The sequence below is a fragment of the Streptomyces sp. NPDC055749 genome (assembly GCF_053617235.1).
The window spans coordinates 1-57,671 of sequence record NZ_JBSHFH010000042.1; the positions used below are offsets into that span (position 1 = coordinate 1).

The 57,671-nt window shown below is 70.0% G+C and carries 51 protein-coding genes (1 of these 51 running past the window's edge); 9 read left to right on the forward strand and 42 right to left on the reverse strand.

The window, feature by feature from the left end; translation table 11 throughout:
• Positions 1–142 precede the first annotated feature (142 nt).
• Entirely contained in the window at positions 143–1,600 is a 1,458-nt protein-coding gene (locus tag ACWGO0_RS26785; RefSeq protein WP_453540143.1) for an aldehyde dehydrogenase family protein, read from the reverse strand.
• A 159-nt stretch (positions 1,601–1,759) separates the two neighbouring features.
• Entirely contained in the window at positions 1,760–3,226 is a 1,467-nt protein-coding gene (locus ACWGO0_RS26790; protein WP_453540146.1) for a GuaB1 family IMP dehydrogenase-related protein, read from the reverse strand.
• Between the two features lie 297 nt (positions 3,227–3,523).
• On the opposite strand from ACWGO0_RS26790, the gene ACWGO0_RS26795 reads away from it, so the two are divergent.
• Positions 3,524–4,582 carry a terpene synthase family protein gene (locus tag ACWGO0_RS26795; RefSeq protein WP_453540149.1) on the forward strand — a complete coding sequence of 353 codons (1,059 nt, stop codon included), beginning with the start codon at positions 3,524–3,526 and terminating at the stop codon, positions 4,580–4,582.
• 80 nt (positions 4,583–4,662) lie between these two features.
• Here the strand turns inward: ACWGO0_RS26795 and ACWGO0_RS26800 are convergent, their stop codons facing one another.
• The 4 genes from ACWGO0_RS26800 to fmt all read right to left on the reverse strand — a co-directional run bounded on the left by ACWGO0_RS26800 (position 4,663) and on the right by fmt (position 9,029).
• Entirely contained in the window at positions 4,663–5,658 is a 996-nt protein-coding gene (locus ACWGO0_RS26800; protein WP_453540152.1) for a sugar-binding transcriptional regulator, read from the reverse strand.
• 133 nt (positions 5,659–5,791) lie between these two features.
• A complete protein-coding gene (rpe, locus tag ACWGO0_RS26805) occupies positions 5,792–6,475 on the reverse strand; it encodes a ribulose-phosphate 3-epimerase (protein WP_453540155.1) in 684 nt (227 codons plus the stop codon).
• A 113-nt stretch (positions 6,476–6,588) separates the two neighbouring features.
• Positions 6,589–8,022, reverse strand: coding sequence for an RsmB/NOP family class I SAM-dependent RNA methyltransferase (locus ACWGO0_RS26810; RefSeq protein ID WP_453540158.1), 1,434 nt, complete (start codon positions 8,020–8,022; stop codon positions 6,589–6,591).
• Between the two features lie 74 nt (positions 8,023–8,096).
• A complete protein-coding gene (fmt, locus tag ACWGO0_RS26815; protein ID WP_453540161.1) occupies positions 8,097–9,029 on the reverse strand; it encodes a methionyl-tRNA formyltransferase in 933 nt (310 codons plus the stop codon).
• Between the two features lie 239 nt (positions 9,030–9,268).
• Between fmt and ACWGO0_RS26820 the strand changes: the two genes are divergently transcribed.
• Positions 9,269–9,814 (forward strand): hypothetical protein, encoded by a 546-nt coding sequence (locus tag ACWGO0_RS26820; protein WP_453540164.1) that lies wholly within the window; start codon positions 9,269–9,271, stop codon positions 9,812–9,814.
• An 80-nt stretch (positions 9,815–9,894) separates the two neighbouring features.
• Here ACWGO0_RS26820 and ACWGO0_RS26825 read toward each other — a convergent pair whose 3' ends face one another.
• The 14 genes from ACWGO0_RS26825 to pyrR form a co-directional block, all read right to left on the reverse strand.
• The gene (locus tag ACWGO0_RS26825) at positions 9,895–12,039 is read right to left on the reverse strand and encodes a primosomal protein N' (protein ID WP_453540167.1); all 2,145 of its coding nucleotides are present in this window, start codon (positions 12,037–12,039) and stop codon (positions 9,895–9,897) included.
• A gap of 106 nt (positions 12,040–12,145) precedes the next feature.
• On the reverse strand, positions 12,146–13,354 hold the full coding sequence (gene metK, locus ACWGO0_RS26830) for a methionine adenosyltransferase (RefSeq protein WP_453540170.1): 1,209 nt from the start codon (positions 13,352–13,354) through the stop codon (positions 12,146–12,148).
• A gap of 241 nt (positions 13,355–13,595) precedes the next feature.
• On the reverse strand, positions 13,596–14,798 hold the full coding sequence (gene coaBC / locus ACWGO0_RS26835) for a bifunctional phosphopantothenoylcysteine decarboxylase/phosphopantothenate--cysteine ligase CoaBC (RefSeq protein ID WP_453540173.1): 1,203 nt from the start codon (positions 14,796–14,798) through the stop codon (positions 13,596–13,598).
• A gap of 118 nt (positions 14,799–14,916) precedes the next feature.
• Entirely contained in the window at positions 14,917–15,189 is a 273-nt protein-coding gene (gene rpoZ, locus ACWGO0_RS26840) for a DNA-directed RNA polymerase subunit omega (protein WP_023542989.1), read from the reverse strand.
• An 82-nt stretch (positions 15,190–15,271) separates the two neighbouring features.
• On the reverse strand, positions 15,272–15,889 hold the full coding sequence (gene gmk / locus ACWGO0_RS26845) for a guanylate kinase (RefSeq protein ID WP_453540178.1): 618 nt from the start codon (positions 15,887–15,889) through the stop codon (positions 15,272–15,274).
• A 38-nt stretch (positions 15,890–15,927) separates the two neighbouring features.
• Positions 15,928–16,251 carry an integration host factor gene (locus tag ACWGO0_RS26850; RefSeq protein WP_453540181.1) on the reverse strand — a complete coding sequence of 108 codons (324 nt, stop codon included), beginning with the start codon at positions 16,249–16,251 and terminating at the stop codon, positions 15,928–15,930.
• A 243-nt stretch (positions 16,252–16,494) separates the two neighbouring features.
• Positions 16,495–17,334 (reverse strand): orotidine-5'-phosphate decarboxylase, encoded by an 840-nt coding sequence (pyrF, locus tag ACWGO0_RS26855; RefSeq protein WP_453540184.1) that lies wholly within the window; start codon positions 17,332–17,334, stop codon positions 16,495–16,497.
• A complete protein-coding gene (locus ACWGO0_RS26860) occupies positions 17,331–18,440 on the reverse strand; it encodes a quinone-dependent dihydroorotate dehydrogenase (RefSeq protein WP_453540187.1) in 1,110 nt (369 codons plus the stop codon). Before ACWGO0_RS26860 ends, pyrF begins: the two co-directional genes overlap by 4 nt.
• Before the next feature lie 56 nt (positions 18,441–18,496).
• Positions 18,497–21,805, reverse strand: a complete 3,309-nt coding sequence (carB, locus tag ACWGO0_RS26865; protein ID WP_453540190.1) for a carbamoyl-phosphate synthase large subunit — start codon at positions 21,803–21,805, stop codon at positions 18,497–18,499.
• Positions 21,798–22,934: a glutamine-hydrolyzing carbamoyl-phosphate synthase small subunit gene (gene carA, locus ACWGO0_RS26870; RefSeq protein WP_453540193.1), complete on the reverse strand. Its 1,137-nt coding sequence runs from the start codon at positions 22,932–22,934 to the stop codon at positions 21,798–21,800. The genes carB and carA overlap by 8 nt, the downstream gene beginning before the upstream one ends.
• A complete protein-coding gene (locus ACWGO0_RS26875) occupies positions 22,931–23,509 on the reverse strand; it encodes a PH-like domain-containing protein (RefSeq protein WP_453540196.1) in 579 nt (192 codons plus the stop codon). Before ACWGO0_RS26875 ends, carA begins: the two co-directional genes overlap by 4 nt.
• Positions 23,506–24,792 (reverse strand): dihydroorotase, encoded by a 1,287-nt coding sequence (locus tag ACWGO0_RS26880; protein ID WP_453540199.1) that lies wholly within the window; start codon positions 24,790–24,792, stop codon positions 23,506–23,508. The genes ACWGO0_RS26875 and ACWGO0_RS26880 overlap by 4 nt, the downstream gene beginning before the upstream one ends.
• A gap of 2 nt (positions 24,793–24,794) precedes the next feature.
• Positions 24,795–25,787, reverse strand: a complete 993-nt coding sequence (locus tag ACWGO0_RS26885) for an aspartate carbamoyltransferase catalytic subunit (RefSeq protein WP_453540202.1) — start codon at positions 25,785–25,787, stop codon at positions 24,795–24,797.
• A 94-nt stretch (positions 25,788–25,881) separates the two neighbouring features.
• Positions 25,882–26,466, reverse strand: a complete 585-nt coding sequence (pyrR, locus tag ACWGO0_RS26890; RefSeq protein ID WP_453540204.1) for a bifunctional pyr operon transcriptional regulator/uracil phosphoribosyltransferase PyrR — start codon at positions 26,464–26,466, stop codon at positions 25,882–25,884.
• A 221-nt stretch (positions 26,467–26,687) separates the two neighbouring features.
• Between pyrR and bldD the strand changes: the two genes are divergently transcribed.
• Positions 26,688–27,185, forward strand: coding sequence for a transcriptional regulator BldD (gene bldD, locus ACWGO0_RS26895; RefSeq protein WP_328909047.1), 498 nt, complete (start codon positions 26,688–26,690; stop codon positions 27,183–27,185).
• Between the two features lie 156 nt (positions 27,186–27,341).
• Here bldD and nusB read toward each other — a convergent pair whose 3' ends face one another.
• The 13 genes from nusB to ACWGO0_RS26960 all read right to left on the reverse strand — a co-directional run bounded on the left by nusB (position 27,342) and on the right by ACWGO0_RS26960 (position 40,442).
• On the reverse strand, positions 27,342–27,773 hold the full coding sequence (nusB, locus tag ACWGO0_RS26900) for a transcription antitermination factor NusB (RefSeq protein WP_453540208.1): 432 nt from the start codon (positions 27,771–27,773) through the stop codon (positions 27,342–27,344).
• 2 nt (positions 27,774–27,775) lie between these two features.
• Positions 27,776–28,342 carry an elongation factor P gene (gene efp / locus ACWGO0_RS26905; RefSeq protein WP_205021949.1) on the reverse strand — a complete coding sequence of 189 codons (567 nt, stop codon included), beginning with the start codon at positions 28,340–28,342 and terminating at the stop codon, positions 27,776–27,778.
• 49 nt (positions 28,343–28,391) lie between these two features.
• Positions 28,392–29,498: an aminopeptidase P family protein gene (locus ACWGO0_RS26910; protein ID WP_453540212.1), complete on the reverse strand. Its 1,107-nt coding sequence runs from the start codon at positions 29,496–29,498 to the stop codon at positions 28,392–28,394.
• A 70-nt stretch (positions 29,499–29,568) separates the two neighbouring features.
• Positions 29,569–30,393, reverse strand: coding sequence for a Pro-rich N-terminal domain-containing protein (locus ACWGO0_RS26915; protein WP_453540215.1), 825 nt, complete (start codon positions 30,391–30,393; stop codon positions 29,569–29,571).
• Between the two features lie 127 nt (positions 30,394–30,520).
• Positions 30,521–30,961, reverse strand: coding sequence for a type II 3-dehydroquinate dehydratase (gene aroQ, locus ACWGO0_RS26920; protein ID WP_453540218.1), 441 nt, complete (start codon positions 30,959–30,961; stop codon positions 30,521–30,523).
• Positions 30,958–32,571 (reverse strand): 3-dehydroquinate synthase, encoded by a 1,614-nt coding sequence (gene aroB, locus ACWGO0_RS26925; protein WP_453540221.1) that lies wholly within the window; start codon positions 32,569–32,571, stop codon positions 30,958–30,960. The genes aroQ and aroB overlap by 4 nt, the downstream gene beginning before the upstream one ends.
• On the reverse strand, positions 32,568–33,752 hold the full coding sequence (aroC, locus tag ACWGO0_RS26930; protein ID WP_453540224.1) for a chorismate synthase: 1,185 nt from the start codon (positions 33,750–33,752) through the stop codon (positions 32,568–32,570). The genes aroB and aroC overlap by 4 nt, the downstream gene beginning before the upstream one ends.
• A gap of 147 nt (positions 33,753–33,899) precedes the next feature.
• Positions 33,900–34,727 (reverse strand): shikimate dehydrogenase, encoded by an 828-nt coding sequence (locus tag ACWGO0_RS26935; RefSeq protein WP_453540227.1) that lies wholly within the window; start codon positions 34,725–34,727, stop codon positions 33,900–33,902.
• Positions 34,724–36,400: an endolytic transglycosylase MltG gene (gene mltG, locus ACWGO0_RS26940; protein WP_453540230.1), complete on the reverse strand. Its 1,677-nt coding sequence runs from the start codon at positions 36,398–36,400 to the stop codon at positions 34,724–34,726. Before mltG ends, ACWGO0_RS26935 begins: the two co-directional genes overlap by 4 nt.
• A gap of 95 nt (positions 36,401–36,495) precedes the next feature.
• Positions 36,496–36,969 (reverse strand): Holliday junction resolvase RuvX, encoded by a 474-nt coding sequence (gene ruvX / locus ACWGO0_RS26945; protein ID WP_453540233.1) that lies wholly within the window; start codon positions 36,967–36,969, stop codon positions 36,496–36,498.
• Between the two features lie 8 nt (positions 36,970–36,977).
• Positions 36,978–39,647, reverse strand: coding sequence for an alanine--tRNA ligase (gene alaS, locus ACWGO0_RS26950; RefSeq protein ID WP_453540236.1), 2,670 nt, complete (start codon positions 39,645–39,647; stop codon positions 36,978–36,980).
• Positions 39,647–39,985 carry a DUF6167 family protein gene (locus ACWGO0_RS26955; protein WP_453540239.1) on the reverse strand — a complete coding sequence of 113 codons (339 nt, stop codon included), beginning with the start codon at positions 39,983–39,985 and terminating at the stop codon, positions 39,647–39,649. The genes alaS and ACWGO0_RS26955 overlap by 1 nt, the downstream gene beginning before the upstream one ends.
• Before the next feature lie 7 nt (positions 39,986–39,992).
• The gene (locus ACWGO0_RS26960) at positions 39,993–40,442 is read right to left on the reverse strand and encodes a DUF948 domain-containing protein (RefSeq protein ID WP_453540317.1); all 450 of its coding nucleotides are present in this window, start codon (positions 40,440–40,442) and stop codon (positions 39,993–39,995) included.
• A gap of 162 nt (positions 40,443–40,604) precedes the next feature.
• On the opposite strand from ACWGO0_RS26960, the gene ACWGO0_RS26965 reads away from it, so the two are divergent.
• A complete protein-coding gene (locus ACWGO0_RS26965; protein ID WP_453540242.1) occupies positions 40,605–42,806 on the forward strand; it encodes an ATP-binding protein in 2,202 nt (733 codons plus the stop codon).
• A 14-nt stretch (positions 42,807–42,820) separates the two neighbouring features.
• Here the strand turns inward: ACWGO0_RS26965 and rpsD are convergent, their stop codons facing one another.
• Positions 42,821–43,435, reverse strand: a complete 615-nt coding sequence (rpsD, locus tag ACWGO0_RS26970) for a 30S ribosomal protein S4 (protein WP_018960518.1) — start codon at positions 43,433–43,435, stop codon at positions 42,821–42,823.
• A 194-nt stretch (positions 43,436–43,629) separates the two neighbouring features.
• Between rpsD and ACWGO0_RS26975 the strand changes: the two genes are divergently transcribed.
• Positions 43,630–44,331, forward strand: a complete 702-nt coding sequence (locus ACWGO0_RS26975) for a DUF2470 domain-containing protein (RefSeq protein WP_453540245.1) — start codon at positions 43,630–43,632, stop codon at positions 44,329–44,331.
• A gap of 4 nt (positions 44,332–44,335) precedes the next feature.
• On the opposite strand, the gene ACWGO0_RS26980 is transcribed toward ACWGO0_RS26975, so the two are convergent.
• Positions 44,336–45,709 (reverse strand): replication-associated recombination protein A, encoded by a 1,374-nt coding sequence (locus tag ACWGO0_RS26980; RefSeq protein ID WP_453540247.1) that lies wholly within the window; start codon positions 45,707–45,709, stop codon positions 44,336–44,338.
• A 44-nt stretch (positions 45,710–45,753) separates the two neighbouring features.
• Entirely contained in the window at positions 45,754–46,389 is a 636-nt protein-coding gene (locus tag ACWGO0_RS26985) for a vitamin K epoxide reductase family protein (protein ID WP_453540250.1), read from the reverse strand.
• A 135-nt stretch (positions 46,390–46,524) separates the two neighbouring features.
• Between ACWGO0_RS26985 and ACWGO0_RS26990 the strand changes: the two genes are divergently transcribed.
• Both ACWGO0_RS26990 and ACWGO0_RS26995 read left to right on the forward strand, forming a co-directional pair.
• A complete protein-coding gene (locus ACWGO0_RS26990) occupies positions 46,525–47,379 on the forward strand; it encodes an ABC transporter ATP-binding protein (protein ID WP_453540253.1) in 855 nt (284 codons plus the stop codon).
• The gene (locus ACWGO0_RS26995; protein ID WP_453540256.1) at positions 47,376–48,179 is read left to right on the forward strand and encodes an ABC transporter permease; all 804 of its coding nucleotides are present in this window, start codon (positions 47,376–47,378) and stop codon (positions 48,177–48,179) included. The genes ACWGO0_RS26990 and ACWGO0_RS26995 overlap by 4 nt, the downstream gene beginning before the upstream one ends.
• 72 nt (positions 48,180–48,251) lie before the next feature.
• Here ACWGO0_RS26995 and hisS read toward each other — a convergent pair whose 3' ends face one another.
• Positions 48,252–49,514: a histidine--tRNA ligase gene (hisS, locus tag ACWGO0_RS27000; protein WP_453540258.1), complete on the reverse strand. Its 1,263-nt coding sequence runs from the start codon at positions 49,512–49,514 to the stop codon at positions 48,252–48,254.
• Between the two features lie 15 nt (positions 49,515–49,529).
• Positions 49,530–50,216, reverse strand: coding sequence for an MBL fold metallo-hydrolase (locus ACWGO0_RS27005; protein ID WP_453540261.1), 687 nt, complete (start codon positions 50,214–50,216; stop codon positions 49,530–49,532).
• 148 nt (positions 50,217–50,364) lie between these two features.
• Between ACWGO0_RS27005 and ACWGO0_RS27010 the strand changes: the two genes are divergently transcribed.
• Both ACWGO0_RS27010 and ACWGO0_RS27015 read left to right on the forward strand, forming a co-directional pair.
• On the forward strand, positions 50,365–51,153 hold the full coding sequence (locus ACWGO0_RS27010; RefSeq protein ID WP_453540264.1) for a peptidylprolyl isomerase: 789 nt from the start codon (positions 50,365–50,367) through the stop codon (positions 51,151–51,153).
• Positions 51,154–51,343: 190 nt separating this feature from the next.
• Positions 51,344–52,573, forward strand: a complete 1,230-nt coding sequence (locus tag ACWGO0_RS27015; protein ID WP_453540267.1) for a DUF349 domain-containing protein — start codon at positions 51,344–51,346, stop codon at positions 52,571–52,573.
• A gap of 74 nt (positions 52,574–52,647) precedes the next feature.
• Here ACWGO0_RS27015 and ACWGO0_RS27020 read toward each other — a convergent pair whose 3' ends face one another.
• The 4 genes from ACWGO0_RS27020 to secD form a co-directional block, all read right to left on the reverse strand.
• Positions 52,648–54,996 carry a RelA/SpoT family protein gene (locus tag ACWGO0_RS27020; protein ID WP_453540320.1) on the reverse strand — a complete coding sequence of 783 codons (2,349 nt, stop codon included), beginning with the start codon at positions 54,994–54,996 and terminating at the stop codon, positions 52,648–52,650.
• Between the two features lie 520 nt (positions 54,997–55,516).
• Positions 55,517–56,068, reverse strand: coding sequence for an adenine phosphoribosyltransferase (locus ACWGO0_RS27025; RefSeq protein WP_453540270.1), 552 nt, complete (start codon positions 56,066–56,068; stop codon positions 55,517–55,519).
• A complete protein-coding gene (gene secF / locus ACWGO0_RS27030; RefSeq protein ID WP_453540272.1) occupies positions 56,065–57,177 on the reverse strand; it encodes a protein translocase subunit SecF in 1,113 nt (370 codons plus the stop codon). The genes ACWGO0_RS27025 and secF overlap by 4 nt, the downstream gene beginning before the upstream one ends.
• Position 57,178: 1 nt before the next feature.
• A protein-coding gene (gene secD / locus ACWGO0_RS27035; RefSeq protein ID WP_453540273.1) for a protein translocase subunit SecD crosses the window boundary here: on the reverse strand, positions 57,179–57,671 show its end. 1,268 nt of this gene lie beyond the right edge of the window; only the last 493 of its 1,761 coding nucleotides appear in the window; the start codon falls outside the window, past its right edge — the gene reads right to left on this strand; its stop codon occupies positions 57,179–57,181.

The window sequence follows — 57,671 nt, forward strand, 5'->3', positions numbered from 1 at the left end:
ACTCTGGGTGCGTCGTGGTCGTTCAGGCGCACTTCGGGCGGTTCACTTCTCTGCGGTCCGGTTCGGGGGCGGCGGCACTGCCGCCGCCCCCGAAGTAGACCATGCGCGCCCGCCCGCGGCGCGCTCACCGCCTCCCGGCAGGTCAGAACGGGAACTGCGACCGCCCGTGCTGCACCGAGATCCACTTCTGCGTGGTGAACGCCTCGATCATCGACTCACCGTTCAGCCGCCCGAGACCCGACGCCTTCTCGCCGCCGAACGGGACGATGGGCTCGTCGTGGACCGTACCGTCGTTGATGTGGATCATCCCGGTGTGGATGCGCTGCCCGACCCGTACACCGCGCTCGATGTTCCCGGTGTGCACGGCGCCGCTCAGCCCGTACGGGGTGTCGTTGGCGATCCGTACAGCCTCGTCCTCGCCGTCGAACGGCACCAGCAGCGCGACGGGACCGAAGATCTCCTGGTGCAGGACGGGCGAGTCGGCGGCGAGGCCGGTCAGCACGGAGGGGCTCACCAGATTGCCGTCGATGCCACCGTGCAGCAGCGCCGTCGCACCGGCCTCGACGGTCTGGTCCACGAGCTTGGAGACCGCCTCGGCCTGCGAGGAGTTGATCAGCGGGCCGATCTGGGTCGCCGGGTCGGCCGGGTCGCCGACCCGCAGCGAGGCCACCTTGGCGACGAACTTCTCGGTGAACTCCTTCTCCACCGCGCGGTCGACCAGAATCCGGTTGGCCGCCATGCAGACCTGGCCCTGGTGGATGTACCGGCTGAAGACGGCCGCGTCGACTGCGTAGTCCACATCGGCGTCGTCGAGCACGATGAGCGCGCTGTTGCCGCCCAGTTCGAGCACGGCGCGCTTGAGGTTCGCCGCGCAGACGGTCGCGACGTGCCGGCCCACCTTGTCCGAGCCGGTGAAGGAGATGACCTGCGGGACGGGGTGCTCCAGCAGCGTGTCGCCGATCTCCGCGATGTCGGTGACCACGACGTTCAGCAGCCCTGCGGGCAGACCCGCGTCCTCGAACACCTTGGCCAGCAGGGTGCCGCCGCAGACCGGGGTGTTCTGGTGCGGCTTGAGGACGACGGCGTTGCCGAGGGCGAGCGCGGGCGCGACCGACTTGAGCGACAGCAGGAAGGGGAAGTTGAAGGGGCTGATGACACCCACGACGCCGACGGGCACCCGGTAGACCCGGTTCTCCTTGCCCTCGGTCGGCGAGGGGAGTATCTGCCCGGCGGGCCGGAGCGCCAGCTGTACGGCCTCGCGCAGGAACTCCTTGGCCAGGTGGATCTCGAAAGCCGCCTTGAGGCGGGTGCCACCCAGCTCGGCGACGATCGCCTCACTGATCTCGGGCTCGCGCTCCTCGACGATCCGCAGCGCCTTCTCCAGCACACCCCGCCTGGCGTACGGATTGGTGTCGGCCCACGCCTGCTGGGCGCGCTCGGCCGCGCGGTAGGCCTGGTCCACCTCGTCGGCCGTGGCGACCGTGATCGACGCGAGCTTCTCCCCGTTGAACGGGTTGAAGTCGATGATGTCCCACGACCCCTTCCCCGCCCTCCACTCGCCGTCGATGTACTGATGGGCCAGGTCAGTGAAGAAGGACATGAGATCCCTTACCGCAGAGAGGCGGGCAGCTGATTGCGCTTCATGTTACTTAATTTTCAACCGAGTTGAAGCGCGCCAGGAGTCGTCCGTGAGCGCACACGCAGAAGCCCCTCCCGGTGAATCACCGGGAGGGGCTCAGCTGTTACGGACGGGCCGGGATCAACTCCAGCTGGCGTGCAGCGGCTTGCCCTCGGCGTATCCGGCGGCGCTCTGCACACCGACGACGGCCTTCTCCGCGAACTCCTCCAGGGAGGCCGCTCCCGCGTAGGTGCAGGAGGAGCGGACACCGGCGATGATCGAGTCGATCAGGTCCTCGACGCCGGGCCGGGTCGGGTCCAGGAACATCCGCGAGGTGGAGATGCCCTCCTCGAAGAGCGCCTTGCGCGCGCGGTCGTACGCGGACTCCTCCGACGTACGGTTCTTGACCGCGCGGGCCGAGGCCATGCCGAAGGACTCCTTGTAGTAGCGGCCGTCGGCGGACTGCTGGAGGTCGCCGGGCGACTCGTACGTACCGGCGAACCAGGAGCCGATCATCACGTTGGACGCGCCCGCGGCGAGTGCCATCGCGACATCGCGCGGGTGACGGACACCGCCGTCGGCCCATACGTGCTTGCCGTACTTCTTCGCCTCGGCCGCGCACTCCAGGACGGCGGAGAACTGGGGCCTGCCCACACCGGTCATCATCCGGGTGGTGCACATGGCGCCGGGCCCGACGCCGACCTTGATGATGTCCGCGCCGGCCTCGATCAGATCGCGCACACCCTCGGCGGCGACGATGTTGCCCGCGACGATCGGCACCTGCGGGTCGAGCGCCCGGACGGCCCTGACCGCGGCGATCATGGATTCCTGGTGCCCGTGCGCGGTGTCGACGACGAGTGTGTCGGCGCCCGCGTCGAGGAGCTGCTTGGCCTTGCCCGCGACGTCGCCGTTGATGCCGACGGCGGCGGCGATGCGCAGCCTGCCCTGGGCGTCGGTGGCGGGCGTGTAGAGAGTCGCGCGCAGTGCGGCCTTACGGGTGAGGATGCCGACGAGCCTGCCGTCCGCGTCGACGGCGGGGGCCAGCTTGCGGTTGGCGCCGTCGAGCTTGTTGAAGGCGTCGCGCGGGTCGATGCCGGCGTCGAGGAGGACCAGGTCCTTCGACATGACCTCGGAGAGCTGGGTGAAACGGTCGACACCGGTCAGGTCGTGCTCCGTGACGACACCGATCGGGCGGTACGCCTCGTCGACGACGACGCCCGCGCCGTGGGCGCGCTTGTGGAGGAGGGACAGGGCGTCAGCGACGGTCTGTCCCGGTGCCAGCACGATCGGGGTGTCCAGCACGAGGTGGCGGGTCTTGACCCAGCTGATGACCTCGGTCACGACCTCCATCGGGATGTCCTGCGGGATGACGACGAGGCCACCGCGGCGGGCGATGGTTTCAGCCATCCGGCGGCCCGCGATCGCGGTCATGTTGGCGACGACGAGCGGGATGGTGGTGCCTGATCCGTCGGGCGAGGAGAGGTCCACGCCCTGCCGGGACCCGACCGCCGAGCGTCCGGGAACCATGAAGACATCGTCGTACGTGAGGTCGTACGGGACCGAGGGGGACTCTGTGTAGCGACCGGTGCCCGGCTCAAGAAAACGCATAACACTCATTTTTTCATACGAAACGGTGCAGGTCGTTTCCACGAAGACACAGCAAAAGACCCCCGCATTCGTCTATTCCTCCAAGGAGGAGGTCGGGAGGGCCGGGCAAGTGGAACCTGCCTTACCCAGGGACCTTACCCGAACGGGATTCGAACCATTCGTGATCACCATCCCTGGACCCGGTGACTGGGGGTCAGGTAGCTTCAAATCCGCAGGTCTCAGAGGTAACCGCAGCGCCGACGATCACCCATCGGAACACCTGTCACGCGTTTGACCGGAGAGGATTCAGATCCGCCCGTGGAGAGCGAACTGCCGGACATCTACTGCCCGTTCCCCCAGCGGACCAACCCGCATGTCGGGCAGACCCGTGAGCACCTCGACACCTGGACCCGCAGGACCGGCCTCGTACACAGGGAGTCCGCGAGAGCCAGATTCGAACAAGCCGATTTCGGCGCCTTCGTCGGCATGGTCTATCCCACGGCCGGCAGTACGCACCTCGATCTGACGGCGGACTGGTTCGTCTGGCTCTTCCTCGTCGACGACCAGCTCGACGACGGCCAGCTCGGCCGCGATCCGGAACGTGTACGCGGAGTCGTCGCCCGGATGCTGGCCGTGGTGGACGGCATGGACACCGCCGCCGTACCGGACGAGGAGCTTCCGGCGGCCGTCGTCGCCCTGGAGGATCTGTGGGCGCGGACGATTCCCGCGATGGCCCCGCACTGGCGCAGACGCTTCGCCTGGCACCTCACCACGTATCTGACGACGGCCACCACGTGGGAGGCCGGCAACCGGGCCGACGGCGTGGTGCCGTCCGAGGAGACGTACATCGCCAAGCGGCGGCACACCGGAGCGATCCATGTCTGCATGGACCTGATAGAGATCGTGGCCGGCATCGAGGCGCCCGAGTCGATCCACAACGATCCCCGCTTCATCACCGCGCTGGAAGCCTCGTGCAACGTGGTGTGCTGGGCCAATGACGTCTACTCCTTCGAGAAGGAGCAGGTACTCGGCGAGATCCACAACCTCGTACATCTGGTCCGCCACCACCGGGGCTACGGGGAGCAGCAGGCCATCGACCACGTCTGCGCCCGGATAGCCGCCGAGACCGAGCGTTTCCTCACGGCCGAGGACGAGCTGCTGGAGATGTATCCGCAGCTCGCCGGAATCCTCGTCCCGTATCTGGACGGCATGCGCAGCTGGATGCGCGGCAATCTGGACTGGTCACGGCTCACCCCGCGCTACAACCCGGCGGACGTCAGCCAGTACGAGGAGCCCGAGGAGTATCTGGAGGAGACGGTCCTCGGCTTCTCCACCGACCGGGCCGGCGAGACGGTGAGCGAAGCCCGGAAGCGCTGATCAACGGCCGGAAGCGCTGAGCGACACCGAAGGCCGGGCGCACATGGCGCCCGGCCTTCGGTCTGTCCGCTCGCCGCTGCTCAGACGCTGTCCGGGTCCGCCCGCTCCAGCGCCGGCCGCGATCCCGGTGCCGACTCCGTCAGCAGGAAGTCCGCGGCGGCCGTGTCCGTCACCAGGCTGGTGACGAGGCCGGACCGCAGGACCGCGCCGATCGCCGCAGCCTTGCGCTGGCCGCCCGCGATCGCCACCACCTCGGGAATCCGGCGCAACCGGTCCGCCTCCACCGTGATGCAGCGCTCGCCGAGGTCACGGCCGACCCTGCGCCCCTCGGTGTCGAAGAGGTGCGCGGACATCTCGGCCGCGACGCCGAGCGAGGCGTAGTGCGCCCGCTCCTCGTCCGAGAGCATGTCGTGGACGGTGGAGATACCGGGCTCCCAGGAACCGATGGAGACCGCGGCGACCGTCACCTTGTCGAAGTACTCGAAGGCACGCGCGATCCCCGTCTGGTGCCGCAGCGCGGCTGCCGTCGCCGGGTCGGGCAGCAGCATCGGCGCGTAGATCGGGTGCGCCTCGCCGCCGGAGACCTGCGCGGCACGGCGGACCGCCTCGACCGAGCCGCGCTCGGCGGTCCCCGCGTCGTACACCCCGGTGAGCTGCACGACCGTGCACGGCGGCAGCCGGTCGAGCGCAGCCGCCATATGAATCGTGGACCGGCCCCAGGCCAGGCCCAGCACATCGCCTTCGTTCACCAGTTCACCGAGAAGATCGGCCGCGACCTCGCCCAGGTTCTCCGGGTCGGGGGCGTCCTCCTGCTCCTCGGCCGGGGACTCGACGACGACCGCGTGGCGCAGCCCGTAGCGCGCCCTGAGCGCGTCGGAGCGCTCCGCGTCCAGTTCCGCCGGCACCCGGATCTCGATGCGTACGAGATCACGCTCGAGGGCGGTCTCCAGGACCCGGGCCACCTTGAAGCGGCTGACGCCGAACTCCTCGGCGATCTGGATCTTCGACTTTCCCTCAAGGTAGAACCGGCGGGCCATGGCCGCCGCCTGCACCAGCTCCGCGGGTCCCATCCGCATGGCTGACCGACCCGCCGAGATGCCAGACACCGCGATCTCCTCACTGCTGTTCACACGCTCGATACGCCGTTCATCCTGTCAGATCCGGCGATCCTTGATCAGGCCCGTCGGGCCGCGTTCATCTGCGCTTGGTTCAGTGGTTGCATCCCCAGGAGGAAGCGGCCGTGGCCGCGTCCGCCTTGGCCCGCAGCGCCCGCACCGCCTCGGCCGGGTCCGCGGCCCCGTACACCGCCGAGCCCGCGACGAACACATCGGCGCCTGCTTCGGCGCACCGCTCGATGGTGCTGGCGGAGACCCCGCCGTCCACCTGGAGCCACAGTTCGAGACCGTGCTTGGAGATCAGCTCACGGGTGCGGCGGATCTTCGGCAGCATGATGTCCAGGAACGCCTGGCCGCCGAAGCCCGGCTCCACCGTCATGATCAGCAGCATGTCGAGTTCGGGGAGCAGGTCCTCGTACGGCTCGATGGGCGTCGCGGGCTTGAGCGCCATGGAGGCGCGTGCCCCCTTCGCCCTGATCTCCCTCGCCAGCCGCACCGGCGCCGCCGCCGCCTCCACATGGAAGGTGACGGAACCGGCGCCCGCCTCGACGTACTGCGGCGCCCAGCGGTCCGGGTCCTCGATCATCAGGTGGCAGTCCAGCGGAGTGTCCGTGGCCTTGCTCAGCGATTCCACGATCGGGACACCGAGCGTCAGGTTGGGCACAAAGTGGTTGTCCATGACGTCGACATGGAGCCAGTCGGCGCCTTCGACGGCCTTCGCCTCTTCGGCGAGGCGCGCGAAGTCGGCGGACAGGATGCTGGGGTTGATCTGGGCCATGCCCCCAGCCTGCCACGTTCCGCGCCACTTCCCCGCCTCGGTGCGGCCCAAAGCCTCACGGGATCATCACAGTTCACGCAATCCCGGCTTTTTGCCTGCTTCCTGCCTGCTGATCAGCCGGTACGGCGCAGCAGGGCGAGGTACATCGCGTCCGTGCCGTGCAGGTGGGGCCAGAGCTGTACGTCGGGTCCGTCGCCGAGCGCGGGCACTCCCGGCATCAGGGGACGCGCGTCCACCCACTCCGCCTCGACGGGCTGTCCGCCCCGGCCCTTGAGTACGTCGTCGACGACGACCCGGGTCTCCGCGAGATGCGGCGAACAGGTCGCGTAACCGACAACTCCCCCGATCCGTACGGCCTTCAACGCCTCGCGCAGCAGGCCGCGTTGGAGCGGTGCGAAGCTTTCGAGGTCCTTGGCCCTGCGCCGCCAGCGGGCTTCCGGGCGGCGGCGCAGCGCGCCGAGTCCGGAGCACGGAACGTCCATCAGGACCCGGTCGAAGGAGCCCGGCAGCCACGGCGGACGGGTGCCGTCGGCGGTGATCACCTGGTACGGGCCGGGGTTGCCGGCCAGCGACCGCTCGACGAGCCTGGCACGGTGCGGCTGCTTCTCGGAGGCGAGGAGCGCGGCGCCCCGGCCGGCCGCGAGGGCCGCCAGGAGAGCGGCCTTGCCGCCCGGTCCCGCGCAGCCGTCGAGCCAGCGGCTGTCCCTGCCCTCGACCGGCGCGTTGGCCAGGGCGGCGGCGACGAGCTGGCTGCCCTCGTCCTGCACTCCGGCCCGGCCTTCCTCGACGGCGGTCAGGGCGCCGGGCTCGCCGCCCTCGGCCATCCGTACGGCATAGGGCGACCAGCGGCCGGGAAGACCGTTGTCCTCGCCGAGGGCGGCGAGGAGTTCGTCGGTGGTGGACCGGCCCGGCCGGGCGACGAGGGTCACCTCGGGCCGTTCGTTGTCGGCTTCGAGCAGGTCCTCGATGCCGGCACGGCCGCCGCCGAGGGCGTCCCACAGGGCGGAGACGATCCATCGAGGATGCGAGTGGACGATGGAGAGGTGGTCCTCGGCATCCTTCTCGTACGACGGGGCGACGAGCTCGACCCAGCCGTCCAGGTCGTGCGCCGTCACCTTGCGCAGCACGGCGTTGACGAACTTGGCGCGCCCCTCGCCCAGCACCACGCGGGCCAGCTCCACGCTGGCCGAGACCGCGGCGTGGGTCGGGATGCGGGTGCCCAACAGCTGGTGCACGCCCATGTTGAGGACATCGAGCACCGGCGGGTCGACCTCGCGCAGCGGCCGGTCGATGCAGGCGGCGACGATCGCGTCGTACGTTCCCTGGCGGCGCAGCGTCCCGTAGACCAGCTCGGTCGCGAGCGCCGCGTCCCTGCCGTCGAAGTCGCCCTTGGCCCGTGCCTTCTTGAGCAGCGGCGGCAGGACGAGGTTGGCGTACGCATCGCGTTCGTCCACGGCCCTGAGCGCCTCGAAGGCGAGGAACCGGACCGGGTCCTTCTGGGGACGGCGATGCGGCTTGGCGGGACGGCGACGCTGCTGGTCAGTCACGAGAAAGGTGCTCCGCTGATGGTGAGAGGACGAACGCTCCCAGGGTACGTCGCAGCCGCGTACCGCCGTCCTCCCTACATCCCCACCAGTTCGCCCGGCACGATCCGCACGCCGCGCGCCCAGTCGGCGCCCCGCATCGGCTTCTTGCCCTGCGGCTGCACCCACAGCAGCTCCACGGCGTGCGAGCCGGTGCCCGCGTACACGTTGTTCTTGGCGGCGGACAGCTCGCCCGGGGCCAGGTCGGTGCGTTCGTGGACGGGCACCGCCTGGATCAGCTTGAGGCGTTCACCGCGGAAGAGTGTCCAGGCGCCGGGGGCGGGGGTGCAGCCGCGGATCACCCGGTCGACCCGCAGCGCGGGGGCGGACCAGCGCACCTGGGCGTCCTCGACGGTGATCTTGGGGGCGAGGGTGATGCCGTCGGCGGGCTGCGGCACGGCGTGCAAGGTGCCGTCCTCGATGCCGTCCATGGTCGCGGCGAGCAGCCCGGCACCGGCGAAGGCCAGCCGGGTGAGCAGATCACCGCTGGTGTCGGTGGGCCGCACCTCCTCGGTGAGCACGCCGTACACCGGGCCGGAGTCCAGCCCCTCCTCGATCAGGAACGTCGAAGCGCCGGTCAGCTCGTCGCCCGACATGACCGAGTGCTGCACGGGTGCGGCGCCGCGCCAGGCGGGCAGCAGCGAGAAGTGGAGGTTGACCCAGCCGCGGGCGGGTACGGCGAGCGCGGCCTTGGGCAGCAGCGCCCCGTACGCGACGACGGGACAGCAGTCCGGCGCGATCTCCCGCAGCCGCGCGAGGAAGTCCTCGTCCCGGGGCTTGACGGGCTTGAGAACCTCGATCCCCGCGTCCTCGGCACGCTCGGCGACGGGACTGGCGACCAGCCGGCGCCCGCGCCCGGCAGGTGCGTCCGGCCGGGTGACGACGGCGGCCACTTCATGACGGCCGGAGGCGAGCAGGGCGTCCAGGGCGGGTACGGCTACCTCTGGGGTGCCTGCGAAGACGAGCTTCATGGGGGCTGACTGCCTCTCGGGCCGAAACGTACGGTGACGAGCAGCACACCAGTCTAGGGCCCCGGGCCCCACCCGCCGCCGGGGGGCGTACGCACGGCCGTGCGCCCCGCGCATATGCACATACGCCCCTATAGCGTGACCACATCGCCCGGTGGCGCGTTGGTCAAAGGAGATTGACCGAAGTGGGCCGCCTCGGTGCGGCCCCGATCCCTTTCATCGCCGGTTCGAGAGGCTTCTTCATGGCCGACCACGCAACCCACGACGCCCAAGCGCGGGCCAGTCTGCATCTTCTGGTGCGGGACATCGAGCGGGTCCGGCGGCAGGTGGACGCGCTGCGCACCCTCACCGCCCAGCTGGGCAACGTCTATCGTCCGCGCCGCTCCGGCCCGTCAGCGGGCTTCGTCGTCTACGGCAGGGCCCCGGCCCCCACCGTCCGGCTGGCCCAGGAACTGCGGGACAGCGTCGAGACCCTGGTCACGGCGGCGGTCGACTTCGACCGCTCGCTCGGTTTCTCCTGGGACGCGGTGGGCTCGGCCCTCGGGGTCACGAAGCAGGCGGTGCACCGCCGTTACGGTGCCCGCCGCAACACACCGCACCCCGGCGCCGCCGAGGGAACCGTGACCGACGAGAGCCCCGTGCAGCGGCCCGTCACCGTGGCTCCTGGCATGCCCGGGGCTCCCGTCGTCCCCGCGGCACGGGCGATGCCGCCCCAGCCCTCGGCGGCCGGCCCGTCGCTGCGCGAGGAGCTGCGCCCCGGCGCCTTCCCCGGCCCGCGCAACGGCTGAGCGCACCGCCACCCCTTCTGCCCCTCCGTGCCGCATGCACGGCGGGGCAGTCCCATGTGGCCCACGGTCACGCGGTGCCCTCAGCCGATGTCCGGGGGATCGATCCTGATCCGGACCGGATCGCCGCCGCCCTTAGCCATCCGTGCCGCCTGCGCCGTCTTCAGGGCCGCGGCGAGCGCCGCCCCCCGCCCCGGTTCCACTCTGATCAGCGCCCGCTCCCAGGTCTCGCCCGGCGGGGCGTCCCACGGTCTGCGGGGCCGGCCCGGCTCGGCGCCCGGCACCGGTACGGGGCCGAGGATCTGCGCCTGGGGCGGCAGCTGTGCGGCGGTCAGGAACGCGGCCAGCGCTTCGGCGGGACCCGTGACCGAGGCCATCCGGGACACCGGCGGGAAGCCCAGTTCCGCCCGCTCCGCAAGTTCGCGCCGCGCGTACCCGGTGGGGTCCCACCGCACCAGTGCCTGCACCGCCCGCAGCGTCGGCTCGGCGACGATCACCACGGTGCCGCCCTCGCCCTGCCCCCGTACCAGCGAGGCGGCGGAGGTCCAGCGGCGCAGCGCCTCCTCGCCGGCCCGCAGATCGGGTCTGCCGAGCATGGCCCAGCCGTCCAGCAGCAGCGCCGCCGCGTACCCGCCGTCGGCGACGGGTTCGGCGCCCGGTGTGCTGACGACCAGCGCGGGCGCGTCCGGCACCGAATCCAGGATGTGGTCCTTCCCCGACGTCCGTACGGGCACGGCGGGGAAGGCCCTCCCCAGCTCCTCCGCCGTCCTGCGGGCCCCGACGATCTGGGCACGCAGCCGGAAGGCCCCGCAGCTCTCGCAGTGCCAGGCCGTCTCGGCGCGCCCGCACCAGGCGCAGTTGAGGTCCTGCTGGTCCGGAGCCTCCAGCGGCCCCGCACAGTGCCTGCACCGCGCGGGCGTCCGGCAGCGCTCGCAGGCCAGCCGGGGCGCGTACCCCCGGCGGGGCACCTGCACCAGGACCGGGCCGCTGCGCAGCCCGTCCCGGACGGTCTGCCAGGCGAGGCTCGGCAGCCGCGCGCTCCGCGCCGCCCCGTCCCGCGCCAGCTCGCCGTCCCCGACCGTACGCACGAGGGGCGCCGCGCTCCTCAGCTGTTCCCGGTCCGCGATCAGGGGCAGCGCCCAGCCGCTCTCGACGAGCTGGGCGGCCTCCACGGTGCAGCTCGTACCGCCCAGCAGAAATCCGCATCTGCCGTGCGCCGCCCGGAGCTCCAGCACCTCCCGGACATGCGGGAAGGGTGCGTTGTCGTCGCTGTGGCTGGAGTCGCCGTCGTCCCAGATCACGACGAGGCCGAGGCCGGCCACGGGTGCGAACATTGCGGCGCGCGTCCCGACCACCGCCCGCACCGATCCCCTGCTCACGGCGAGCCACTGCCGGTAGCGCTTCTCGGGCCCGGAGTCCGCCGTCAGGAGTGTGTGCCGCCCCTCCCCCAGCAGTCCGGTGAGCGCGCTGTCCACCCGCGCGGCGACCCGGCCGTCCGGTACGACGACGAGCGCGCCCCGGCCCGAGGCGAGCGTGGCGGCGACCGCCCTGGCGATCTCCTCGGGCCAGTGCGGGCCCGGCAGGGCGGTCCATACGGCGCGCGGCGCTCCGCCATCGGCCAGCGCCCGGAGGAACGCGGGCCCCTGCCCGTACCTCTCCCAGCTCCCGGCCTCCGGCGGCGCGGGCGGCGGCAGGGGTTCCGGGGACGGCCTGGACTCGGCCCTGCCGTTCCTGGGTGGCACCGCGAGCTGGAGGACATCGGCGAGGCTGCCCGCGTACCGGTCGGCGACGGCGCGTGAGAGGGCGAGCAGCTCCGGGCCGAGGACCGGTTCGGGCGATACGACATAGGCGAGGGCGGCCAGCGCCCCCTGGTAGTCCGATTCGGCGCGCCGCTCGATGAGGAAGCCGTCGATCAGCCCGCCGCCCTCGCGTCGGCCACCGCGGACATTGCGCCCTCCCGCGCCGAACCGCACCCGCACCCGCACACCGGGCTGCGCCTCGGCGTCGAGCTCCTCCGGGACCGCGTAGTCGAAGTACTGGTCGAGATGGAGCACGCCCTTGTTGACCAGGACCCGGGCGACGGGGAGCTCCTTGGCCAGGGCGGCGCCGCGCCAGGTGCGCGGCTTGGCCCGCGGCACCTGTGCCTTGCGCACGGTCTCCCGGATCAGCGCAAGCTGCTCCGGCGCCCCGGCGTCGGGTTCGGCGGACCGCTCGTTGTCGCTGCTCACAGCCAAATTCCTACCAGACGGCACTGACAGCGGCGCCGGGCCCCACGACGCCGGGGCCCGGACACCGCGTTCGGTGTCCGGGCCCCGGCGTGAGCGAAGTGCCCTGCTACAGGCCCGCGGCCCTGCGCAGTGCTTCCACGCGGTCGGTGCGCTCCCAGGTGAAGTCGGGGAGCTCGCGGCCGAAGTGGCCGTACGCCGCGGTCTGGGCGTAGATCGGGCGCAGCAGGTCGAGATCGCGGATGATCGCGGCCGGGCGGAGGTCGAAGACCTCGCCGATCGCGTGCTCGATCTTCTCCGTGTCCACCGCTGCCGTGCCGAAGGTCTCGACGAACAGACCGACGGGCTCGGCCTTGCCGATCGCGTAGGCCACCTGGACCTCGCAGCGGGCCGCGAGACCGGCCGCGACGACGTTCTTCGCGACCCAGCGCATGGCGTACGCCGCCGAGCGGTCGACCTTCGACGGGTCCTTGCCCGAGAAGGCGCCGCCGCCGTGGCGGGCCATGCCGCCGTACGTGTCGATGATGATCTTGCGGCCGGTGAGGCCGGCGTCGCCCATCGGGCCGCCGATCTCGAAGCGGCCGGTCGGGTTCACCAGGAGGCGGTAGCCCTCGGTCTCCAGCTTGATGCCGTCCTCGATGAGCTGCGCCAGGACGTGCTCGACGACGAACTCACGGATGTCGGGCGCGAGCAGCGAGTCCAGGTCGATGTCCGACGCGTGCTGCGAGGAGACGACGACCGTGTCGAGGCGGACGGCCTTGTCGCCGTCGTACTCGATGGTGACCTGGGTCTTGCCGTCCGGGCGCAGGTACGGGATGGTCCCGTTCTTGCGGACCTCGGACAGCCGGCGCGAGAGCCGGTGCGCGATGTGGATCGGGAGCGGCATCAGCTCGGGCGTCTCGTCGCAGGCGTAGCCGAACATCAGTCCCTGGTCGCCGGCGCCCTGCTTGTCGAGCTCGTCCTCATCGCCCTCGACACGCTGCTCGTACGCCGTGTCGACGCCCTGCGCGATGTCCGGGGACTGCGCGCCGATGGAGACCGAGACACCGCAGGAAGCGCCGTCGAAGCCCTTCTTGGAGGAGTCGTAGCCGATCTCCAAGATCTTGTTGCGTACAAGGTTGGGGATGTCGGCGTAGGCCTTGGTCGTGACCTCACCCGCGACATGCACCAGACCAGTGGTGATCAAGGTCTCGACGGCTACGCGCGAGGAAGGGTCCTCGCGCAGGAGCGCGTCGAGAATCGTGTCGCTGATCTGGTCAGCGATCTTGTCGGGGTGACCCTCGGTGACGGACTCCGAGGTGAAGAGACGGCGGGACACATCGCTCCCTGGGGTTGCAGCGGCTGCTGGCTGATCATTGATGGAACGTCCGGGAGCTGCGCCCGGCACGTTCCGACGGCCAGTTTATCGGTCGGTTCCGGCGGTTGGGCCACGCGTCTCGCCCCTTGGGAGTTCTGTGACATGCGGCACTGATGACACCAGTGTGACAATCCCTCCTGCTGGGCGGCATAAACATCCGCTTTCCGATATTTTCAGCCACCCATGGGAGGGAACCCGGAATCTAGCCGAAACGCGCCGCTACAAGGTCCCAGACCGTGTCGGCGAGTGCCTCCTTGGGCCCGTAGGGAACCGGGGTCTCACCGCCGTCCGCGGCGAGCACGACCGCTTCGTTCTCCTCGGAGCCGAAGGTCTTGCGCTCCCCCACCTCGTTGACGACCAGGAGGTCGCAGCCCTTGCGGCGGAGCTTCTCGCGGCCGTTGGCCAGCACGTTGTCCGTCTCGGCCGCGAATCCGACGACGAGCTGACCGGGCCGGGCCCGGTCGGCGGAGATTTCCGCCAGGATGTCGGGGTTACGGACCAGGGCGACGGGCTCGGGCTCGTGCCCGTCCTTCTTCTTGATCTTGCCGGTCGCGTACGCCGCGGGGCGGAAGTCGGCGACGGCCGCCGCCATCACCACCACATCGGCGTCGGCCGCGGCCTTCAGTACGGCTTCGCGCAGTTGCACGGCGGTCCCGGCCCGCAGGACATCGGCTCCCGCCGGGTCCGGCAGGCCGGTGTTGGCCTCGACGAGGGTGACCCGGGCGCCCCGGGCGACCGCGGTGCGGGCCAGGGCGTAACCCTGCTTCCCGGAGGAGCGGTTGCCGAGGTAGCGGACCGGGTCGAGCGGCTCCCGCGTACCGCCCGCGCTGATGACGACATGGCGCCCAGCAAGGTCGGGAGCGGCGGCGCCGCGGGCGAGGATCCGGCGGCAGACCTCGAAGATCTCGTCCGGGTCCGGCAGCCGGCCCTTGCCGGTGTCGGCTCCGGTGAGCCGTCCGACGGCCGGCTCGATGACGACGGCCCCGCGCCGGCGCAGCGTGGCGACGTTCTCCTGGGTGGCGGGGTGCTCCCACATCTCGGTGTGCATGGCGGGTGCGAAGACGACCGGACAGCGGGCCGTGAGCAGCGTGTTGGTGAGGAGGTCGTCGGCGAGGCCGTGGGCGGCCTTGGCGAGCATGTCGGCGGTCGCGGGCGCGACCACGACGAGGTCGGCGGCCTGTCCTGTGCGGACGTGCGGCACCTGGTGGACGTCGTTCCAGACCTCGGTCGACACGGGGTGGCCGGAGAGCGCGGACCAGGTGGCGGCACCCACGAAGTGCAGGGACGCCTCGGTCGGCACGACCTGGACGTCGTGACCGGACTCGGTCAGCCGGCGCAGCAACTCGCACGATTTGTAGGCGGCGATGCCTCCGCTGACCCCAAGGACGACCTTCGGCTTGTCCACTGCCTCTCCCCGCACTCGTGCTTCCCGGCGCACCCGGCTGCGTACGCACCGTCCCATAAGACACCACAGGCCCGGCGGTGGGACCGCCGGGCCTGTGGTGAAGGTGCTTGGTTCCTGCTTACTGCGCGGGGCCGTCGATGGCCTCGGAGGTCAGCAGGCCCGCGTTGATCTCGCGGAGCGCGATCGAGAGCGGCTTCTCGTGCACGTGGGTGTCGACAAGCGGACCGACGTACTCAAGAAGGCCTTCACCGAGCTGCGAGTAGTACGCGTTGATCTGACGCGCGCGCTTGGCGGCGTAGATCACAAGGCTGTACTTCGAGTCGGTGGCCTCGAGGAGCTCATCAATCGGCGGGTTGATGATGCCCTCGGGCGTGGAAATGGAAGAGGACACTCTCTGCCTTCCGAAGGGGGTAGAGACCAAAGAGATCTTTGATCGCGCGGTTCCGTGGTGGTCGTGATCCGTGTCAGTCGCGTCAGTCGCTGCTGCCACGGAGGCCGGAAGCCTGCAGCATCAAGGTTAGCAGCTCGCGTGCTACATCCTCGACCGAGGTGTTGACAAGCGTCGTATCGAACTCGGCCTCGGCCGCCAGCTCGACCTTCGCGGCCCCGAGCCTGCGCTCGATCACGTCGGGCGCCTCGGTCCCGCGGCCGGTGAGCCGGCGTACCAGTTCGTCCCAGCTCGGCGGGGCCAGGAAGACCAGCTGGGCGTCGGGCATGGACTCGCGGACCAGCCGGGCGCCCTGGAGATCGATCTCCAGCAGCACCGGCTCGCCCGCCTCCAGGCGGTCGAGAACGGCGCGGCGGGGCGTGCCGTAGCGGTTGCCCGCGAACTCCGCCCACTCCAGCAGTTCGCCGTTGGCGACGAGCTTGTCGAACTCCTCGTTGTCCACGAAGAAGTAGTGGACACCGTTGCGTTCGCCGGGTCGGGGCTTGCGGGTCGTGGCCGATACGGACAGCCAGACCTCGGGGTGGACCTTGCGCATATGCGCGACGACCGTGCTCTTGCCGACACCCGAGGGGCCGGAGAGCACGGTCAGCCGCGGACGTACGTCCGGGGGTACGGGGGACGTCCCCCGGGATGTTGCAGCCATGGAGCGATTATCCAGGTTCTCAGGAGTGCCTGAGAACGTCAGGCGGCGCTGCCGCCGAACTCACGCTCCAGGGATGCGATCTGGTTGGAGCCGAGACCCCGCACCCGACGGCTCTCGGAGATGCCGAGCCGCTCCATGATCTGCTTGGCACGGACCTTGCCGACGCCGGGCAGGGACTCCAGGAGCGCGGAGACCTTCATCTTGCCGATGACGTCGTTCTCCTGGCCGTTCTTGATGACCTCATGGAGCGAGGCGCCGGAGTGCTTGAGTCGATTCTTGACCTCGGCCCGCTCCCGGCGAGCCGCGGCGGCCTTTTCGAGCGCGGCTGCGCGCTGTTCAGGGGTAAGGGGCGGAAGAGCCACGCCTACGTCACCTCGGATGTCGATCTGTCGGATACGGACCGGTGAGGAGGCTGGTCGCCCCACACCAGGTGAGCAACGAACAACGTGTGCTCGTTGACTCTCGACGGAGACTAGCGGCCAAGGGCGCTCGAGTCAGCGAGAACGGACTAAAAGTCCTGGTCAGCCTCAGCCTACCGGGACTTTTCCGGCATATTGCCCCTGATTTTGGTCAGGAATTCGTCAACACGCTGTTACGTGGCATGGTCAGCTTTCCGGGACGGCCGCACGGACCTCGTCCGCGAACCGTCCGGCGGCTTCGCGCAGCCCTGAAACATCCGGACCGTGGCGCAGCACGCCCCGGCTCACGCTGGGCACCACATTGCCCACCGCGGCACCGAAGACCCGGGGCAGATCCGCGGGGGTCGCACCCTGGGCACCGATGCCGGGAGCGAGCAGCGGACCATTGATCGCCAGATTCACCCCGGCGTCGCCGAGCGTGGCACCGACCACCGCGCCGACCGAGCCGAGCGGGGTGGCACCCTCGTTCTCCGCGGCCATGTGGTCGAGCATCACCTGAGCCAGCGACCGGCCGTCGGCCGCGGTCGCGCGCTGCACCTCCGCGCCCTCGGGGTTGGAGGTGAGGGCGAGCACGAAGACACCGGCGCCGGAGACCGCCGCGGCGTCGAGCGCCGGGCGCAGCGAACCGAAGCCCAGGTACGGCGAGACGGTGACCGCGTCGGAGAACAGCGGCGAGTCCTTGTCCAGGTAGGTCGCCGCGTAGGCGCCCATCGTGGAGCCGATGTCGCCCCGCTTGGCGTCCATCAGGACCAGCGCGCCGGCCGCCCGCGCCTCCGCGACGGCCTTCTCCAGGACGGCGACGCCCCGGGAGCCGAAGCGCTCGAAGAACGCGGACTGCGGCTTGAGCACGGCGACCCGGTCGGCCAGGGCCTCGACGACCGTACGCGTGAAGCGTTCGAGGCCCGCGATGTCGTCGTTCAGGCCCCAGGAGGCGAGCAGCGAGGCGTGCGGGTCGATTCCGACGCAGAGCGGACCGCGGGTGTCCATGGCGTGGCGCAGGCGTGCGCCGAAGGGTTCGAGGGTCACTTCATGACCTTCCGTGTCTCGGCGCCGACCGCTTCGGCGAGGGTCGTGTACGGGGAGGCGGCCAGGCGTGCGGCCAGGCCCTTGTGGATCGCGCGGGCGTAGAACGGGCCCTCGTAGATGAAGGCGCTGTAGCCCTGGACGAGCGTGGCACCGGCGAGGATGCGCTGCCAGGCGTCCTCGGCGTTCTCGATGCCCCCGACGCCGACGAGCGTGAGCCGGTCTCCCACGCGGGCGTACAGGCGGCTCAGGACCTCAAGGGAGCGCTCCTTGAGGGGTGCGCCGGAGAGGCCGCCGGTCTCCTTGGTCAGGGACGGCGAGGACTTCAGGCCGAGGCTGTCACGGGCGATCGTGGTGTTGGTGGCGATGATGCCGTCGAGGCCGAGCTCGACCGCGAGGTCGGCGACCGCGTCGACGTCCTCGTCCGCGAGGTCGGGGGCGATCTTGACGAGGAGCGGGACCCGGCGGTCGGTGACGGTCCGGTCGGCGGCCTCGCGGACGGCGAGGAGCAGCGGGCGGAGCGCCTCGGTCGCCTGGAGGTTGCGCAGGCCCGGCGTGTTGGGCGAGGAGACGTTCACGACGAGGTAGTCGGCGTGGGCGGCCAGGCGTTCGGTGGACTTCACGTAGTCGCCGGTGGCCTCGGCCTCCGGTACGACTTTGGTCTTGCCGATGTTGACGCCGACGGTGGTCCTGAAGACCGGGTTACGGGCGGCCAGTCGCTCGGCCACGGCCGCGGAGCCCTCGTTGTTGAACCCCATGCGGTTGATCAGCGCACGGTCCTCGACGAGACGGAAGAGGCGCTTCTTGGGGTTGCCGGGCTGCGGCTCGCCGGTGACCGTACCGATCTCGATGTGGTCGAAGCCGAGCATCGACATGCCGTCGATCGCGACGGCGTTCTTGTCGAAGCCGGCCGCGAGTCCGAAGGGGCCGTGCATGCGCAGGCCGAGGGCCTCCGTGCGCAGTTCCTTGTGACGGGGTGCCAGCACGGCGGCGACGAAGGTGCGCAGTACGGGGACGCGGGCGGCGAAGCGGATCCAGCGGAAGGCGAGGTGGTGCGCCTGCTCCGGGTCCATCCGCTTGAAGACCAGCCGGAAGAAGAATTTGTACATCAGAGGTGTCCTCACAGAGAGGGGGACACCGTTTCCGGTGTCCCCCATCTGGGCTGCTAGTCGCGGGCCGCGGTCAGATGTTCCGCGTGTTCCTGGAGGGAACGTACGCCGACGTCGCCGTGGTTGAGCGCGTCGATGCCCTGGACGGCGGCAGCGAGCGCCTGGACCGTCGTCAGGCAGGGCACGGACCGGGCCACGGCCGCGGTGCGGATCTCGTAGCCGTCGAGCCTGCCGCCCGTCCCGTACGGCGTGTTGACGATGAGGTCGACCTCGCCGTCGTGGATGAGCTGGACGATGGTCTTCTCGCCGTTCGGGCCCTCGCCCTCGGACTGCTTGCGCACGACCTTGGCGTTGATGCCGTTGCGCTTGAGCACCTCGGCCGTACCGGAGGTGGCCATCAGCTCGAAGCCGTGGGCGACCAGTTCGCGGGCCGGGAAGATCATCGAGCGCTTGTCGCGGTTGGCGACGGAGATGAACGCGCGTCCCTTGGTGGGCAGCGGACCGTACGCCCCGGCCTGCGACTTGGCGTACGCCGTGCCGAACACCGAGTCGATGCCCATGACTTCGCCGGTCGAGCGCATCTCCGGGCCGAGGACCGTGTCGACGCCGCGGCCGTGGATGTCGCGGAAGCGCGACCACGGCATGACGGCCTCCTTGACGGAGATCGGCGCGTCGAGCGGCAGGGTGCCGCCGTCGCCGTTCTTCGGCAGCAGGCCCTCCTCGCGGAGCTCGGCGATCGTCGCGCCCAGGGAGATCCGGGCGGCGGCCTTGGCGAGCGGGACCGCGGTCGCCTTCGAGGTGAAGGGGACGGTGCGGGAGGCACGCGGGTTGGCTTCCAGGACGTACAGGATGTCGCCGGAGAGCGCGAACTGGATGTTGATCAGGCCGCGTACGCCGACGCCCTTGGCGATGCCCTCGGTGGAGGCGCGCAGCCGCTTGATGTCGTAGCCGCCGAGGGTGATCGGGGGCAGTGCGCAGGCGGAGTCGCCGGAGTGGATACCGGCCTCCTCGATGTGTTCCATGACGCCGCCGAGGTAGAGCTCGGTGCCGTCGTAGAGCGCGTCGACGTCGATCTCGATCGCGTCGTCGAGGAAGCGGTCGACCAGGACCGGCCGGGTGGGGCTGATCTCGGTGGACTCCGCGATGTACGAGGAGAGGCGGGTCTCGTCGTACACGATCTCCATGCCACGGCCGCCGAGCACGTACGACGGGCGTACGAGGACGGGGTAGCCGATCTCGTCGGCGATGGCCTTGGCCTCGGAGAAGGTGGTGGCGGTGCCGTGCTTCGGGGCGGGCAGACCGGCCTCGGCCAGTACGCGGCCGAAGGCGCCACGGTCCTCGGCGGCGTGGATCGCCTCCGGGGACGTGCCGACGACGGGCACGCCGTTGTCCTTGAGCGCCTGCGACAGACCCAGCGGGGTCTGGCCGCCGAGCTGGACGATGACACCGGCGATCGGGCCCGCGAGGGACTCGGCGTGCACGATCTCCAGCACGTCTTCGAGCGTCAGCGGCTCGAAGTACAGGCGGTCGGAGGTGTCGTAGTCGGTGGAGACGGTCTCCGGGTTGCAGTTGACCATCACGGTCTCGTAGCCCGCCTCGCTCAGCGCGAAGGAGGCGTGGACGCAGGAGTAGTCGAACTCGATGCCCTGGCCGATGCGGTTGGGGCCCGAGCCCAGGATGATCACCGCGGGCTTGGTGCGGGGCGCGACCTCGCTCTCCTCGTCGTAACTGGAGTAGAAGTACGGCGTGTTCGCGGCGAACTCGGCGGCGCAGGTGTCGACCGTCTTGTAGACCGGGCGGATACCGAGCGCGTGCCGGACCTCGCGTACGACGTCCTCGCGCAGGCCGCGGATCTCACCGATCTGGGCGTCGGAGAAGCCGTGCCGCTTGGCCTCGGCGATCAGGTCGGTGTCGAGCCGCTCGGCGGCGGCCAGCTCGTCCGCGATCTCCTTGATCAGGAAGAGCTGGTCGACGAACCAGGGGTCGATCTTCGTGGAGTCGAAGACCTCTTCCTGGGTGGCACCGGCGCGGATCGCCTGCATGACGGTGTTGATCCGGCCGTCGGTCGGGCGGACCGCCTCGGCCAGCAGCTCGGCCTTGTCGCCGGGCTCGCCGACGAAGGTGAACTGCGAGCCCTTCTTCTCCAGGGAGCGCAGGGCCTTCTGCAGCGCCTCGGTGAAGTTCCGGCCGATCGCCATGGCCTCGCCCACCGACTTCATGGTGGTGGTGAGGGTGGAGTCGGCGGAGGGGAACTTCTCGAAGGCGAAGCGCGGGGCCTTCACGACGACGTAGTCGAGCGTCGGCTCGAAGGAGGCCGGCGTCTTCTCGGTGATGTCGTTGGGGATCTCGTCGAGCGTGTAGCCGACGGCCAGCTTCGCGGCGATCTTGGCGATCGGGAAGCCGGTGGCCTTCGACGCGAGCGCCGATGAGCGGGAGACACGCGGGTTCATCTCGATCACGATGACCCGGCCGTCGACCGGGTCGATGGCGAACTGGATGTTGCAGCCGCCGGTGTCGACGCCGACCTCGCGGATGATCGCGATGCCGATGTCGCGCAGCCGCTGGTACTCGCGGTCGGTGAGCGTCATCGACGGGGCGACGGTGATCGAGTCACCCGTGTGGACGCCCATCGGGTCGAAGTTCTCGATGGAGCAGACGACCACGACGTTGTCGTTCTTGTCGCGCATCAGCTCAAGCTCGTACTCCTTCCAGCCGAGGATGGACTCCTCCAGGAGCACCTCGGTGGTCGGGGAGAGCGTGAGGCCCTGTCCGGCGATGCGGCGCAGCTCCTCCTCGTCGTGCGCGAAGCCGGAGCCGGCGCCGCCCATCGTGAAGGAGGGGCGGACGACGACGGGGTAGCCGCCGAGCGTGTCGACGCCCTTGATGATGTCGTCCATCGTGTGGCAGATGACCGAGCGGGCGGACTCGCCGTACCCGATCTTCGCCTTGACGGCCTCGACGACGCCCTTGAAGAGGTCGCGGTCCTCGCCCTTGTTGATCGCCTCGACGTTGGCGCCGATCAGCTCGACGCCGTACTTCTCCAGGACACCGTTCTCGTGCATGGAGATCGCGGTGTTGAGCGCGGTCTGGCCGCCCAGCGTCGGGAGCAGCGCGTCGGGGCGCTCCTTGGCGATGATCTTCTCGACGAACTCGGGGGTGATCGGCTCGACGTACGTGGCGTCGGCGATCTCCGGGTCGGTCATGATCGTCGCCGGGTTGGAGTTCACCAGGATGACGCGCAGGCCCTCGGCCTTCAGGACGCGGCAGGCCTGGGTGCCGGAGTAGTCGAACTCGGCGGCCTGACCGATGACGATCGGACCGGAGCCGATGACCAGGACGGACTGGATATCGGAGCGCTTAGGCACGCTGGCCCTCCATCAGGGAAACGAAACGGTCGAAGAGGTACGCGGCGTCGTGCGGGCCCGCGGCGGCTTCGGGGTGGTACTGGACACTGAACGCGGGCTGGTCGAGGAGCTGGAGGCCCTCGACGACCTGGTCGTTCAGGCAGACGTGGGAGACCTCGGCGCGGCCGAACGGCGTATCGGACACCTTGTCGAGCGGGGCGTCGACGGCGAAGCCGTGGTTGTGCGCGGTGACCTCGACCTTGCTGGTCGTGCGGTCCTGCACGGGCTGGTTGATCCCGCGGTGGCCGTACTTCAGCTTGTACGTGCCGAAGCCGAGGGCGCGGCCGAGGATCTGGTTGCCGAAGCAGATACCGAAGAGCGGGGTCTTCCGCGCCAGAACGGCCTTGACGACGGTGAGGTCGACGGTCGAGGGGTCGCCGGGCCCGTTGGACAGGAAGAACCCGTCGGGGTTCACGGCGTAGACGTCCTCGACAGTCGCCGTCGCGGGCAGCACGTGCACCTCGATACCGCGCTCGGCCATCCGGTGCGGCGTCATGCCCTTGATGCCCAGGTCCAGGGCGGCGACGGTGAACTTCTTCTCGCCGATCGCGGGGACGACGTACGCCTCCGATGTGGTCACCTGGTCCGACAGGCTCGCGCCCGTCATCTCGGGGGCCTGGCGCACCTTGGCGAGCAGCATGCCCTCGTCGGCGATCGCGTTGCCGGAGAAGATGCCGACGCGCATCGCGCCGCGCTCGCGCAGGTGGCGGGTGAGGGCGCGGGTGTCGATGCCGCTGATGCCGACGACGCCCTGGCTCACGAGCTCCTCGTCCAGCGAGCGCCGGGAGCGCCAGTTGGAGGGCACCCGGGCGGGGTCGCGTACGACGTAACCGGCGACCCAGATCCGCTTCGACTCGGGGTCCTCGTCGTTCACACCGGTGTTGCCGACGTGCGGGGCGGTCATCACGACGACCTGGCGGTGGTACGAGGGGTCGGTCAGCGTCTCCTGGTAGCCGGTCATGCCGGTGGAGAACACCGCCTCGCCGAAGGTCTCCCCCACGGCCCCGTAGGCACGGCCGCGGAAGGAGCGGCCGTCCTCCAGGACGAGTACGGCGGGAGCTTTGGCGGCTCCCCGGGTGGAGATCGTCATCGTGCGGTGCCTTCCGTAGTGCGGTTCAGATGGTTGATGGCGTCGACCCAGGCGGCGTGTTCGGCCGCGTGGTCGGAGCGGAAGCCGGAGTCGATCAGCTTGTCGCCGTGCGCCCAGGTGATGACCAGCAGGCCGCCCTCGGGGAGGACCTTGCCGGCGAGCGCCTTGTCGAGCCGGGCCTCGCGCAGTGCGTCGGCCGGTACGAAGAAGTCGGCTGCCCCGGGGCGTACGACATCGAGGCCCTGCCCGGTGAGCGTCAGCTCGACCCGGCTGCGGGTTCCCAGTCCGTGGGCGACGATCCGGTCGAGCCACTGCCCGGCGGTCGTCGAGGCGTGGTAGCGCCCGGAGAGCGTGAGCAGCTTCTCACCGTCCGCGAATCCCTCGGGGGTGGCGGGCAGCTCGGGCAGGTCGGACTGGAGCTGTCCCCGCCACTTCCATCCCTGGCGCATCAGCCAGTAGACGAGGGCGATGAAGACGGCCAGTCCGACGACCCAGCTGATCCGGGCGGACCAGTCGGTCACCTCGGCCGACTTCTGTTCGGCGGCCAGCAGGTACAGGGGGGTCAGTGTTGTCACGCGAGCTTCCCGTCGACGACCGTGGCACGGCCCCGCAGGAAGGTGTGGGTCACTCGGCCCGGCAGCTCGCGACCCTCGTACGGAGTGTTGCGGCTGCGGGACGCGAAGCCCGCGGGGTCCACGAGTCCACGGTATGCCGGATCGACGAGGGTCAGGTTGGCGGGCTCGCCTGCCGAGACGGGGCGGCCGTGGCCGTCGAGCCGGCCGATCGCCGCCGGGCGGAACGACATGCGGTCGGCGACGCCGGCCCAGTCGATGAGGCCGGTGTCGACCATCGTCTGCTGGACGACGGAGAGCGCGGTCTCCAGGCCCACCATGCCCATGGCCGCCGCGGCCCACTCGCAGTCCTTGTCCTCGTGCGGGTGCGGGGCGTGGTCGGTGGCGACGCAGTCGATGGTGCCGTCGGCCAGCGCCTCGCGCAGGGCCATCACGTCGGCCTCGGTGCGCAGCGGCGGGTTCACCTTGTAGACCGGGTTGTACGACCGTACGAGTTCGTCGGTGAGGAGCAAGTGGTGCGGGGTGACCTCGGCGGTGACGTTCCAGCCCTTGGACTTGGCCCAGCGGACGATCTCGACGGAGCCGGCGGTCGACAGGTGGCAGATGTGCACCCGGGAGCCGACGTGGGCGGCGAGGAGGACGTCGCGGGCGATGATCGACTCCTCGGCCACGGCGGGCCAGCCGCCGAGACCCAGCTCGGCGGAGACGATGCCCTCGTTCATCTGGGCGCCCTCGGTGAGGCGCGGCTCCTGGGCGTGCTGGGCGACGACCCCGTCGAACGCCTTCACGTACTCCAGCGCGCGCCGCATGATCACGGCGTCGTCGACGCACTTGCCGTCGTCGGAGAAGACCTTCACTCCGGCGGCGGAGTCGTGCATCGCGCCGAGCTCGGCGAGCTGCTTGCCCTCCAGGCCGACGGTGACGGCGCCGATGGGCTGCACGTCGCAGTAGCCGGACTCCTTGCCGAGCCGCCAGACCTGCTCGACGACTCCCGCGGTGTCGGCGACCGGGAAGGTGTTGGCCATGGCGTGCACGGCGGTGAAGCCGCCTACCGCCGCGGCCTTGGTGCCGGTGAGGACGGTCTCGGAGTCCTCGCGGCCGGGCTCACGCAGATGGGTGTGCAGGTCGACGAGTCCGGGCAGCAGGACCTGGCCCGCCGCCTCGACGACGGTGGCGTCGCCGGCCTCGATGTCCGTGCCCACCCGCTCGATGGTCTCGCCGTCGATCAGGACGTCCTGCGGCTCGCCACCGAGGATCTTCGCGCCGCGGATCAGGATCTTGCTCATGGTTACTTGTTCTCCTCGGTACGGGCGGGGGTGGCGGGCGCCGGGGCGGCGGACTCGTTGCCACCGAGCAGCAGGTAGAGCACGGCCATGCGGATGGAGACTCCGTTGGCGACCTGCTCGACGACCGTGCAGCGGTCGGAGTCGGCCACGTCGGCGGTGATCTCCATGCCGCGGACCATCGGCCCGGGGTGCATGACGATGGCGTGCTCGGGCATCTTGGCCATGCGCGAGCCGTCCAGGCCGTAGCGCCGTGAGTACTCGCGCTCGGTCGGGAAGTAGGCGGCGTTCATCCGTTCACGCTGCACACGAAGCATCATCACCGCGTCCGACTTCGGCAGCACCTCGTCGAGGCTGTAGCTGACGTCGCAGGGCCACGCCTCCACGCCCACCGGGACGAGGGTCGGCGGGGCCACCAGGGTGACGTGGGCGCCGAGCGTGGTCAGCAGGTGGACGTTGGAGCGTGCCACCCGGCTGTGCAGGATGTCGCCGACGATCGTGATGCGGCGCCCGTCGAGGTCCTTGCCGAGACCGGCGTCGGCCCCGACCAGCCTTCGGCGCATCGTGAAGGCGTCCAGCAGGGCCTGGGTGGGGTGCTCGTGGGTGCCGTCACCCGCGTTGACCACGGCTCCGTCGATCCAGCCGGAGGTGGCGAGGCGGTACGGGGCACCCGATGCGCCGTGCCGGATGACGACGGCGTCCGCGCCCATCGCCTCCAGGGTCAGGGCGGTGTCCTTGAGCGACTCGCCCTTGGAGACGGACGAGCCCTTCGCGGAGAAGTTGATGACATCGGCGGAGAGGCGCTTGGCGGCGGCCTCGAAGGAGATGCGGGTACGCGTCGAGTCCTCGAAGAAGAGGTTGACGACCGTACGCCCGCGCAGGGTGGGGAGCTTCTTGATCGGCCGGTCCGCGACCCGGGCCATCTCCTCGGCTGTTTCGAGGATCAGGACGGCGTCGTCGCGGGTGAGGTCGGCGGCCGAGATGAGGTGACGCTTCATCTGGGGGTTCTCCGGGTTGCTGGAGGGAGGATTCGGGCACGCGGGCGTGCGGAAGCTGCTGTACGGCCTGACTGGCGGCGTACGGGCCGGGCAGCTACTGCTCGACCGCCGGGGCCGTCTGCTGGACACCGAGCAGCACGGCGTCGCGGCCGTCCTCCTCGGCGAGCTGGACCTTGACCGTCTCCCGCAGCGACGTCGGGAGGTTCTTGCCGACGTAGTCGGCTCGGATGGGGAGTTCGCGGTGACCGCGGTCGACGAGGACCGCGAGCTGCACGGCGCGGGGGCGGCCGATGTCGCCGAGCGCGTCGAGTGCGGCGCGGATCGTACGGCCGGAGAAGAGCACGTCGTCGACGAGGACGACGAGCCGGCCCTCGATGCCCTCACCGGGGATCTCGGTACGGGCCAGGGCGCGCGCGGGGCGCATCCTCAGGTCGTCGCGGTACATCGTGATGTCGAGCGATCCGACCGGCATCTTCCGGCCGGTGATCTCTTCGAGCTTGTCGGCGAGCCGACGGGCGAGGAACACGCCTCGTGTCGGGATGCCGAGCAGCACCACGTCGTCGGCGCCCTTGGCGCGTTCGACGATCTCGTGGGCGATCCGGGTCAGTACCCGGGCGATGTCGGGAGCCTCGAGAACGGGGCGTGCCGCATTGCCGGTGGCGTCATGCTGTGCGTCCATAAGAAACGGACCTCCTTCTCCGCCTCACTGGACGGACGTTAAAGGACGTCGAAATTGCGTCATCTACGTTACCAGGGCTTGTACGGGCCTCTGGCCGCACCCCCGGGAGGTACCGGTCCGGACCATTCAGCTTGACGCATCCAAGTAACGCTGCGTAACCTCACAGTGAGTTACCAGCCACGCGGCGGAGCCGCAAACTGTTCCAGCGTCCGGGGAGCCTTATGTCCAGCGAATACGCAAAACAGCTCGGGGCCAAGCTCCGCGCCATCCGCACCCAGCAGGGCCTCTCCCTCCATGGCGTGGAAGAGAAGTCCCAGGGCCGCTGGAAGGCCGTCGTGGTCGGTTCGTACGAGCGCGGCGACCGCGCCGTGACCGTCCAGCGCCTCGCCGAGCTGGCAGATTTCTACGGGGTCCCGGTGCAGGAGCTGCTGCCCGGTACGACGCCGGGCGGGGCCGCCGAGCCGCCGCCGAAGCTCGTTCTGGACCTGGAGCGCCTCGCCCACGTCCCGCCGGAGAAGGCCGGACCGCTGCAGCGCTACGCCGCGACGATCCAGAGCCAGCGTGGTGACTACAACGGCAAGGTGCTGTCGATCCGCCAGGACGACCTGCGCACGCTGGCCGTGATCTACGACCAGTCGCCGTCCGTGCTCACGGAGCAGCTGATCAGCTGGGGCGTGCTGGACGCGGACGCACGTCGCGCGGTCCACGACGAGGGCTGACACCGCCGCAGAAGAAACGTACCGCCGGGTTGGCGGGGCCCCTGACGGGCGCCCCGCCGGCCCGGCGTTTTCGTATGCCCGGCCCCGGCTGCGGTACGCCGAAGGGCCCACGGTCGCTTCGACCGTGGGCCCTTCGTGGCGAAACGCCGCCGGAGGCTACTGCTCCCGGCGCAGGTTCGGCTTGAGGTCCTTGAAGCGGGCCAGCAGCCCGTTCACGAACGACGGGGAGTCATCGGTGGAGAACTCCTTGGCGAGCTGGACCGCTTCGTCGATCACGACGGCGTCCGGCGTCTCGTCCATCCAGATCAGCTCATACGCACCGAGCCGCAGAATGCTCCGGTCGACGACCGGCATGCGGTCGATCTCCCAGTCCACGGCGTAGGTGACGATGAGGTCGTCGATGCGGTCCGCGTACTGCGCGTACCCCTCGACGAGCTCCATCGTGAATTCGCCGACCGGCGGCTGTCGGTCGTCGGTCCGCGAGAGCCGCACCCAGTCCGCGAGGACCGTCGTCACGGACTCACCGCGCTGGTCGGCCTCGAAGAGGATCTGGAAGGCGCGCTTGCGGGCCTTGTTCCGGGCAGCCACGGTTAGCTGTTCACCCGGCCGAGGTAGTCGCCCGTACGGGTGTCGACCTTGATCTTCTCGCCGGTGGTGATGAAGAGCGGAACACCGATCTCGTAACCGGTCTCCAGGGTGGCGGGCTTGCTGCCACCGGTGGAGCGGTCGCCCTGGACACCCGGGTCGGTGTGCTGGATGGTCAGCTCGACGGCGGCGGGCAGCTCGACGTAGAGCACCTCGCCCTCGTGCTGGGCCACGGAGGCCGTGAACCCCTCGATGAGGAAGTTGGCGGCGTTGCCGACAGCCTTGCGGTCGACCATCAGCTGGTCGTACGTGTTCATGTCCATGAAGACGAAGTACTCGCCGTCCATGTACGAGAACTGCATGTCGCGGCGGTCAATGGTGGCCGTCTCGACCTTCACGCCGGCGTTGAACGTCTTGTCGACGACCTTGCCGGAGAGCACGTTCTTGAGCTTGGTGCGCACGAAGGCCGGGCCCTTGCCGGGCTTGACGTGCTGGAACTCGACGACGGACCAGAGCTGGCCTCCGTCGAGCTTGAGCACCAGGCCGTTCTTGAGGTCGTTCGTGGAAGCCACGGTTGCGGAATCTCCTGGACTGAAGCTGGTGGACGACAAAGGATGCGCGCTAGAGCGCGAGCAGCTCCTTGGTCGTAATGGTGAGTAGCTCGGGTCCGCCGTCCGCCTCTGGGCGCACGACGAGCGTGTCATCGATCCGGACACCGCCCCGGCCCGGGAGGTGGACCCCCGGTTCGACGGTGACCGGCACACAAGCGTCCAGTTTACCCATGGCTGTAGGTGCCAGCTGCGGGTCCTCGTCGATTTCGAGCCCGACGCCGTGCCCGGTCCAGGGTGCGAGGCCCTCACCGTAGCCCGCGGAGTCCAGCAGATGACGGGCAGCGTGGTCCACGTCGCGGTAGGCGGCGCCGGGCAGAAGAGCCTCCCGCCCGGCCCGCTGAGCGGCGAAAACAAGGTCGTAGAGCTCGATCTGCCAGTCCGCGGGAGTCGTCCCGATCACGAACGTACGGCCGATCTCGCACCGGTAGCCGCGATAGTTGGCGCCGAGGCAGACGGAGAGGAAATCGCCTTCCTCCACCCGTCGGTCCGAGGGCCTGTGACGGCCCTGTCCCGAATTCGGCCCGGTGGCGACGGACGTCGCGAAGGCCGGGCCGTCGGCGCCGTGGTCCACGAGGCGGCGTTCCAGCTCCAGTGCGAGGTGACGCTCGGTACGGCCCACCAGGATCGATTCGAGGAGCTCGCCGAGGGCCTGGTCGGTGATCTCGGCGGCGATCCGCAGACAGGCGATCTCCTCCTCGTCCTTGACGATCCGGAGCTGTTCCACGCTGGAGCCGAGATCGGCCAGCCGCAGCCGGGGAGCGACGGAGCCCATGGCACGGTGGCGGGCGACCGTCAGATCGTGTTCCTCCACCGCGAGCGATTCCGCGCCCAGGGAGGTGGCCAGATCGGCGGCGGCGACCACCGGGTCGCCGTCGGGCACCGGCAGCACGGTCTGCCGCAGCGCCTCGTCGGGGCGGCCCTCGGCGGGATCGCCGGTGGGGGCGCGGGGGCAGAGCAGGACGTCCTCGGTGGGTCCGAGCAGCAGGACGGCCCCGAGGGGGGCTCCTCCGGCGAGATAGCGGACGTTGGCGGGGCGGGAGACCAGGGCGGCCACGGATCCCGCGGCGGCGCACCGGTCGCGGAGCAGGCCACGGCGGACGGCGTACACCTCTGACATGTTCCGAGCCTACGAGCGGGGGCCCGGGACCGCCCGGCCAGCGCATCCGACCGGGGGGACCGCCGGCGTACTACCAGGCCGGCGGGCTGGCTATGGAGCGGGCGAGGACGTCGTCCAGGACCCGGGCCGTCGTTTCCACGTCGTAACTGGAGTTGTCGATGATGGGCAGCCCCGAGCCGTACCAGCCGGCCATGCGGCCGTGGATGCGGGCCACTTCCTCGTCGGACAGCCGCCGGTTCCCGCTGCGGGCCGCGTTGCGCTCCAGCACGACCTCCAGGCCGGGCAGGAGCACGACGGGCAGGAGTCCGGGGCCGACGTGGCGCTTCCAGCCGCCGAGGCCGACGACGGGCCGGTCGGGGAAGACCGCGTCGTCGAGGATGCAGGAGATGCCGTTGGCCAGGAAGTTACGGGCGGCGAAGCCGCAGGTGCGACGGGCCAGGCGGTACTGGGCCTCGGAGTGGTCGTTCCACCCGGCCTGCGGGTCGGCGAAGCCGGCGCAGACCCATTCGCGGACGTCATCGAGGGAGACATGTGCGGTGGGGACCTGGCGGCGGGCGGCCCAGAGTCTGGCCACGGTGGTCTTCCCGGCACCTGCCGGGCCGATCAGGAGCACGGCGAGCGTCGCCGTACCGGTGCCGGGCTCTGCGGGCGGCGCGGGCAGCGGCACGGGGCCGCCCGGGGGCAGCTGTACATGCCCGGTGGTCTCGCGCGAGGGCGGTACGGGGGCGTGGCGGGGCGCGGGGCCGGTCCAGCCCTGCCCGGGGGGCGGGGGTGGTATCGGCGGCGGGCCGGGGTGGCCAGGAGGGCCGGGGTGCTGGGCCTGGTGCGGCCGGCCGGCAGGTCCGTTTCCGGGTCCTTGGGGCGGCGGCAGCGGGGCCCCCACTGCGTGCTGCATCCGGTGCCACTCCGTCTCGTACAGGCAACTGGCGCTGGTGGAACGGCAACCGTACCGTCCCCGGCCGCCGTGAGGTGAACGGACGGGGACGGTACGGAGTGCCCCGTCGGCCGGGGTGGCCGACGGATCAGACGTCGAGTTCGTCGGCGAGGGCCCGCAGGGCGAGGCGGTAGGAGCCGATACCGAATCCGGCCACGGTCCCGGTGGCCACGGGCGCGACCACCGATGTGTGGCGGAATTCCTCCCGTGCGTACGGATTCGAGATGTGCACCTCGATCAGCGGGGCGGTCCGCTGGGCGGCGGCGTCCCGCATTCCGTACGAGTAGTGCGTGAACGCACCCGGGTTGAGAACGACCGGAATTGAACCGTCCGCGGCGTCGTGGAGCCAGCGGATCATCTGGCCCTCGTCGTTGGTCTCGCGTACGTCGACGTCGAAGCCGAGCTCCTTGCCCAGCGTCTGGCAGGTCTCGATGAGTCCGGCGTAGGAGGTCGCGCCGTACACATCGGGTTCGCGTGAACCGAGGCGGCCGAGGTTCGGCCCGTTGAGCACGAGGACCTTCCGGGTCACGCGGAGACCTCCCCGTAGGCGGCGAGCAGGATGGCCGGGTCGGGGCCTTCGAGGACGGTGGGCTTGCCCAGGCCGTCGAGGACGATGAAGCGCAGGAGGTCGCCGCGGGACTTCTTGTCGACCTTCATGTTCTCCAGCAGCTTGGGCCACTGGTCGCCGCGGTAGGTGAGCGGCAGCCCGACGGACTCCAGGACGGCGCGGTGCCGGTCGGCGGTCGCGTCGTCGAGCCGGCCGGCGAGCCTGCCCAGTTCGGCGGCGAAGACCATGCCGATCGAGACGGCCGCGCCGTGGCGCCACTTGTAGCGCTCGTTCTTCTCGATGGCGTGCGCCAGGGTGTGCCCGTAGTTGAGGATCTCCCGGAGTCCGGACTCCTTGAGGTCGCTGGAGACGACCTCCGCCTTGACCCGGATGGACCGCTCGATCAGCTCGGCGGTGTGCTGTCCCGTCGGCGTACGGGCGCCTTCGGGATCGGCCTCGATGAGGTCGAGGATGGCCGGGTCGGCGATGAAGCCGGCCTTGATGATCTCGGCCATGCCGGAGACGTAGTCGTTGACCGGCAGCGAGTCGAGGGCGGCGAGGTCGCAGAGCACGCCGGCGGGCGGGTGGAAGGCGCCCACGAGGTTCTTGCCCTCGGCCGTGTTGATGCCGGTCTTCCCGCCGACCGCGGCGTCGACCATGCCGAGCACGGTGGTGGGTACGGCGATCCAGCGGACGCCGCGCAGCCAGCTGGCCGCGACGAATCCCGCCACGTCGGTGGTGGCGCCGCCACCGATGCCGACGATGACATCGGTGCGGGTGAAGCCGGTCTGGCCGAGCGCCTTCCAGCAGTACGCCGCGACCTCGACGGTCTTGGCCTCCTCGGCGTTCGGCAGCTGGATGGCGATGGCCTCGTAGCCCTGGGACGCGAGGTCCTCCCGGACCGCCTCACCGGTCTCGGCGAGTGCCTCGGGGTGCAGGACGGCGACCCGCTTCGCGCGGTTGCCGATGAGGGTGGGCAGCTCACCGAGGAGCTGCCGGCCGACCAGTACCTCGTACGGGTCGGTGCCCGCGGTGCCCGCGACCTGGATGCGAGTGGGTCCCTGCTCCGTCATGAGTGTGCTCTCCGGCAGTTCCAGTGCGTCGAGGATCGCCTGGGCGACCTCGTCGGGGGTGCGGTCGTCGGTGGCGACGGTCGTGCCTGCCACCTCGGCGTAGAGGTGACGGCGGGCTTCCATCAGCTCGCGCCACTGCCGGCGCGGGTTGACGGCGAGCAGCGGCCTGGCCGTGTTGAGGCCAACGCGCTTGACCGCCTCGTCGACGTCCATCGAGAGGTAGACGACGGTGTGGCCGGCGAGCAGCTCGCGGGTCGTGGCGTCGAGGACGGCGCCGCCGCCGAGGGAGAGGACACCGGTGTGTCCCTCCACCGCGGCCCGTACGGCCTGCCGCTCCAGGGCGCGGAAGTGGTCCTCGCCCTCGTCGTAGAAGATCTCCGGGATCGGCTTGCCCGCCGTGGCCACGACGTCCGCGTCGGTGTCCCGGTAGGCGGTGCCGAGCCGTTCGGCGAGCAGTTCACCGACCGTGGACTTCCCGACGCCCATGGGCCCGACGAGGACGACCAGAGGGCGGCTCATCGGATCTGGAGGTTGTCGAGGTACGACTGCACGTTGCGGTGGGTCTCGGGCACGCTGTCGCCGCCGAACTTCTCCGCGACCGCGTCGGCCAGGACCAGGGCGACCATCGCCTCGGCGACGATGCCCGCGGCCGGAACGGCACAGACATCGGAGCGCTGGTGGTGGGCCTTGGCGGGCTCACCGGTGACGACGTCGACGGTGCCGAGCGCGCGGGGCACGGTGGCGATGGGCTTCATCGCGGCGCGGACCCGCAGCAGTTCACCGGTGGTCAGACCGCCCTCGGTGCCGCCGGCGCGCCCGGAGGCGCGCTTGAGGCCGTCCTCGGTGACCAGGATCTCGTCGTGCGCCTGGGAACCGGGCACGCGTGCCAGGTCGAAACCGTCACCGACCTCGACGCCCTTGATGGCCTGAATGCCCATCAGGGCGGCGGCGAGACGGGCGTCCAGACGGCGGTCCCAGTGCACGTGCGAACCGAGGCCGACCGGCACTCCGTACGCCAGCACCTCGACGACTCCGCCGAGCGTGTCGCCGTCCTTGTGAGCCTGGTCGATCTCGGCGACCATCGCCTTCGAAGCGTCGGCGTCCAGGCAGCGCACCGGGTCGGCGTCGAGCTTCTCGACATCGGCGGGCGTGGGGTAGACGCCGTACGGCGCCTTCGCGGCGGCCAGCTCCACGACGTGGCTGACGATCTCGATGCCCGCGGTCTCCTTGAGGTACGACCGGGCGACGGCGCCGAGCGCGACGCGGGCCGCGGTCTCCCGGGCGCTGGCGCGCTCCAGGATCGGCCGGGCCTCGTCGAAGCCGTACTTCTGCATCCCCGCGAGGTCGGCGTGGCCGGGGCGGGGGCGGGTCAGCGGGGCGTTACGGGCCAGCTTGGCCAGCTCGTCGGGGTCCACCGGGTCGGCCGACATGACCTGTTCCCACTTGGGCCACTCGGTATTGCCGACCATGACGGCGACGGGCGATCCCATGGTGAGACCGTGCCGGACACCACCCAGGAAGGTGACCTCGTCCTTCTCGAACTTCATCCGCGCACCGCGGCCGTAACCGAGCCGCCGCCGGGCGAGCGCGTCCGCCACCATCTCCGTGGTGATCGGCACGCCGGCGGGAAGACCCTCCAGCGTCGCCACGAGTGCGGGGCCGTGCGACTCCCCCGCGGTCAGCCAGCGCAACCTGCTCAACGGTGCTCCTCATGCTCGCGCCTGAAAATCCAACGGCGCGACCGGGTGCGCGGCCCTGGCCCGCCGCCTCCGATCCTCCCACGACCGGGGGTGCGAACCGGCCGCCGGTCCAGCAGACGGACGGCGCGGCTGCCCCGGCCGGGGGCATCAGCGGGCCGCGAGCGCCTGTTCTCCCGCGTGCCGCATGGCGGCGAGGGGGGCCGGAGCGCGGCCGGTCATCTGCTCGACCTGCAGGACCGCCTGGTGTACGAGGAGGTCGAGACCTCCGACGACTGATCCCTCGCGGGCCGACCATGCTGCTGCGAGCGCGGTCGGCCAGGGCTCGTACAACACGTCGAACAGCGTGCCGGGAGCCTCGGGTACGGCTGCGGCGAGCGCGTCCGTGGTCCCGGCGGGCGTGGTGGCGACGACCAGCGGGGCGTGCAGGGCCTGCGCCCCGTCCGACCAGTCGGCGATCCGTACGTCGACGGCGAGGCGCTCGCCCCAGGCGCGCATCTCGTCGCCGCGTTCCCGGCTGCGTACATATGCCGTGACCGGTCCGGTGCAGATTTCGGCGAGGGCGGCGAGCGCGGAGGAGGCGGTGGCTCCGGCGCCGAGGACGGCGGCCGACTCCACCTTTTCCACGCCGCGTTCGCGCAGTGCCGCGATCATGCCGGGGATGTCGGTGTTGTCGCCGACGCGTCGGCCGTCCTCGGTGAGGACCACGGTGTTGACCGCTTCGACCGAGGCCGCGGTCGCGCTGATCTCGTCCAGCAGGGGGATGATCGCGCGCTTGAGCGGCATGGTCAGCGACAGCCCCGCCCAGGAGCGGTCCAGCCCCTCGACGAATCCGGGAAGCGCGGCCTCGTCCACCTCGAAGCGGTCGTACGACCAGTCGTCGAGGCCGAGTTCCGCGTAGGCGGCGCGGTGGAGGACCGGGGAGAGCGAGTGGGCGATGGGCGAGCCGAGGACGGCGGCCCGACGGTTGGTGCTCACTGCTTGGCCTTCTCGTCCTCGTACTTCTGCCGGTTGCGCTCGTGCTCCTCGTTCGTCACGGCGAAGACGGTCTTGTCCTCGGTCACGGAGACGAAGTAGTACCAGGGACCGGAGGCCGGGTTCATCGCCGAGTGCAGAGCGTCCGCGCCGGGGTTGCTGATCGGACCGGCGGGAAGCCCCTGGATCTTGTACGTGTTGTAGGGGTCGTCGATCTTCCGGAGACCATCCACGGGGCCGAGATCCAGTGTGCTCTGACCCTTGATGTAATTGACCGTGGAGTCGAATTCGAGCCTGCCGACCGTTTCCGTATTGCCGGGCTTGAGGCGGTTGTATACGACCCGTGCGACCTTGTCGAAGTCGTGCTTGTACTTGCCCTCGACCTGCACGAGGCTCGCGACCGTGATGAGCTGCCAAGGATTCTTGAGACCCAGCTTGGTCGCCTTCTCCTCGACCTCGGCCTTCTCGTACTCCTCATTGGCCCGGGCGACCATGCGCTTCAGGGCGTCCTCGGGCTTCGACCCCTTGGAAACCGGATAGGCGGCCGGGTAGAGGAACCCTTCCAGCGGGTCCTTGACCTCGGGATTGTCCTCGGCCCAGTCCGGCAGCCCCAGGCTCTCCGCATTCGTCTCGGCAATCTTGGCGGTGCTGCCCTTTTTGAGCCCGAGGCGTTCGTCGATCTTGGCGTAGACCTTGACGTTCTTCGTTCCCTCGGGAATCACGAGGGCATTCTGGCTCTTCGGGTCCAGCATCAGCTTCACGGCACTGTCCGCCGACATCTCCTCCTTGAGGAGATACACGCCGGCCTGAATGAATTTGCCCCGCGGATTGGCATTCTGTGCCGATGTGAAGGCCCCGATGGATTTGACGACGCCCTTCTGCTTCAGAATGTCCGCGATCTCGTTGCCGAGCGCACCCTTGGGAATCTCCACCTCGACGGTGCCGCTGCCTTCGCCCGCGTAATCAGGCGCCTCGCCGAACTGTTCCTTGTAGTACGAGTAGCCCATATAGGCGGCTCCGCCGAGGCCACCGACCAGGACCACCGATACGACCAGGCAGGCGCAGCCGCTGCGGCTCTTCTTCTTGCCCTTGCCCCGGCGTTCGCCTCCGCCGCGTCCCCCGCGGCGCGATGAGCGGGAGTCGTCCTCGTACTCGTCGTCGTACTCGTCGTCCCGGGCGTCACGGCCGACCGGCTCGTCGGAGCCCGTGAAGAAGGGGTGCGTCTCTTCCTGGGGTACGTCCGGATTCCAGTCCGGTGTCTGCTGTTCCGGCACGGCCTCGCGGCGGCCGGGGGGCTGCGGTGGCGGGTAGGCCTCCGGCGTCCCGTAGTAGTCCTGCTGTCCGCCGTAGCCGCCCGGCTGCTGCCCGTACGGGTCCTGGGGCTGCCCGCCGTACGGCATGGCCGCCTGCTGGCCGGTGTCCCAGCCGCCGTTGTACTGGGGCTGCTGGGGCGGCTGCTGGGCATACGGGTCTTGCGGGGTGCCGTACTGCTGCTGTGGCGGGTACGGCTGCTGCGGCTGCTGCTGGGCGTACGGGTCCTGGGGGTAGGGCTGCTGCTGGCCGCCGTACTGGCTCTGGCCGTGGGCAGCCTGCTGGCCTCCCCATCCCTGGTCCCCGTACAAGGGGTCTTCGGGATGCCACGGTTCGGAGCCGGGGCTCCGGCCATACTCAGTCATCGATCCCCTAGTGCCGCGAGACGACGTTCCGCCTCTTTGCTGTGCAGTGTTTGTTCGAACACCGCCGCATCGCGCGGAACGTTACCGTATCGCGATCAGACAACCACTTCGACGCCCTCGCCCGGAGCTTTACCTGACGCCCGTTCGGACTCCAGAGCGTTCTGGAGGATCACCACAGCGGCAGCCTGGTCAATGACAGAACGGCCTTTCTTGGACTTCACGCCCGAGGCGCGCAGTCCCTGAGTGGCCGTCACTGTGGTCATCCTCTCGTCCACCAATCGCACCGGAATGGGTGCGACCGAGCGGGCGAACACCTGGGCGAACGCTCGAACTTTGGCGGCTGCGGGGCCCTCGCCTCCGCCCAGGGAGCGGGGCAGACCGATGATGACCTCGATCGGCTCATACTCCTCCACGATCTGCCCCAGCCGCCGGTGGGCGGCCGGGACGTCACGTCCCGGCACGGTCTCCACCGGCGTGGCGAGGATCCCGTCGGGGTCGCACGAGGCGACCCCGATCCGGGCATCCCCGACATCGATCGCCAGTCGGCGACCGCGGCGCATTTCCGTCATGTCCGGCGTCACGCCGTCTCGGTGACGAGGCGTTCGACAGCGGCGACGGCGTCGCCGATCGCGTCCGGGTTCGTGCCGCCGCCCTGGGCGACGTCCGGCTTGCCGCCGCCACCGCCGCCGAGGGTCTTGGCCGCCGTACGGACCAGGTCGCCGGCCTTGAGGCCGCGCTCACGGGCGGCCTCGTTGGTGGCGATGACCGTCAGCGGACGGCCGTTGGCCGTGGTGAACAGGGCCACGACGGCGGGACGGCCGCCCTGGATGCGTCCGCGGACGTCCAGGACGAGCCTGCGCAGGTCGTCGGCGGACGTGCCGTCCGGGACCTGTCCGGTGACCAGGGCGACGCCCCGTACGTCCTTGGCGGAGTCGACGAGTCCGGCGGCGGCCTGGAGGACCTTCTCCGCGCGGAACTTCTCGATCTCCTTCTCGGCGTCCTTCAGCTTGCCGAGCATGGCGGCGATCTTCTCGGGCAGCTCCTCGGAGCGTCCCTTGACCAGCTCCTGGAGCTGGGCGACGACCGTGTGCTCCTTGGCGAGGAAGTTGTACGCGTCGACGCCGACGAGGGCCTCGATGCGACGGACGCCGGAGCCGATCGACGATTCGCCGAGCAGCTTCACCAGGCCCAGCTGGGCGGTGTTGTGGACGTGCGTACCGCCGCACAGCTCCTTGGAGAAGTCGCCGATGGTGACGACGCGGACCCGCTCGCCGTACTTCTCGCCGAACTCGGCGATGGCGCCCTGCTTCTTGGCCTCGTCGATGGACATGACCTCGGCCTGGACGTCCAGTTCGCGGGCCAGGACCTCGTTGATCTTCTGCTCGACGTCGACGAGGACCGTGCCGGGTACGGCGGCGGGCGAGCCGAAGTCGAAGCGGAAGCGGCCGGGCGAGTTCTCCGAACCGGCCTGGGCGGCCGTCGGGCCGAGCGCGTCGCGCAGCGCCTGGTGCGTGAGGTGCGTGGCGCTGTGGGCGCGGGCGATGGCGCGGCGGCGGGTGTTGTCGATGGAGGCGTAGGCGGCGGCGCCGAGCGTGACCTCGCCGACCTGGACCGAGCCCTTGTGGACGGAGACGCCCGGGACCGGCTGCTGTACGTCGCGGATCTGGATGACGGCGCCGGTGTCGAGCCGGATGCGGCCCTGGTCGGCGAGCTGGCCGCCACCCTCGGCGTAGAACGGGGTCCGGTCGAGGACGACCTCGACCTCGTCGCCCTCGGAGGCGGCGGGCGAGGGAAGGCCGTCGACGAGCAGGCCGACGATGGTCGACTCGCCCTCGGTGCTGGTGTAGCCGGTGAACTCGGTGGCGCCCGAGTTGTCGGCGACCTCGCGGTAGGCGGAGAGGTCGGCATGGCCGGTCTTCTTGGCCTTGGCGTCGGCCTTGGCCTTGTCCCGCTGCTCCTGCATGAGGCGGCGGAACCCGTCCTCGTCCACGGAGAGGCCCTGTTCGGCGGCCATCTCCAGGGTGAGGTCGATCGGGAAGCCCCAGGTGTCGTGGAGCAGGAACGCCTTGTCGCCGGCGAGGACCTGGCCACCGGCGGCCTTGGTCTCGGTGACGGCGGTCTCGAGGATGTTGGTGCCGCCCTTGAGGGCCTTGAGGAAGGCGGCTTCCTCGGCGAGGGCGACCGTCTCGATGCGCTTGCGGTCGGTGATGAGCTCGGGGTACTGCTCGCCCATCGTGTTGATCACGACGTCGACCAGTTCACCGGCGACCGAGCCGGTGGCGCCCATCAGCCGCATGTTGCGGATGGCGCGGCGCATGATGCGGCGCAGCACGTAGCCGCGGCCCTCGTTGCCGGGGGTGACGCCGTCGCCGATGAGCATCACGGACGTACGGATGTGGTCGGCGACCACGCGGAGCGAGACGTCGGTGCCCTGCTCGGCCCCGTACCGCACGCCGGTGAGCTCGGTGGCCTTGTCCATGACGACGCGCAGGGTGTCGGTCTCGTACATGTTCTGTACGCCCTGGAGGATCATGGCGAGGCGTTCGAGGCCGAGACCGGTGTCGATGTTCTTCGACGGCAGGTCACCGAGGATCGGGAAGTCCTCCTTGCCGTCACCGGCACCCCGCTCGTACTGCATGAAGACGAGGTTCCAGATCTCCACGTACCGCTCGTCGTTGACGGCCGGGCCGCCCTCGACGCCGAACTCGGGGCCGCGGTCGTAGTTGATCTCGGAGCAGGGTCCGCAGGGGCCCGGGACGCCCATGGACCAGAAGTTGTCCTTCTTGCCCAGGCGCTGGATGCGCTCGGCGGGGACACCGATCTTGTCGCGCCAGATCTGCTCGGCCTCGTCGTCGTCGAGGTAGACCGTGATCCAGAGCTTCTCGGGGTCGAGGCCGTAGCCGCCGTCCTCGACGGAGTTGGTCAGCGCCTCCCAGGCGAACTGGATGGCACCTTCCTTGAAGTAGTCACCGAAGGAGAAGTTGCCGCACATCTGGAAGAACGTGCCGTGGCGGGTGGTCTTGCCGACCTCTTCGATGTCCGGCGTACGGACGCACTTCTGCACGCTGGTGACGCGCGGGGCGGGCGGCTTGACCTCGCCGAGGAAGTACGGCTTGAAGGGGACCATGCCCGCGGGGACCAGCAGCAGAGTCGGGTCGTCCGCGATGAGCGACGCCGAAGGGACGACGGTGTGACCGCGCTCCTCGAAGAAGCTCAGCCAGCGGCGGCGAATTTCAGCCGACTCCATTAGTGGTCCTCATTCCGGTTGTACGACTTGTAGGGGAGGGTGCGGTGTGTGGCGGCGGAGTCCGCCGCTTCGACGGCGTAGTGCTGCCGTACGGGGAGTTCGGGGTCGACCGGTGCCTCCAGGCCCAGCGCCCCGCCCAGTTCGGCCTCACGCCGGTTCATGCCTTCGCGCACGTCGAGGGCGAAGTCCTTGAGCTTGTGACCGGTCTCGATCGCCTTGTCCGCGGCCTGCGCCGCGAGGCTCTCGGGGGTCAGCTGCTTGAGCTTGCGGTTGACCTTGGTGGTGGCCCAGACGCCGGCTGCGGCGCCTGCGGTGAACCAGAACGTACGGCGGAACATCGCTGCGTCAGTCCTTCTGTCCGCGGGAACTTCGGCCGTTCCGCTTCTTGCCTCGGGCGGATGGCACTGTACGGCCCACGACCACCGTACGACGGGAGGTCCGGGCGGCCTGCTCCGGTTCGGGGGCGGACCGGCGGCCGATCGCCTGCCGTACCCCGTAGCCGAAAGCGGCGACCTTGACGAGGGGGCCGCCAAAGGTCGAGGCGACGGTGGTGGAGAGCGCGGACGCGTTGGAGGTGACCTCCTGGACGTCCGAGGCGATCGCGTCGACCTTGTCGAGCTGGGTCTGCGCGGAACGGACCGTCGCCGACGCGTCGGCGAGCAGCGGGACGGCCTGTTCGATCACGTCCGCCACGAGCTTCGTGGTCGCCCTGAGCGTCTGGGCAAGCCTCACCAGCACCACGGCGAGGAACGAAACCAGGATCGCCCAGAAGACGGCCACCAGGATCCCGGCCACCTCTCCACCGGACACAGTGCACCGCTCTCTGCTAGCCAATCGTCGTCTCCCGACCCTATCGCGCCGGGCGTCAGGCCCCGTACCGCATTACCGGTGGCCGGGGGCGGGGTTGGCATAAGGAGATTGTACGGAGAGCTCATCTGTCAGTACTCTGCGTGTTTTATGCGACGCCCTCAGCGCCCCTTCTCCACACCCGACGATCCGGGTTCCCACCCGCCCGCGGTCCGCGGCAATCTGCCGGCGGAACTGAACAGATTCGTGGGCCGTGACGACGAGCTGGCCGAACTGGGCCGCCTGCTGGAGGAGTCCAGGCTGGTGACCGTCGCCGGGGTGGCAGGGGCCGGCAAGACCCGCTGTGTCACGCGGGTCGCGGCGCTGCTGGAGAAACGGTACTGCCATGGTGTCTGGATCGCCGAGCTGTCCGCCGTCCACGACCCGGGACTGCTCGAACACGCCCTGGTCGACGCGCTGGGACTCACCGACCACACCAGCAGGCCGGCGCGTGCCACGCTCATCGACCACCTCGCGTCACGTCAACTCCTGCTCGTGATCGACGGCTTCGATCAGATGACCGAGCCGGTGGCCGAACTCGTACGGGAACTGCTTCGCCGCGCCCCCCGGCTCGCCGTCCTGGCCGCCGGGCGGCGCCCTCTGCGGGTGGACGGCGAGCTGACCCTTCCGCTCGCGCCGATGGCCGATCGGGACGCGATGGAGCTGTTCGCCGAGCGGGCGCGCTCGGTGCGGCCCGGATTCCGGCTGACGGACGTCAACCGGGCCACGGTGCTGGAGCTCTGCCGCCGCCTCGACGGGATTCCGCTGGCACTCGAACTGGCCGCGGGACGTCTGCGCGCACTGTCGGTGGACCAGGTGCTGAACCGCCTCGACGACCGGTTCCGGCTGCTGACCGGCGGCAGCCGCGGCGCTCCTGCCCGCCACCAGACGCTCCGTACGGCCATCGGCTGGAGTCATGAACTGTGCGCGCCGCAGCAGCGACTGCTGTGGGCACGGCTCTCCGTGTTCGCCGGGCAGTTCGACCTGGAGGCCGTCGAGTACATCTGCAGCGGCCCCGATCTGCCGGCCGATTCGGTGCTCGACGTGCTCGACGAACTCCTCGCCCAGTCCGTCGTGGTGCGCGAGGACGCGGCGGCGGGCTGCCGCTACCGGCTGCTGGACACCGTGCGCGAGTACGGCGCCGAGTGGCTGGCCGCCACCGGGGACACCGACCGGCTGCGCCGCAGACACCGCGACTGGTTCCTGGGGCTCGCGACCTGGTGCGAGCTCGACTGGTTCAGTCCGCGCCAGGGCGAGATGGCGGCCCGTATCGACAGCGAACTGCCCAATCTCCGCCGGGCGATGGAATGCTCCATGGAGAGCCCCGACGAGGTCCATCTCGCCCAGTATCTGGCGGGCACCCTCTGGTTCTACTGGGTCGGCTGCGGACGTCTCGCCGAGGGCCGGCACTGGCTGGACCATGTGCTGGAGGAGGAGTCGCCCTACGACGCCTCCCGGCTGAAGGCGCTGTGGGTGCTCGGGTACGTGGCCGTGCTCCAGGGGGACGCGGTCGGCGCCATCTCGGCGCTCCAGGAGTGCCGGGAGGAGGCCGAGCGCGCGGGTGACGCCTCGGCCGTGGCGTACGCGGTGCACCGGATGGGCTGCCTGGCGATCGTCACGGACGACATGGTGCGGGCCGAGGAGCTGCTGCGCGACGCGCTGGTCCGCTACCGGGAGGCCGGTGAGCTGAACAGCAATGTGCTGATGGCCCAGGTCGAGTTGGCGATGGCGGTGGCCTTCCTCGGGGACCTGGACGCCGCGGTCGCGATCTGCGAAGAGGTCAGGGAGATCTGCGAGGACCACGGGGAACGGTGGACGCTCGCCTACGCGCAGTACGTGCTGGCGTACGCGGCCCTGCAGCGGGGAGAGACCGGCCTCGCCCGCCGGATGCTCGCGGAGTGCCTGGTCATCGGCCGGACCTTCCACGATCTGCTCGGGACCGTGCTGACCCTGGAGCTGCTGGCCCTGGTCACCGCGGTCGACGGGGACGCGGCCGAGGCCGCCGTACTGCAGGGGGCCGCCGAGCGGATCTGGCCCTCGGTGGGCCTGCCGCTGTTCGGTTCGGCCTACTACGGGCTGCCGCGGGCCCAGTGCGAGAAGCGGGCCCGCGAGGAGCTGGGCACGGCGACGTACGAGGCGGGGCGCCGGGCGGGCGGGGGGCTGAGCCTGGAGGCGGCCGTGTCGCGGGCCCTGGCCGGCGGGCCGCAGGGCCGGACGGGTCAGCCGGTTCCGGGCGTCATTCCGGCACCGGGGGGAACGCGAAGGCCCGCCGCCTCCCGGACAACAGGGAGGGGCGGGCCCGAGCGCTGGTGAGCGTTACGCCTGGATCAGCGGGCGTAGTACTCGACGACGAGCTGCTCGTCGCAGATGACCGGGATTTCCTTGCGGTTCGGGTCCCGGTCCAGGCGGAAGGCCAGGGCCTTCAGGTTCACCTGGAGGTAGCGCGGGGTCTCACCGTCGGTGTCGTAACCACCCTCGCGGGCCACCTGGAAGGGGACCTTGGAGCGGCTGCGCTCGCGGACCATCACGACGTCGTCGGGACGGACGCGGAACGACGGCTTGTCGACCTTGCCACCGTTGACCTCGATGTGGCCGTGAACGACCATCTGGCGGGCCTGGTAGATGGTGCGGGCGATGCCCGAACGCAGGACCAGGGCGTCGAGGCGACGCTCGAGCTCGACGACCAGCGCCTCGCCCGTCTTGCCTTCGGCCTTCTTGGCACGGTCATAGGCGCGCGCCATCTGGCGCTCGCTGATGTCGTACTGCGCGCGGAGGCGCTGCTTCTCGAGCAGACGGACCTTGTAGTCCGAGTTCTGCTTGCGGCCACGGCCGTGCTCGCCCGGCGGGTACGGACGAGCTTCGAAGTACTTGACAGCCTTCGGCGTCAGAGCGATGCCGAGGGCACGCGACTTCTTGACCTTGGGACGCGACTGGTTAGGCACGTTCTCCAGACCTCCGTTGTAGGTTAAGTTTAGGTAAGGCTTACCTTACTCAAGGAGATCGCATGTCTCGCCCTGGGAACACCACAGACGTCACGGACAACACAGACAGCGGCAGCGCGCACGAGGGCACTGCTACGACGGAAGGCCGATCTGATCGTGGTCAGCCGCGTCCCAGCGGGCTTGAAAACACTCGGATGCCGTCAGCAGCCGAGCGCACACGAACTCTCGTACAGAGTACCTGCTCCGCGGCACTGGTCGTACCCGGGCTCGATGTGCCCTGCCCCGAGCACCTCGTGCCCAGCTCCCGCAGCGTAGGTCCCGACGGTGATCTGTTCCTCGAACTCCCCGCCGGTTCCCCGGTCGTACGGGCCGCGACGCGCGCCCAGGGCGACGAGCTGACCGCCGTACTGGAGCTCACCGATGTGGCGCCGGTCTCCGTACCGCACCGTATCCGTGGCCGCGCCTGGATCTCCGGCTGGCTGACCTCCGTACCGGGGCTGGCGCAGCCCGGCCGGATGATGCTGCGGCTGGAGACGGCGGAGGCGTACGTCGACGATCTCTGGGGGGCGCAGGACGTGGAACCCGACGCGTTCCGCGACGCCTCCCCGGATCCGCTCGTCGTGCACGAGACGGAGCTGCTCCAGCATCTGCACGCGGCGCACGGCGAACAGCTGGGGACGCTCCGCGCCCTGCTGGGCGAGCGGACGGGCTGTGACTGCGCGGAGCACGGGCCCTCCGCCGTGCCGGTGGCCCTCGACCGCTTCGGTCTGCGGGTGCGCTTCGTCGAGGGCCAGGGCTCGTGCTTCGACGCGCGCTTCGAGTTTCCCGAGCCGGTGCGGGACGTCGTCGAACTGCGCCGTGCCATGTACACCCTCTTCGAGGCGGCGTCCTGCTGACCGGTCAGACGGAAGCGCTGCCGTCGGAGCCGTCCCTGCCCAGCCGCTCCCTGACCCGGTCCGCCACATCCGCGTACCGCGCCTCCGCGCCGTAGCGCGTGGGTGTGTAGTACCGCTTGTCGCGCACGGCATCCGGGGCGTACTGCTGGGCGGCGATGCCGCCCGGGACGTCGTGCGGGTAGATATAGCCCTGGGCGTGCCCCAGCTTGGCCGCGCCCTTGTAGTGGCCGTCGCGCAGATGCGCCGGAACGGGGCCCGCGAGTCCCTTGCGCACGTCCTCCTGTGCGGCGGAGATGGCCAGGGTCGCCGCGTTGGACTTGGGCGCCAGCGCCAGTGCGATGGTGGCGTGGCTGAGGGTGAGTGCCGCCTCCGGAAAGCCGATCATGGCCACGGCCTGGGCCGCCGCGACCGCCGTGGGCAGTGCCGTCGGGTCGGCCAGGCCGATGTCCTCGCTGGCGGAGATCATGAGCCGGCGCGCGATGAACCGGGGGTCCTCCCCCGCCTCGATCATGCGGGCCAGATAGTGCAGTGCCGCGTCCACGTCGGAACCGCGGATCGACTTGATGAGGGCGCTCGCCACGTCGTAGTGCTGGTCGCCGTCCCTGTCGTACTTCACGGCGGCGCGGTCGACGGTGCTCTCGACGGTCTGGAGGGTGATCTCCTGCTCGTGCGTGGCCAGTGCGGCACCGGCCGCCGCCTCCAGCGCGGTGAGTGCCCGGCGGGCGTCGCCTCCGGCGATGCGCAGCAGGTGCGCCTGCGCGTCCTCGGCCAGGGTCACCGCGCCGCCGAGTCCGCGCTCGTCGGTCAGGGCGCGGGTGATCAGCGCCAGGAGGTCGTCGTCGGTCAGCGGCTCCAGGGTGAGGAGCAGGGAGCGCGAGAGCAGGGGGGAGATGATCGAGAAGTACGGATTCTCCGTGGTGGCCGCGATCAGCGTCACCCAGCGGTTCTCCACCGCGGGGAGGAGCGAGTCCTGCTGGGCCTTGGAGAAGCGGTGGATCTCGTCGAGGAAGAGGACGGTCTCCTTGCCGAACCCGCCGGTGGCGCGGCGGGCGCCCTCGATGACGGCGCGGACCTCCTTGACTCCCGCGGTGATCGCGGAGAGCTCGACGAAGCGCTTGTTCGTCGCCTTGCTGACCACGTACGCCAAGGTCGTCTTGCCGGTGCCCGGCGGGCCCCAGAGGATCACCGACGACGGTCCGGCGGGGCCGCCGCTGCCCTCCCCCACGAGGCGGCGCAGAGGTGAGCCCGGCTTGAGGAGGTGCTGCTGGCCGACGACCTCGTCGACCGTACGAGGACGCATCCGCACAGCGAGCGGGCTGGCGGACGGGTCCTTCTCCTGGCGGTCTTCGGCTGCTGCGGTAAAGAGATCGGGCTCCACGCTGTGAAGCCTATGTCACCCCACTGACAACGCCCCCGGGCCCGTCAGCTGGTCCAGAAGTCCCACCAGCGGGTCAGGATCAGCATGCCGATGATGCCGATCCAGAGGACCGGCGGCACCCAGTGGAACTCCGTCAGACCGTTGCGCAGCCAGCTGGGAGCCGGCAGGACGTGGTGCTTGATGTTGTGCGTGGTGACGTAGCAGAACATGACGATCGTGGCGACCCAGGCCAGGCAGCACCACAGGCACAGCGAGTTGATGTTGTACAGCGACTGGTACTGGAGCCAGGTGCAGAAGCCGACGCCGAAGAGCGTGCCCGCGTTGAGGCCGAGCCAGAACCAGGGGCGGAAGCGGGCGCCTGCCAGCAGCCCCAGTCCGATGCAGATCACCATCGCGTACGTGACGAGTCCGAGCATCGGGTTGGGGAACCCGAAGGCGGACGCCTGCTCGCTCTTCATGATGTTGCCGCACGCGACGACCGGGTTGAGGCTGCACCCCGGGGTGAAGCTGGGGTCCTCCAGCAGCTTGAACTTGTCGATGGTGATGACCCAGGCGGCGAGCAGTCCGGCCGCACCCGTGATCACCAGGAGCAGTGCCAGCGCGCGACTGCCTCCGATGGTCCGCTTCGCACCGTCCTCCGCCTGGCCCGAGGAGGGATGATCTACCGCTGCAGTCGTCATATCGCCGTTCCGTCACTGAGTAGCCAGCTGGGCACGGCCATTGTGCCGCACCGTCTGCGGCGTCAGCCGTTCGATGGACACACGTGTGTCCGCACGGCCGGCACGGAACCGCCGGCTCCGCGGGACGCTCGGTCCATGACAGAACTCGCAGTCGAAGTCCGCGGATTACGCAAGCGCTACGGCCCGGTGACCGCGGTGGACGGCCTGGACCTGCGGATCATGCCGGGTGAGGTGTTCGGAATCCTCGGGCCCAACGGGGCGGGGAAGAGCACCACGGTCGAGATTCTCCAGGGCCACCGGAGCCGGGACGAGGGAACCGTGCTGGTGCTCGGCACCGACCCGGACGGCGCGGACCGCCGTCACCGTTCCCGGGTCGGTGTCGTCTGGCAGGATGAATCGGCGCCCGCCGAGTTGACGGTGCGCGAGACGGTGACGCACTTCGCCCACTACTACCCCCGTCCGCGCGATGCCGAGGACGTCATCGGTCTGGTCGGTCTGGAGCAGAAGGCGAACTCCCGGATCAAGGAGCTCTCCGGCGGGCAGCGGCGCCGCCTCGATGTGGCACTGGGTGTGATCGGCGGTCCCGAACTCCTGCTGCTGGACGAGCCGACGACCGGTTTCGATCCCGCCGCCCGCCGCCGGTTCTGGGAGCTGATCCGCCTCCTCGCGCGCGAGGGCACCACCATCGTGCTCACCACGCACTACCTGGAGGAGGCCGAGGCGCTGGCCGGCCGGCTCGCCGTGATCACCGCGGGCAAGGTGGTGGCCGAGGGCGAACCCCACGCGCTGCGCGAACGGTACGGCTCCGGTGCCACGGTCGAGTGGACGGAGGCGGACGGCACCCCTCGCTCCGAGACCACGCGGACGCCGACCCGTACCGTCACCGCGCTCGGCCGGCGCTTCGGCGGGGAGATCCCCGGACTCCGGGTCATCCGTCCCACGCTTGAGGACGTCTACCTCGGCCTGATCGGACAGGAGACGGCCACATGACGCTGCCCGGTGTCTGGGAGCTCGGTCTGCGGCGCGGGGCGCTCGAACTGAGGCAGTTCTTCCGCCAGCGCGACCAGGTGGTCTTCACCTTCGCGTTCCCCATCGTGTTTCTGGCCATGTTCGCCTCGATCTTCCGCGACGACGTGGAGGGCGCGGGCATCACCGCCTCGCAGCTCTACGTGCCCGCGATGCTCGCGGCGGGCATCGCGTCGACCAGTTTCCAGTCGCTCGGGATCTCCATCGCGATCGAGCGCGACGAGAAGGTGCTGCGCCGCATCCGGTCCACCCCGATGCCGCCTGCCGCGTACTTCATCGGCAAGGTGTGGCTGGTTCTGGTCACCGGGGTGCTGGAGGCGGTGGCGCTGCTGACGGTCGGGGCGATCCTCTTCGATGTCGGACTGCCCGCGGGGGTGGGCACGTGGCTGACCTTCGGCTGGATCTTCGTCCTCGGGATCACCGGCTGCGCGCTCCTCGGCATCGCGATCAGCAGCCTGCCGCGGTCGGGACGGAGTGCCGGTTCGGTGGTCATCCTGCCGTTCCTCGTCCTGCAGTTCATCTCGGGCGTCTACATACCGGCCGACGAACTGCCGGGCTGGATGCTGAACATCGGGGCACTGTTCCCGCTGAAGTGGATGTGCCAGGGCTTCCGGGGCGTGTTCCTGCCGGAGTCGGCCGCCGTGATCGAGCCGACCGGCAGCTGGGATTACGGGAGTGTGGCCCTGGTCCTGGGTGCCTGGTGCGTCGGAGGTCTGGTGCTGTGTCTGCTGACGTTCCGCTGGAAGGGCCGCCGCGACGGCTGAAGGCACATACGCGGAAAGGGCGGGCCTGTTCCACCGGAACGCCCGCCCCTCCCCCAACCGGGAGCTCCGGCCCTACGCCAGGCGCGAGCGGATCGCCTCGGTCACGTCCGCCAGAGCGACCGCTTCCTGCTCGCCCGACTCCATGTCCTTGAGCTGGACCTTGCCCTCGGCCAGGTCACGCTCGCCCGCGACGATCGTGAACCGCGCACCCGACCTGTTCGCGCTCTTCATCGCGCCCTTCAGACCACGGCCGCCGAACGCGAAGTCCGTCGCCACGCCCTCGCGCCGCAGCTGCGTGACGATGCCGAAGAGCACCCTGCGGGCCTCCTCGCCGAGCGGAACCGCGTACACGCTGGTGGTGGCGGGGATGGCCAGTTCGATGCCCTCGGCCTCCAGGGCGAGAACCGTACGGTCCACGCCGAGCGCCCAGCCGACGGACGGCAGCGCGGGGCCGCCGATCATCTCGGACAGGCCGTCGTAACGGCCGCCGCCGCCCACCGCGGACTGCGAGCCGAGACCGTCGTGGACGAACTCGAAGGTCGTGCGCGTGTAGTAGTCGAGGCCGCGGACGAGCTTCTCGTCGTCCTCGTACACCACGCCTGCCGCCGTCAGCAGACCGCGGACCTCCTCGTGGTACGCCTTGCAGCCGTCGCAGAGGTAGTCACGCAGCATCGGGGCGCCGGTCAGCTGCTTCTGCACCTCGGCCCGCTTGTCGTCGAGGACGCGGAGCGGGTTGATCTCGATGCGGCGACGGGTGTCCTCGTCGAGGTCGAGGTCGCGCAGGAAGCCCTGGAGCGCCTCCCGGTACACCGGGCGGCACTCCTTGTCGCCGAGCGAGTTCAGCAGGATGCGGAACTGCGTGAGGCCGAGCGAGCGGTACGCCTGGTCGGCCAGGATGATCAGTTCGGCGTCGAGCGCCGGGTCCTCGGTACCGATGGCCTCGGCGCCGACCTGCGAGAAGTGCCTGTAGCGGCCCTTCTGCGGGCGCTCGTAGCGGTAGTACGAGCCCGAGTACCAGAGCTTGACGGGGAGGTTGCCCGCCTTGTGGAGGTTGGCCTCCAGTGCCGCGCGCAGCACCGAGGCGGTGCCCTCGGGGCGCAGGGCGAGCTTGTCGCCGCCCTTGGTCTCGAAGGCGTACATCTCCTTCGAGACGATGTCGGTGGACTCACCGACGCCGCGGGCGAAGAGGGCCACGTCCTCGAAGCCGGGGGTCTCGATGTAGCCGTAACCGGAGTTCTTCAGCGGTGCGGAGATCGCCGCGCGGACCGCGAGGTACTTGGCGGAGTCCGGCGGAATCAGGTCGTACGTGCCCTTGGGGGCCTGGAAGGTGCTCACAGGGTTTCTCTCTCGTCACATTCCTCGGCGGGGCGCGTCCATACCGAGCAGGTACGGGTTGGATGCGCGCTCGCGGCCGATGGTCGTCTGGGGGCCGTGGCCGGACAGCACCACGGTCGAGTCGTCGAGCGGCAGGCACACACGGGCCAGCGACTCGAGCAGCTCGGCCTGGCTGCCGCCGGGCAGGTCGGTGCGTCCGACGGAGCCGGCGAAGAGCAGGTCGCCCGAGAAGAGAACCTGCGGAACATCCGCGGCCTCGGGCATCCTGAACGTCACCGACCCCTTGGTATGGCCGGGCGCATGCGCGACGCCGAACTCCAGACCGGCCAGCTTCAGCACGGCACCGTCGGTCAGTTCCTTGACGTCGTCCGGCTCGCCCACGGTCAGCTCGCCCATGAGCGGCATCCCGAAGGAGCGGCCGAGGGCCTTCTCCGGGTCGCTCATCATGTACCGGTCCTCCGGGTGGATCCAGGCAGGGACGTCATGGGCGCCGCACACGGGGACGACCGAGGCGACATGGTCGATGTGGCCATGGGTGAGGACGACCGCGACGGGCTTGAGCCGATGCTTCTTCAGCGTCTCCTCGACGCCCTGGGCGGCCTGATGCCCGGGATCGATGATCACGCACTCCTCGCCTGCGGCGGGGGCGACCAGGTAGCAATTGGTCCCCCAGGCCCCGGCGGGGAACCCGGCAATGAGCACGATCGTCCTTAATGTTCGTCCGACGGGAGAGGCTGTTGAGACAGATCCAGCAGATCAGAGCCTACCGGCGCTCCTCATCCCACAGCTAACCCATATACGGTACGGGGCAACCCAGGCCGGATCACACGACGTACAAGGAGATCAACCGGTGGTCAGCAGCGATCAGCGGCGGCGGCAGCTCGCCCGCGAGAAGTTCGAGCGGCAGCAGCAGCGCCGGGAGGAAGCCCGCCGGAGGACCAGGCGTCTCACGGTGGTCATCGCGTCCGCGCTGGCCGTGGTGGCGGTCATCGGCGCGGGCGCGTACGTCTCCGTCGGCGGCGACGACGACAAGAGCAAGCCCGACGCGGCGGCGAGCCAGAGTCCTTCGGCGACACCCTCCGCGAGCGAGAGTGCAGCGCCGGAGCCCGAGATGAAGATCGACAAAACCGCCAAGTACGCGATGTCGCTCAAGACGAGCCAGGGCGACATAGCGTTCACCATGGACGCGGCGAAGACCCCGCACACGACGAATTCTTTCAAGGCCCTCGCGGACAAGGGGTACTTCGACGGTACGAAGTGCCACCGGCTGACCACGGAGGGCATTTTCGTCCTCCAGTGCGGTGACCCGAAGGGTGACGGTACGGGCGGTCCCGGCTACACGATCCCGGACGAGAACCTGACGGCGCTGGGCAAGGCGGGCAAGGACGGCACCGTCACCTTCCCCGCGGGCACGGTGGCGATGGCCAACACCGGCCAGCCGGGCACCGGCGGCAGCCAGTACTTCCTGGTCTACAAGGACACCAAACTGCCGCCCACCTACACGCCGTTCGGCACCATGGACGAGGCCGGGCTGAAGACCGTCAAGAAGGTCGCCGAGGCGGGCGTATCCGGCGGTGCGGGCGACGGTGCGCCGAAGAAGACCGTCACCGTCGAGAAGGCCGCTGTCGACAAGGCCTGACCGGGCCGGGCGGCCGGCACACCCCGCCACGTGGCGCGGACCGGAGAATTTCAGCCGCGCTGAGTGCGGACAGCCGGGTGGCCGGTCGCCTAGATTGACGTTGTGCAGGGCGGGCGATGCCCGCCCCAGGAAACTGTGGACGATGCCCGGGGGGCGAACCCCCTCGCAGGTATCAGGTGGAGGAGGCGCTGTGAGCAGCGACCCGTGGGGCCGCGTCGACGAGACGGGCACCGTGTACGTGCGTACAGCCGATGGCGAGCAGGTCGTCGGATCGTGGCAGGCCGGTTCCCCCGAGGAGGCCCTGGCCTACTTCGAGCGCAAGTACGAGGGCCTGGTGGTCGAAATCGGCCTCCTCGAGCGGCGGGTGAAGACCACCGATCTCTCGGCCAAGGACGCGACGGCGGCAGTCGATCATCTGCGCAAGCAGGTCGACGAGCATCACGCCGTGGGCGACCTCGCCGCGCTGCGTACCCGGCTGGACGCGCTCGTCGCGACGGTCGACTCGCGGCGCGAGGAGCGCAAGGTCCAGAAGGCGAAGCAGACCGACGAGGCGCGCCACGCCAAGGAGGCGCTGGTCGTCGAGGCCGAAGAGCTGGCGCAGAGCGAGCAGTGGCGCTCGGCAGGCGAGCGGCTGCGGGCCCTGGTCGACACGTGGAAGGGGCTTCCGCGCCTCGACCGCAAGTCGGACGACGAGCTGTGGCACCGCTTCTCGCATGCCCGTTCGGCGTTCTCCAAGCGGCGCAAGGCCCACTTCGCGGCGCTGGACGCACAGCGCGAGGACGCCCGTAAGGCCAAGGAGAAGCTGGTCGCCGAGGCCGAGGCGCTCTCCGGGTCCACGGACTGGGGCACGACGGCCGCCCGGTACCGCGACCTGATGACCGAGTGGAAGGCCGCGGGCCGCGCGCAGCGCGAGTCCGAGGACGATCTGTGGAACCGCTTCCGCGGCGCCCAGGACGTCTTCTTCGCGGCCCGCAGCGGTGTGTTCGCCGAGCGGGACGCGGAGCAGGGCGAGAACCTCAAGCTGAAGGAGGAGCTCGCCGACGAGGCCGAGAAGCTGGTGCCGGTGAGGGACCTGAAGGTGGCCAGGGCCGCGTTCCGTACCCTCAACGAGCGCTGGGAGGCCATCGGCCACGTACCGCGTGACGCCCGCCCGAAGGTCGAGGGGCGGATGCAGGCGGTGGAGCGTGCGCTCCAGGAGGCCGAGGAGAACGAGTGGCGCCGTTCGAACCCGGAGGCGCGGGCGCGTGCCGAGGGTCTGACCGGTCAGCTCCAGGCGGCCGTGGACAAGCTGCGTAAGCAGATCGACACGGCTCGTGCCTCGGGCAACAACGCACGCGCCGACAAGCTCGCCAAGGAGCTCGAGGGCCGGCAGGCGCTGCTGGACCAGGCTCTCAAGGGCCTGGAGGAGTTCAGCGGCTGATCCGGCTCACGCCGGCACGAGAAGAGGGGCTCCTGTACTTCGCGTACAGGAGCCCCTCTCTCGTGCTTCCCGGGTTACGGCCTGCGGGCCGAGGTCACCCGGTACACGTCGTAGACGCCCTCCACGCCCCGCACGGCCTTCAGCACGTGCCCCAGGTGCTTCGGGTCGCCCATCTCGAAGGTGAAGCGCGAGGTGGCCACCCGGTCGCGGGAGGTCTGCACGGCCGCCGAGAGGATGTTGACGTGCTGGTCGGAGAGGATCCGGGTGACGTCGGAGAGAAGCCGGGAGCGGTCCAGCGCCTCGACCTGGATGGCGACCAGGAAGACCGAGGACTGGGTGGGGGCCCATTCGACTTCGAGGATCCGCTCGGGCTGCTGCGAGAGCGACTCCACGTTGACGCAGTCGGCACGGTGCACGGAGACGCCGCTGCCCCTGGTGACGAATCCGATGATCGGGTCGCCGGGGACGGGTGTGCAGCAGCGGGCGAGCTTGACCCAGACGTCCTCGACGCCCTTGACGACGACGCCGGGGTCGGCGTTGGCGCGGCGCTTGCTGCGGCCGTGGGAGGGCGGGGTGGACTCGGCGAGGTCCTCGTTGGCCTCGTCGTGGCCGCCGAGGGCCTGCACCAGCTTCTGTACGACGCCGGCCGCCGCGACATGGCCCTCGCCGATCGCCGCGTACAGCGAGGAGATGTCGGGGTAGCGCATCTCGTGGGCGAGCGTGACCAGCGAGTCGCCGGTCAGGATCCGCTGGATCGGCAGATTCTGCTTGCGCATGGCCCGCGCGATGGCGTCCTTGCCCTGCTCGATCGCCTCGTCGCGGCGCTCCTTGGAGAACCAGGCGCGGATCTTGTTCCGGGCGCGGGGCGACTTGACGAAGCCGAGCCAGTCCCTGGAGGGTCCGGCGCCGGTCGCCTTGGAGGTGAAGACCTCGACGAGGTCACCGTTGTCCAGAGTCGATTCGAGCGGTACGAGGCGCCCGTTGACCCGTGCTCCTATCGTGCGGTGGCCGACCTCCGTGTGGACGGCGTACGCGAAGTCGACGGGGGTGGCGCCTGCGGGCAGCGCTATGACGTCGCCCTTGGGTGTGAAGACGAAGACCTCGTTGCGCGAGAGGTCGAAGCGCAGGGACTCCAGGAACTCGCTGGGGTCCTCGGTCTCCTTCTGCCAGTCCAGGAGCTGGCGCAGCCACGCCATGTCGTTGACGGAGTCCTGGCCGCGGCCTGTGCTCTTGGGCACGTCGGTGCGGACCTTGGAGACGCCCGCGGAGGGCTCCTGCTTGTACTTCCAGTGCGCGGCGATGCCGTACTCGGCGCGGCGGTGCATGTCGAACGTACGGATCTGGAGCTCGACGGGCTTGCCGCTGGGGCCGATCACCGTGGTGTGCAGCGACTGGTACATGTTGAACTTCGGCATCGCGATGTAGTCCTTGAACCGGCCGGGGACCGGGTTCCATCGCGCGTGGACGGTGCCGAGCGCCGCGTAACAGTCGCGGACCGTGTCGACAAGTACACGAATACCCACCAGGTCGTAGATCTCGGCGAAGTCCCGGCCTCGCACGATCATCTTCTGGTAGACGCTGTAGTAGTGCTTCGGCCGTCCGGTGACGGTGGCCTTGATGCGGGCGGCGCGGAGGTCGGACTGGACCTCGTCGGTCACTATGGCGAGGTATTCGTCGCGCTTGGGGGCCCGCTCGGCGACGAGGCGGACGATCTCGTCGTACATCTTGGGGTAGAGGATCGCGAAGGCGAGGTCCTCCAGCTCCCACTTGATGGTGTTCATGCCCAGGCGGTGAGCCAGGGGCGCGTAGATCTCAAGGGTCTCGCGGGCCTTCTTCTCCTGCTTCTCCCGCTTGAGATAGCGCATGGTGCGCATGTTGTGCAGGCGGTCGGCGAGCTTGATGACCAGGACCCGGGGGTCCTTGGCCATGGCGACGACCATCTTGCGTACGGTCTCGGCCTGGGCGGCCTCGCCGAACTTGACCTTGTCGAGCTTCGTGACGCCGTCGACCAGCAGCGCGACCTGGTCACCGAAGTCCTTGCGCAGGGTGTCCAGGCCGTACTCGGTGTCCTCGACCGTGTCGTGCAGCAGTCCGGCCATCAGGGTGGCCGGGTCCATGCCGAGCTCGGCGAGGATCGTCGTGACGGCGAGCGGGTGCGTGATGTACGGGTCACCGCTCTTGCGCTTCTGGCCGCGGTGCCAGCGTTCGGCGACCTGGTAGGCCTTCTCGATCTGGCGCAGCGTCGCCGTCTCGATCTTGGGGTCGTTGGAGCGGACGGTCCGCAGCAGCGGTTCGAGCACGGGGTTGTACGGGCTGGAGCGCTGGACGCCCAGCCTGGCCAGGCGGGCCCGGACCCGGTTGGACGATCCGCCGGAGCGGGGCACCGAACCGGCCGGGACGACCGGCTTGGCCGCGGGCTTCACCGGGGCCTTGGCCGCCGGTACAACCGGGGGTACGGGGCTCACGGGCGCCGGGGTCCCGGCGGGCGCGGCCGGTGTGGTCTCCGCGGGCGCGGCCGGTGTGGTCTCCGCGGGCGCGGCCGGTGCGTCGGCAGCGGGCTTCGGGGCGCTCAGCGGGGGCTTGGGGCCGGGGCCCGGCTTGGCGCTCGCGGGGGTCGGCGAGGCGGGTTCCGCCGCCTTCCCGGGGCTGTCCGCCGACTCCGGCGCCGCAGGCTTCGGCGGGCCCGCCGGCTGCGCCTTCCAGGGCGTGGCTGGGTCCGCCGCGGGCTTTTCGGGCTGCGGGGCGGCGACTGGCTGGGCCTCGTCTGGCAAGAGCGCTCCTCGTGCGGATCCGGGGTACCCGGAAAGCCCATGGTATCGACCCTGTGGCCGCTCCTCGCCCGGGGACGGTGAGACCGCTCACAACGCGGGACGGGCACCCGGATGTTCCCGGGTGCCCGTCCTGTGTCTCCGGCTGTCGTACGCCGGTCGGTCCTGCCGTCTTTCAGACGGTGATCAGGGCCTCCAGCGGGGCGCCTCGCAGCGCCGGTTCCAGTCGTGCGCGGCCCGGCAGGAAACCGAGCTCCATGAGGACCGCGACGCCCGCGACCTGGGCGCCTGCCCGCCGGATCAGCTCCAGCGATGCCTCGGCGGTGCCGCCGGTGGCGAGGACGTCGTCGATGACCATGATCCGGTCCTCGGACGACAGGTCCTCGGCGTGGATCTCGATCTCCGCGCTGCCGTACTCCAGCTCGTACGCCTGGCTGAGCGTGGCTCCGGGCAGCTTGCCGGCCTTGCGGACCGGTACGAAGCCGAGGCCCGCCCGGACCGCGACCGGCGCCGCCAGGATGAAGCCGCGCGCCTCCAGACCGACGATCTTGGTGGCCCCGTGCCGGACGCACAGCTCCGCGAGTGTGTCGGTCAGCAGCGTGAAGGCCACCGGGTCCGCGAGCAGCGGCGTGATGTCCTTGAACATCACACCCGGCTTCGGATAGTCGGCGACATCACGGATGCGGCTGAGCAGCAGCTCGCGGGTGGATTCGGTGGTGCTGGTCATCGACGGTTCCCCGAGGTACGGCCGTGGCCCCTGGGCTGCTCGCGCTGGCCCACGACGGCACCCGCGGTCTCGCCGTCCTCGGGGTAGTCGTCCTGCGGCTGCTCGTCGCCCTCGTCCTCGACGGACTCGCCCTTGGCGGCGGCTGCCGCCCGCTTGGCGAGGATCCGCTTCTTCAGCGCCTTCATCTGCGGGTCGCGTTCCTTCAGGTCGGCGACGAGCGGAGTGGCGATGAAGATCGAGGAGTACGCACCGGCCGCGAGGCCGACGAAGAGCGACAGCGAGATGTCGTTGAGCATGCCCGCGCCCAGCACACCGCCACCGATGAACAGCAGACCGGCGACGGGCAGCAGCGCGACGACGGTGGTGTTGATCGAGCGGACCAGGGTGCTGTTGATGGAGCGGTTCGCGACCTCGCTGTAGGTGAAGCGGGTCTGCTTGGTGATCCCCTTCTGGCCCTCCTTGAGGCTGTCGAAGACGACGACCGTGTCGTAGAGGGAGTAACCGAGGATCGTCAGCAGACCGATCACGGTGCCCGGGGTGACCTCGAAGCCCACCAGGGCGTAGATCCCGACCGTGATCGTGATGTCGTGGATCAGCGCGACGAGGGCCGCGACGGCCATGCGCCACTCGAAGGCGATGGCGAGGTAGATCACCACGAGGATCATGAAGATCCCGAGGCCGGTCCACGCCTTGTTGGCGATCTGCTCACCCCAGCTGGGGCCGACCAGGTCCGCGTTGATCTTCGCCTCGGGCACACCGAGGTCCTCGGCGAGCTGGGTCTTGATCTCGTTGGCCTTCGCGGTGTCGACCTCGGTGATCTGGATCCGCATGTTGCCGTTGCCGAGCTCCTGGACGATCGCCTCGTGGCCCGAGGCCTCCACGGCGCTCTCGTGCGCCTGGGAGACCGAGACCTTGGGCTTCTCGTCGGTCGTGAAGACCGCGCCGCCCTTGAACTCGATGCCCATGTTGAGCCCGCTGACCGCCAGGCCGACGATGGCCGTGATGGTGATCAGTATCGAGACGCCGTACCAGATCTTGCGCTTGCCGATGAAGTCGTAACCGACCTCGCCACGGTAGAGCCGGGCGCCGAGATTGCCGAGTCGCGACATCTCAGGCCTCCTTCGGGTGGTCGGTGGGAGCGTTGATACGGCGCGAGCGGCGCAGCGGCGGCTTGGCACCGAGGCGCTTCGGGTCCAGCCCGGACCACGGGTTTCCGCTCGAGAAGAACTTCGTGCGGCCCATCAGCGTCATCACGGGCTTGGTGAAGAGGAACACCACGACGACGTCGAGCAGGGTGGTCAGGCCGAGCGTGAACGCGAAGCCCTGGACCTTGCCGACCGTCACGAGGAAGAGCACCGCGGCGGCGAGGAACGACACGAAGTCGGAGACCAGGATCGTGCGCCGGGCGCGGGGCCAGGCCCGCTCGATGGCCGGACGCAGCGTGCGGCCTTCGCGGATCTCGTCACGGACACGTTCGAAGTACACGATGAACGAGTCCGCCGTGATACCGATCGCGACGATGGCTCCACAGACCGCGGGCAGGTTCAGCGCGAAGCCGATGGCCGGGCCGAGCAGGGACATGATCGTGTACGTCAGGATGCCG

Excerpts from the sequence above, each read along its gene's own strand:
- ACWGO0_RS26800 (WP_453540152.1), bottom strand. The coding sequence starts at position 5,658 with ATGCGGATGGGACCCGCGGAGCTGGTGCAGGCGGCGGCCATGGCCCGC.
- ACWGO0_RS26990 (WP_453540253.1), top strand. The coding sequence starts at position 46,525 with ATGACAGAACTCGCAGTCGAAGTCCGCGGATTACGCAAGCGCTACGGC.
- ACWGO0_RS26820 (WP_453540164.1), top strand. The coding sequence starts at position 9,269 with ATGGCCGACCACGCAACCCACGACGCCCAAGCGCGGGCCAGTCTGCAT.
- bldD (WP_328909047.1), top strand. The coding sequence starts at position 26,688 with ATGTCCAGCGAATACGCAAAACAGCTCGGGGCCAAGCTCCGCGCCATC.
- pyrR (WP_453540204.1), bottom strand. The coding sequence starts at position 26,466 with ATGGACGCACAGCATGACGCCACCGGCAATGCGGCACGCCCCGTTCTC.
- ACWGO0_RS26860 (WP_453540187.1), bottom strand. The coding sequence starts at position 18,440 with ATGTACAAATTCTTCTTCCGGCTGGTCTTCAAGCGGATGGACCCGGAG.
- ACWGO0_RS26910 (WP_453540212.1), bottom strand. The coding sequence starts at position 29,498 with ATGTCAGAGGTGTACGCCGTCCGCCGTGGCCTGCTCCGCGACCGGTGC.
- ACWGO0_RS26965 (WP_453540242.1), top strand. The coding sequence starts at position 40,605 with ATGCGACGCCCTCAGCGCCCCTTCTCCACACCCGACGATCCGGGTTCC.
- ACWGO0_RS26985 (WP_453540250.1), bottom strand. The coding sequence starts at position 46,389 with ATGACGACTGCAGCGGTAGATCATCCCTCCTCGGGCCAGGCGGAGGAC.
- secF (WP_453540272.1), bottom strand. The coding sequence starts at position 57,177 with ATGTCGCGACTCGGCAATCTCGGCGCCCGGCTCTACCGTGGCGAGGTC.
- rpe (WP_453540155.1), bottom strand. The coding sequence starts at position 6,475 with ATGGCCCAGATCAACCCCAGCATCCTGTCCGCCGACTTCGCGCGCCTC.
- ACWGO0_RS26995 (WP_453540256.1), top strand. The coding sequence starts at position 47,376 with ATGACGCTGCCCGGTGTCTGGGAGCTCGGTCTGCGGCGCGGGGCGCTC.
- ACWGO0_RS26790 (WP_453540146.1), bottom strand. The coding sequence starts at position 3,226 with ATGCGTTTTCTTGAGCCGGGCACCGGTCGCTACACAGAGTCCCCCTCG.
- mltG (WP_453540230.1), bottom strand. The coding sequence starts at position 36,400 with ATGACTGAGTATGGCCGGAGCCCCGGCTCCGAACCGTGGCATCCCGAA.
- alaS (WP_453540236.1), bottom strand. The coding sequence starts at position 39,647 with ATGGAGTCGGCTGAAATTCGCCGCCGCTGGCTGAGCTTCTTCGAGGAG.
- ACWGO0_RS26915 (WP_453540215.1), bottom strand. The coding sequence starts at position 30,393 with ATGCAGCACGCAGTGGGGGCCCCGCTGCCGCCGCCCCAAGGACCCGGA.
- ACWGO0_RS26880 (WP_453540199.1), bottom strand. The coding sequence starts at position 24,792 with ATGAGCAAGATCCTGATCCGCGGCGCGAAGATCCTCGGTGGCGAGCCG.
- ACWGO0_RS26975 (WP_453540245.1), top strand. The coding sequence starts at position 43,630 with ATGCCGTCAGCAGCCGAGCGCACACGAACTCTCGTACAGAGTACCTGC.
- ACWGO0_RS26785 (WP_453540143.1), bottom strand. The coding sequence starts at position 1,600 with ATGTCCTTCTTCACTGACCTGGCCCATCAGTACATCGACGGCGAGTGG.
- carA (WP_453540193.1), bottom strand. The coding sequence starts at position 22,934 with ATGACGATCTCCACCCGGGGAGCCGCCAAAGCTCCCGCCGTACTCGTC.
- gmk (WP_453540178.1), bottom strand. The coding sequence starts at position 15,889 with ATGGCTGCAACATCCCGGGGGACGTCCCCCGTACCCCCGGACGTACGT.
- ACWGO0_RS27025 (WP_453540270.1), bottom strand. The coding sequence starts at position 56,068 with ATGACCAGCACCACCGAATCCACCCGCGAGCTGCTGCTCAGCCGCATC.
- ACWGO0_RS26885 (WP_453540202.1), bottom strand. The coding sequence starts at position 25,787 with ATGAAGCGTCACCTCATCTCGGCCGCCGACCTCACCCGCGACGACGCC.
- ruvX (WP_453540233.1), bottom strand. The coding sequence starts at position 36,969 with ATGACGGAAATGCGCCGCGGTCGCCGACTGGCGATCGATGTCGGGGAT.
- aroB (WP_453540221.1), bottom strand. The coding sequence starts at position 32,571 with ATGAGCCGCCCTCTGGTCGTCCTCGTCGGGCCCATGGGCGTCGGGAAG.
- ACWGO0_RS26955 (WP_453540239.1), bottom strand. The coding sequence starts at position 39,985 with ATGTTCCGCCGTACGTTCTGGTTCACCGCAGGCGCCGCAGCCGGCGTC.
- fmt (WP_453540161.1), bottom strand. The coding sequence starts at position 9,029 with ATGAAGCTCGTCTTCGCAGGCACCCCAGAGGTAGCCGTACCCGCCCTG.